A 56,874-nucleotide genomic window follows, 5' to 3' on the forward strand; every position below is an offset into this window, starting at 1 on the left:
GCGGCCAAAGCAGGCGTTACCGGCAAACGGGCCCGATTCGACTGGGTCATGCGTCAGGGCTGCAGCCCGCAACGGAGAGTGGCAAAGCATCCTGTTTTAGCGGATAATTTGCCCCATGCGACTCCAACCCGTTTCTCGACTTGGCGGATTTTCGTGCCCACTGCTTTTGCCCCCCTGACCAACGTCATCCGCGCCCTTGCCATGGACGCGGTTCAGCAAGCCAACTCCGGCCACCCCGGAATGCCCATGGGCATGGCCGATATTGCCGAAGTCCTCTGGCGGCGTCACCTGCGCCACAACCCGGCCAACCCGCACTGGCCCGATCGTGATCGTTTCGTGCTCTCGAATGGGCACGGGTCGATGCTGCTCTACACTTTGTTGCATCTCACCGGCTACGACGTGTCGATCGCCGATCTGAAGAACTTCCGTCAGTTTCGCTCGAAGACGCCGGGCCATCCCGAAGTCGGCCATACCCCCGGCGTCGAAACCACTACCGGCCCCCTTGGCCAGGGTCTCGCCAACGCCGTCGGGATGGCGATCGCCGAGCAGGTGCTGGCCGCCGAGTTCAACCGGCCCGATCACACGCTGGTCGACCATTCGACCTACGTTTTTCTCGGCGATGGTTGTCTGATGGAAGGCATTTCGCACGAAGCCTGCTCATTGGCGGGTACGCTTGGGCTCGGCAAACTGATCGCCTTCTATGACGACAATGGGATCTCGATCGACGGCCATGTCGAGGGCTGGTTTACCGACGATACACCGAAGCGCTTCGAGGCCTATGGCTGGCAAGTCATCGCTACGGTAGACGGGCACGACCGCGACGCTATCGATAACGCGCTACTCGTCGCGCGCACCGAAAAGGGCCGGCCGACGCTGATCTGCTGCCAGACCCGAATTGGGTTCGGCTCGCCGAACAAGGTCGGTAGCCACGACGTCCACGGTGCTCCCCTCGGTGCTGCCGAGGTCGCCGCTGCGCGCGCTCATATCGGCTGGCCGCACGCCCCTTTCGAGATTCCGGACACGGTCTACGCGGAGTGGGACGGCCGGATGCGTGGCCACCACTTCGAGAGCAACTGGAAGCGACGTCTTGCGGCCTATGAGCTTGCTTTCCCCGATCTGGCTGCTGAATTTTCGCGCCGGATGAACGGCGAGCTGCCCGCCGACTGGACCGCGTACGTTGCAAAAACACTGGCCGAGATCGCCGCCACGGGCGAGAACATCGCGACGCGCAAGGCCTCGCAGAACGCCATTGCGGCGTTTGCCCCGCGCCTGCCGGAACTCATCGGCGGCTCGGCCGATCTCGCCGGCTCGAACCTCACGCTGTGGGCAGGCTCGAAGGCTGTCAGCAGGGGCGAGGGTGGCAACTATCTCTACTACGGGGTACGCGAATTCGCCATGACGGCGGTGGCCAATGGCCTTGCCCTGCACGGCGGGCTAATCCCCTACACGGCCACCTTCCTGGTCTTTTCAGACTACGCGCGCAATGCGATCCGCATGGCGGCACTGATGAAGCTGCGCCAGATCATGGTCTATACCCACGATTCGATCGGCCTTGGCGAAGATGGCCCGACGCACCAGCCGATCGAACACGTGGCCAGCCTGCGCCTGATCCCCAATGTCGACGTCTGGCGCCCGGCTGACGCCAGCGAGACGACGGTCGCCTGGGTGGCCGCCATCGAACGCCGCGACGGCCCGACGATTCTCGCACTGTCGCGGCAGAACCTGCCGACGGTCACCGCCAGTGTGGCGCCGGCAAGCATCCGCCGGGGCGGCTATGTGCTGGCCGACTGTGCGGCGCCGCAAGTGGTCCTCATCGCCACAGGTTCGGAGGTCAAGCTGGCGCTTGATGCCTGCCAGGTGCTTGCCGACGAGGGCATCGCGGTGCGCGTCGTTTCGCTGCCCTGTGCCGAAGTCTTCGATCGTCAGGACGCCGCCTGGCGCGCAGCGGTTCTGCCGCGCGCCGTTCCGCGCGTGGCCATCGAAGCCGGGGTGAGCAGTTTCTGGCGCCAGTACGTCGGCCTCGACGGCGCCGTCATGGGTATCGATCGTTTTGGCGAGTCGGCACCCGCCGGCCAGTTGTTTGATTTTTTCGGTTTCACGGTGGCCAATGTGGTCACGACGGTGAAAACATTGTTGTAATTTCTCAAGGAGACTGTTTCATGACAATCAAGGTAGGGATCAACGGCTTTGGCCGTATCGGACGGATGGTTTTTCGCGCTGCAGTAGAGAACTTCCCGGAAATCGAAATCGTCGGCATCAACGACTTGCTGGAACCCGACTACCTGGCGTACATGCTCAAGTATGACTCGGTGCATCGTCGTTTCCAGGGCAGCATCGCCGTCGAAGGCAACACGCTGGTCGTCAATGGCAAGAAGATTCGCCTGACGGCGGTCAAGGATCCAGCAGAACTGAAGTGGGATGAAGTCGGCGCCGACATCGTCGTCGACTCGACCGGCCTCTTCCTGACCACCGAATCGTGCCAGAAGCATATTGCCGCGGGCGCCAAGAAAGTCATCCAGAGCGCACCGAGCAAGGACGATACGCCGATGTTCGTATTCGGCGTCAACTCCGACACCTATGCCGGCCAGACGATCATTTCGAACGCTTCCTGCACCACCAACTGCCTCGCTCCGGTGGCCAAGGTGCTGAATGACAACTGGGGCATCAAGCGTGGCCTGATGACCACCGTGCACGCCGCCACGGCGACGCAGAAAACCGTCGACGGTCCCTCCAACAAGGACTGGCGTGGCGGTCGCGGCATCCTGGAGAACATCATTCCGTCCTCGACGGGTGCTGCCAAGGCGGTTGGCAAGGTCATTCCCGAGTTGAACAAGAAGCTCACCGGTATGGCCTTCCGCGTGCCGACCTCCGACGTATCGGTTGTCGACCTGACCGTCGAACTGAACAAGGACGCGACCTACGAAGAGATCTGCGCGGCGATGAAGGCCGCTTCAGAGGGTTCGATGAAGGGAGTGCTCGGCTACACGACCGACAAAGTGGTCGCCACCGATTTCCGTGGCGAGAGCAACACTTCGGTGTTTGACGCCGATGCCGGGATGGCTCTCGACGGGACGTTCGTCAAGGTTGTCGCGTGGTATGACAACGAGTGGGGCTACTCCTGCAAGGTGCTGGAGATGGTCCAGGTAATGGCCCGCTAGCGAGCCATCGAGGGGCGCCTGCGGGTGCCCCTCTAGCCTTACCCACTAGCCGGCGGCACTCTTGCTCCGGCCATACGGGCGCCTTCGGGCGCCCCTTGTGTTACTCCAGGAAGCCCATGTTTCGCGATACCAAGATCGTCGCTACCCTCGGTCCTGCGTCATCGGACGCCACGGTGCTGGAACGAATGATCCGCGCCGGCGTCGATGTCGTGCGTCTCAACTTCTCCCATGGCAAACCCGAAGACCACGTCGCGCGCGCGCAACTGGTGCGCGAAGTGGCGGCCCGCGTCGGTCGGCCGGTCGGCATTCTTGCTGATCTCCAGGGTCCCAAGATCCGGGTTGGAAAATTCGCCGACGGCAAAATCTGGCTGGAGAACGGTCAGCCCTTCATTCTCGATGCGAAGTGCGAAGTCGGTGATAGTGGGCGCGTTGGTCTCGACTACAAGGATCTGCCGCGTGATGTCTCGGCGCGCAGCGTCCTGCTGCTCGACGATGGTCGCGTTGTTCTCGATGTCGAGCGAGTCGTCGGCTCCGAAATCTTCACAGTCGTTCGCCACGGTGGCGAATTGTCCGACAACAAGGGCATCAATCGTCAGGGCGGCGGCCTCTCGGCACACGCGCTGACCGCCAAGGACATGGACGATATCCGTACGGCGGCGACCATCGGTGTCGACTTTGTCGCTGTCTCGTTCCCGAAGAGCGCTGCTGACATGTACATGGCCAAACAACTGATTCACGCTGCCGGCGGGCACGCGCACACGATCGCCAAGATCGAGCGCGTCGAAGCGGTGGCGGCGCTCGAAGAGATCATCGTCGCCTCGGACGGAATCATGGTGGCGCGCGGCGACCTGGCGGTCGAAGTCGGTGATGCTGCCGTACCTGCGCTGCAGAAGCGCATGATTCGCCTGGCGCGCGAGAAGAACAAACTGGCCATCACCGCCACGCAGATGATGGAGTCGATGATTCTGTCGCCGACGCCGACGAGGGCCGAAGTCTCCGACGTCGCCAATGCCGTGCTCGATGGAACCGATGCCGTCATGCTGTCCGCCGAAACCGCTGCCGGCCGGTATCCGGTCGAAACGGTCGAGGCGATGGCCCGCATCTGCCTGGAAGCGGAGAAGTCTGCCGAAGTGACCCTGGATAGCGAATTTCTCAATCAGGTGTTCACGCGCATTGATCAGACCATTTCGCTGGCTGCGATCTGGACCGCGCACCACCTCAAGGTCAAGGCCATCGCGGCGCTCACCGAGACCGGCGCGACCGCACTGTGGATGAGCCGTCTCAACTGTGGCGTCCCGGTCTACGCGCTGACCCCGCAACCCGAAGCGGTGACCAAGATGGCGCTTTATCGGGCGGTTTTCCCCTTGTTCATGACCCAGCGACCGGCCACTCGCGACGAACTGCTGCACGATGCCGAACAACTGTTGATGAACGAGGGAATCGTGGAAAAGGGAGACTTGATCGTCCTGAGCGCCGGCGATCCAATGGGCACCAGCGGCGGCACCAATACGCTGAAGATCGTCCGCGTGGGCGATCAGCAGCCATGGACGAACTGACCGGCTGACAGATTCAGCGGCAGGTTGGTGGGGCGCCGACCGCCGGTGAACGCTGAACCGCGAGCGATCTGCCCTATAATCCGGGGGCCGTACCGCCCACCCTACATTCGATCTGCCAGTTGACAACCGGATCAAGCACGTGACCGAAGCCCTCTTTGAATCGACGATCAAGAGCCTGCCGCTGCTCGGCCGCGGCAAGGTGCGGGACATCTACGCCATCGACGCCGAGAAACTGTTGATCGTGACCAGCGATCGTATCTCGGCTTTCGACGTCATCCTGCCCGACCCGATTCCCGGCAAAGGCAAGGTCCTCACGCGTCTGGCCAGCTTCTGGTTCGAGAAACTCGCCGGCATCGTCGCCAACCAGATGACCGGGATCACACCGGAATCTGTCGTAGCCGCGGACGAGCGCGAGCAGGTGCGTGGCCGGGCGCTGGTCGTCAAACGCCTGCGACCGCTGCCGATCGAGGCTGTGGTGCGTGGCTATCTGATCGGCTCTGGATGGAAGGACTACCAGACGTGCGGCAGTGTCTGTGGCATTGCACTGCCGGCAGGACTTGAGCTCGCCAGCCGGTTGCCGCAGGCGATCTTTACCCCGGCGACCAAAGCTGCGATCGGCGATCACGACGAGAACGTCTCATTTGAGCGAGCGCAGTTCGACTGTTCGGTGGCCCTCGCCGACATCCTTGCGGCGACCGGCCAGAGTGGCGAGGCGATCGCCACTCTGGCACGTGACGCGGCCATCGCGCTGTACACCACGGCTGCCGAGTATGCCGCAGCGCGTGGGATCATCATTGCCGATACCAAGTTCGAATTCGGACTCGATGCGGCCGGCACCCTGCATCTGATCGACGAAGCGCTGACCCCGGACTCGTCACGGTTCTGGCCAGCCAGCGCCTGGCGCGAAGGCAGCAATCCCCCTTCCTATGACAAGCAGTACCTGCGCGACTACCTTGAAACCCTGGTCTGGAACAAGCAGGCGCCAGGTCCGCGCCTGCCGCAGCTTGTACTCGCCGGTACTCGTGCCAAGTACGTCGAGGCCTGCGAACGCTTGACCGGCGAGGCGTTCGTCGAGTGACCGAGGCCGTCACAGACGCCAGCACACGCCAGCGGCGACCATCCTGCCAACGCTCCATAAGCAGGGAGAACGAATGCGCCTAGAGCCTTTTCCGGCTGATCATGCTGATCACGACAGCGCGCTGCGCAAGGTCCGCAGCGTCCGCGTCGGCCGGCCATTCGCCTGGCTGGCAGCGGCCTGGCGCGATCTCTGCGCCAATCCGATCGCCAGCCTCGCCTATGGCATGGTGTTCGCCATTGCTGGTGACGTGATCACGATTTTCGCCTGGCGCCAAGGACATCTGTTCATTGCCGCCACATCCGGTTTTTTCCTGATCGCACCGCTCCTCGCCGGCGGGCTGTACGAGATCAGCCGCCGACGTGCGGCAGGGCAGTCTTCGACTTTCCTGGTTTCGCTCGCCGGCGGTCGGCGCAACGCGCTGGAACTGGTCAAAGTGGGCCTGCTGTTGGGGACGATCGGCCTGCTCTGGGAGCAAATCTCGACCGTCCTCTTCGCGCTGCTCGCTCCCGATATCCCGCCCGACCTGCTCAGCCTGCTGGCCGAGATGCACCTGGCCCCTGAGCATCGCGACCTGCTGATCATCTGGATACTTACCGGCGGGACGCTGGCGCTGTTCGTTTTCGCGATCACGGTCGTCTCGGTACCTTTGCTGCTCGACTGCCGAACCGGTATGGTCACTGCCATGCGCACCAGTCTGCGCGCCGTCAATGCCAACCTGCGGCTGATGGTGTTGTGGGGGGCGATCGTCGTCGCGCTCACCATGGTCGGTTTCGCCACCCTGTTTTTCGGACTGATCGTTCTCATGCCCTTGATCGGCCACGCTTCGTGGCACGCCTATCGCGACCTTGTAGAATAGGAGCAAGCGCCGGCAAGCAGCCCCGTATGAGTAGCCGCCGCTTTTCTCGAACCACGGAACCCCTGATGACTGCCAATTCCCTGCACGACAACCCGCTGCTCGACTTCGCCGGCCTGCCTCGCTTCGACATACTGGTGCCGGGTGACGTGCAGCCGGCAATCAGCACACTGCTCGCTGACTGCCGCGCGCTCGTCTATCGCCTCACGGCCAAGGATGTGGCCGCCACTTGGGCTGACTTCGCCGCGCCGCTCGCCGACGGCTTCGAGAAGATTTCGCGCGCTTGGGGAATCGTCGTTCATGTCCACTCGGTCAACGACGTCCCCGCCTGGCGTGAGGCCTACAATCAGATGCTGCCCGAGGTTTCGCGCTTTTACGCCGAAATCGGTCAGAACCTCGCGCTTTTTGCCAAGTACAAGGCGATCGCCGAGAGCGCCGAATCGTGTGCAGCCAGCGAGCCCGGTGACGCCGCTGAATACGCGCGCCTGACCGCTGCCCAGCGCCGCATCGTCGACCACGAAGTGCGCGATTTCCGGCTCGCTGGAGCGGAGTTGGCTGAAGACCTGAAACCGCGTTTTCAGGAAATTGCCGAGCAACTGGCCCAGCTTTCGGCCAAGTTCTCGGAGAATCTGCTTGACGCCACCAACGCTTTTGCCGAGATGGTGACCGACGAGGCCGAACTGACCGGTCTGCCGGCGGACGCCCGTCAGGCTGCCCGAGAAGCGGCGGCAAGGGATGGCAAAGAGGGTTGGAAGTTCACCCTGCACATGCCGTCGTATCTGCCGGTGATGCAATACGCCGCCTCGCGTCGCCTGCGCGCCGCGATGTACCGGGCGTCCGCCACTCGGGCCGCCGAATTCGGTCCCGCCGAACTCGACAACACGCCGCTGATCCGCCGAATTCTCGAACTGCGCCGGGAGGAGGCGCAACTTCTCGGCTACGCCCACTTTGCTGATCTCTCGCTGGTGCCGAAAATGGCGCAGTCTGTGCCGCAGGTGCTCGACTTCCTGCGCGACCTGGCCATCAAAGCCAGGCCTTTCGCCGAGAAAGACATCGCCGATCTGCGTGCGTTTGGCCGTCGCGAGCTGGATCTTGAGACGATGGAGGCCTGGGATGCCGCCTATGTTTCCGAGAAGCTGTTGCAGGCGCGCTATGCGTTCTCCGAGCACGAAGTGAAGCAGTATTTCACCGAGGAGAGGGTCCTCGCCGGGCTGTTCAAGGTAATCGAGAAGCTGTTTGGCGTTTGCCTGAAGCCCGACAGCGCACCGCTGTGGCACGAGGACGTCCGCTTCTTCCGCATCGAGACGCCGAGCGGCCAACTTCTCGGCCAGTTCTACCTCGATCTCTATGCTCGCGAAACCAAGCGTGGCGGCGCCTGGATGGACGAGGCGAGGGGTCGCCGCAGGGTGACCGCCGGATCGCTTGCTGCCGAGGCTGACGGCATCCAGACACCGGTTGCCTACCTGAACTGTAATTTCTCCCGTCCGCTCGGCGAAAAGGAGGGCCAGGCACGGCCGGCCACCTTCACGCACGACGAGGTGATCACCCTCTTCCATGAGACCGGGCATGGCCTGCACCACCTGCTGACGCGTGTCGATGAGCTGGGCGTCGCGGGCATTCATGGTGTCGAATGGGATGCCGTCGAATTGCCCTCCCAGTTCATGGAGAACTACTGCTGGGAGTGGAGTGTTGTGCAGGGGATGAGCGCGCACATTGACACCGGCGCGCCGCTGCCGCAGGCGCTGTTCGCCAAGATGCTGGCCGCGAAGAACTTCCTGAGTGGCATGCAGACCTTGCGTCAGATCGAGTTCTCGCTCTTTGACCTGTTGCTGCACAGTGACTTCGACCCGGCCGGCGAACGCAGCGTGCTGGACCTGCTGGCCGATGTGCGGCGGGAAGTGGCGGTCATCGTTCCGCCCGCCTGGCAGCGATTCCCGAATAGTTTTGCGCACATCTTCGCCGGGGGGTACGGCGCTGGCTACTTTAGCTACAAGTGGGCCGAGGTCCTGTCGGCCGATTGCTATGGCGCTTTCGAAGAGGCTGGCGATCCCTTCGACCCCGGCACCGGTCAGCGCTTCCTGAGCGAAATCCTGGCGGTCGGCGGTAGCCGACCAGCGATAGACAACTTTCGGGCTTTCCGCGGTCGCGAACCCCAGGTCGACGCGCTGCTCCGTCACAGCGGAATGATCACCGCCTGAAGATCGAGGACCTCCAGCATGCTCAATACAGCCCCTTTGCGTTTCACTCGCGTTGCTGCTGTCCTGCTGCTGGCGACGACCGCGGTCAGCGCGCAAACCACCTTCCGCTGGATCGATCCGGCCACCGGCGGCACGGTGATCTCGGACATGCCGCCGCCGCCCGGCGCCAAACAGGTCATGAGGTATACGGCCAGCCCTGCTGCGACCGAGCCGCAGATTCCCTATGCTGTGCGCCAGGCCAGCGAAAAGTTCCCGGTTGTCCTGTACACCACCTTGGGCTGCCCTCTGTGCAAGCCGGCCAGAGATCTGCTCAACGGCCGTGGCGTCCCCTTCTCGGAAAAAGTGCTCAACAGCGAGGAGGACCGGGCCGAAGTCGGCCGGCAGATCGGCGGCGAGGTCCTGCTCCCCAGTGTCAGCGTCGGTCGGCAAAATGTCAGAGGTTTTTCGACCGCCGCCTGGAACGAACTGCTCGACGCGGCCGGCTACCCGGCCGCGTTACCTTCCCGCCGCAAGCCGTCGGCGGGCGTTGTCGAATGAAGCGCGCCCGTTCGCGCGGCAAGGGAACGCAGCCTCCCAGCGTACGCCGGGGCTAGCTGCTGATCCCTGTTTTCAGGCTGGCCCGCCGCCGCGCCTCGTAGAGGCAGACGCCGGTGGCTACCGAAACATTGAGGCTGGCGACCGAGCCGAGCATCGGGATGCTCACCAGTTGATCGCACGTTTCACGCGTCAGGCGGCGCAGGCCGTCGCCTTCGGCGCCGAGGACCCAGGCGCACGATCTTGGCCACTGGGCGGCGTACAGATCTTCTTTCGCTTCGGCATCGGTGCCGATGACCCAGATCTCGCGCTCCTTGATCTCGCGCAGCGTACGCGCGAGGTTGGTTACCGTGATGTAGGGGACCGTCTCGGCAGCGCCGCTGGCGACCTTCACCGCCGCCTGGGTCAGACCGACGGCGCGATCCTTGGGCGCGATGACCGCGTGCGCGCCGACCGCATCGGCGACGCGCAGGCAGGCGCCGAGATTGTGCGGATCCTGAATGCCGTCGAGGACCAGCAGCAAAGCCGGCTCATCGAGCGTGTCGAGCACGTCGTCGAGCGTCACGTGGCGCTGCGCGGCATCGACGGTGGCGATGACGCCCTGGTGCCGGGCTCCCGGAGCTATCGCTTCCAGGCGGGCCGAATCGACCGGCAGCACGCGTACCTTGGCGAACTCCGCGTGCCGGATCAGGTCGCGCAGGCGAGCATCATGGCGACCGGAATCAACGTAGATCTCGCGCACCGCTCCGGGGTCATGGCGCAATTTGGCGAGCGTCGAATGGAAGCCGAAGATCAGGCGTGAATGCAGAGACATGGACCGGGCCGATGGAGGAAGAGGGCGCGATTCTAACAGCTTGCCGCATGCAGTCCACGTTTGCCCCGGCCGCAGCCGCTCTGTTAGCCAGCGCACAGTCTGCAGTGCCAGCCCGGTGTACTCTGGGCACTGCGATCGCTCCGTCGATTGGCGCAGGATGCCCTGCCGCACTTTGGGCGCGCCGATGGCCGAAAGTCGTATCGTTCACGTTACTCTTGCAGTTCGCCTGAAGACCGGGAAGTGAAGATGCCCAAGGATAGCGGTCAGCCCAGCTCGGCAAACGTCGGCAGCGTGGTTGCGGTGCGCGGCAGCGTCGTCGATGTACGCTTCGATGAGCATTTGCCGCCGATCTATTCGCTGCTGCGCGCCGGAGACGAAGGTCGAATCGTCATCGAAGTGCTCGCCCAGCGCGATGCGCATCACGTGCGCGGGATCGCCTTGACGCCGACGCAAGGTCTTGCGCGCGGCACCGTGGTCGACGACACCGGCGGCCCGCTGCAGGCGCCGGTGGGCAAAGCCATACTCTCGCGCATGTTCGACGTTTTCGGTCGCACGATCGACCGTGAAGTGCCCCTGGCCGATGTCGAGTGGCGTTCCGTGCATCGAGCGCCACCGCCGCTGGCGCGGCGTTCGACGAGATCCGAGATCTTCGAGACCGGGATCAAGGTCATCGACGTGCTGGCGCCGCTGGAACGTGGCGGCAAGGCGGGACTTTTCGGCGGTGCGGGCGTTGGCAAGACGGTGCTGCTGACCGAAATGATCCACAACATGATTGGCCACCAGGAGGGCGTCAGCATCTTTTGCGGAATTGGCGAACGCTCCCGCGAAGGCGAGGAACTTTACCGCGAGATGAAGGAGGCCGGTGTTCTACCCGGCATGGTGATGGTCTTCGGCCAGATGAACGAGCCGCCCGGCGCCCGTTTCCGGGTCGGCCATGCGGCACTGACGATGGCCGAATACTTCCGCGATGACCAGCACCGGGATGTGCTCTTGCTGATCGACAACATCTTCCGCTTCATTCAGGCCGGCTCGGAAGTCTCCGGCCTGATGGGACAGATGCCCTCGCGGCTGGGCTATCAGCCGACGATGGGCACCGAGCTGGCGGCGCTCGAGGAGCGCATCGCCAATACCGACAGCGGCGCCATCACCTCGATCCAGGCGGTCTATGTGCCGGCCGACGACTTCACCGATCCGGCTGCGGTGCATACCTTCTCGCATCTGTCGGCGTCGATCGTGCTATCGCGCAAGCGGGCAAGCGAAGGTCTCTTTCCGGCCATTGATCCGCTTGAATCGAGTTCGAAGATGGCCACGCCGGGGATTGTCGGCGAAAGGCACTACGGCCTGGCGCAGGAGATCCGGCGGACGCTCGCGCAGTACGCAGAACTCAAGGACATCATCGCCATGCTCGGCCTTGAGCAACTGTCGCCGGAGGATCGCAAGGTCGTCGGCCGCGCTCGCCGCCTGGAGCGCTTCCTCACTCAGCCCTTCTTCACTACCCAGCAGTTTACGGGCCACCAGGGAAAGCTGGTCAGCCTCAAGGACTCGCTGGACGGCTGTGAGCGAATCCTGCGCGACGAGTTCAAGGACTATCCCGAGAGCGCGCTGTACATGATCGCGACGATCGACGAGGCGGTCGCAAGAACGAAGCCCGGCCGGGCTGGCGGCGCACATGAACCTTAAGATTCTCCTGCCGTTCCAGATCTTCGCCGAGAAAACCGGCGTGTCGCGCATCGTGGCGGAGACCAGCGAGGGCTCGTTCGGCATCTTGCCACGCCGACGCGATTGCGTCGCCGCACTCGCACCCGGGATTCTGGTCTACGAAACCGATGCCCAGGGCGAGAGCTACGTGGCTGTGGATCAGGGGGTTCTGGTCAAGAGCGGCCTGGACGTGCTCGTTTCCGTGCGCCGCGCGCTGGCTGGTGCTGACCTCGGTCGCTTACACGAAACCGTACAACACGAGTTTCTGACCGTCGACCAGGAGGAGCAAAACGTACGCGCGGTGATGACGAAACTGGAAAGCGGATTGCTGCATCGCCTGGCGAGGTTTCAACATGAATGACCAACCGGCAGACAAGGCCGCGAAGGGCGAATCGACCTTTGCCGCGCAAATCGGCGCGAAAGCGGCGCGCAAGCTCAGGGCGCAGCGCAACGACTCAGCGGGCCTCTGGGCAGGTCTCGGGATGATGGGCTTGATCGGCTGGTCGGTGGTGGTGCCGACGCTGCTTGGCGCGGCACTGGGCCTGTGGTTGGACAAACAGCATCCGGGGCCGCATTCGTGGACGCTGGCACTACTGCTTGGCGGACTCGCCATCGGCTGCCTGAACGCCTGGCATTGGGTCGCCGAAGCCGACAAGGCGATGCACGCAGAGCAGGAGGAGAACGATGAATGAATGAAACACTGGCGCTGCTCCTCGCCGGCACACTCGGCGGCGCACTCGGGGCGATCTTCTTCGGCGGTCTGTGGTGGACGGTCAACAAGGGAACTTCGTCGCGGCATCCAGCGATGTTCTTCCTGGCCAGCCTGCTGCTGCGCACCAGCACAACCCTGGCGGGCTTCTATCTGGTCGCCGGCGGCGATTGGCAGCGACTGCTCTGGTGCTGCCTGGGCTTTGTCATGGCGCGCCCAGCCGTGACCTGGCTGACGCGGCTGCCGCCAAGAGATCCGCTCCGCTCACCACCGGAGGTCAGCGATGCACCTTAGTCCCGATCAAATCGTTTTCTGGCAATACGGGTTTTTCAGAATCAACGCCACCATCGTGTTCACCTGGGCAGTGATGGCGGTACTGACCGTCGGATCAAGCCTGGTCACCCGCCGGCTTGCCAGAGGGCTGCAACGTTCCCATTGGCAGAACCTGATCGAGATCGTCGTCACGGGAATCGAGAAACAAATCGCAGAAGTGGGCCTCCGGCAGCCGGGCAGGTATCTTGGCTTTCTCGGCACGCTCTTCCTGTTCGTCGCCACGGCCAGCCTGGGGACTATCATTCCCGGCTACGAGCCGCCCACCGGCTCGCTGTCGACCACCGTCGCTCTGGCGCTTTGTGTGCTGGTCGCAGTGCCCTTCTTCGGCATCAAGGAGCAGGGCATTGGTGGCTACCTCAAGTCCTGGCTCGAGCCGACGTTCATCATGCTGCCGTTCAACGTCATCAGCGAAGTCTCGCGGACGCTGGCGCTGGCCGTTCGCCTGTTCGGCAACATGATGAGCGGGACGATGATCATCGGCATTCTGCTGACCATCACGCCGTTCATCTTTCCGCTGGTGATGACGGTACTCGGTCTGCTCACCGGCATGGTGCAAGCCTACATCTTTACCGTCCTGGCCGCGGTCTACATCGCGGCCGCCACGGGCACCGGCGCCCGCCACCTGACACCACAAGACACAAGGGACACACCATGGACAGCATGACCATCATCGCAGTGGCATCAATCGTGATCGCCGGCATCACTACGGGTTTCGGCACCATGGGGCCTGCGCTGGCCGAAGGGAGGGCGGTCGCCACGGCGCTGACTTCGCTGGCTCAGCAGCCCGATGCCTCGGCCACCATCACCCGGACGCTGTTTGTCGGCCTGGCGATGATCGAATCGACGGCCATCTACTGCTTCGTCGTGTCAATGATTCTCATCTTTGCCAACCCGTTCTGGAACTACAGCATCGCACTGACGGCAGGGAAGTAAGCCATGCTCATCGACTGGTTCACCGTCGGTGCGCAGGCGCTCAACTTCATCATTCTGGTGGGCTTGCTGAAACACTTTCTCTACCAGCCCATCCTCGACGCAATCGCCGCACGCGAAAAGCTGATCGCTGGCCAACTCGCCGACGCCGACGCAAGAAGGGCTGAGGCGGGAAAAGAACGCGACGAGTTCGCGCGCAAGAACGAGGAGTTCAATCAGCAGCGCGCCACGCTCCTCAGCCAGGCGACCGACGAGGTGAAGGTCGAACGTCAGCGGCTCCTCGACGCAGCCCGGCAGGCGGCCGACGCCTTGAGCGTCAGGCGGCAGACCACACTGAGTAACGACGCCCGGAACCTGAATCAAGCGATCCGTCAACGCGCTCAGCAGGAAGTGTTCGCCATCGCCCGCCAGGCACTGAGCGACCTCGCCGCGACGAGTCTGGAAGAACGCCTGACCGAAGTGTTCCTTGCTCGCTTGCGAGCCATCGACGGCACGACCAAAGATGGTCTTGCCAATGCGCTGACCACAGCGTCAGAACCGGCGCTCGTGCGCAGCGCAGTTGACCTGCCTGCAGAGCAACGCGCAAAGATACAAGCGGCGCTCAACGAAACCTTTTCGGTAGAGATCCGTCTCCGCTTCGAGACCATGCCGGCGCTGGTCAGTGGCATTGAGCTCAGCACCAGCGGGTTGAAGCTGGCCTGGAGTATCGCCGACTATCTTGCGGCGCTTGAAAAAGGCGTCGCTGAAGTCCTCACGGCGAACTCCGCTTCGGCCATAGACGCCACGCCGCAAAGCGGAAAATGATGAGCGCCGAGCACGAAACGCTACAGGGCGCCATCGACCAGCTCTTCAGTGGCCTCCGGCAAGCCCGGGAGAGCTTTTCACCGCAACTCGTGCCGCGTGAGGTGGGCACGATCACCATGCTCGCAACCGGTATCGCCACGGTCTCGGGCCTGCCCGGCGTCGGCTTCGAGGAGTTGCTCAGCTTTCCCGGTGATGTCTCGGGCATCGCCTTCAACGTGGACGAGGACGAAATCGGCGTCGTGTTGCTCGGCGAATACTCGCACTTGCACGCCGGTGATGAAGTCGAGCGTGCCGGACGGGTCATGGACGTGGCGGTAGGCGACGGTTTGCTCGGCCGGGTCATCGACCCGCTGGGTCAGCCACTCGATGGTCGCGGGGTGGTGGCTACGGGCGACCGGCTGCCGATTGAACGTCCTGCCGTGCCGATCATGGACCGTGCGCCGGTCACCGTGCCGTTGCAGACCGGACTAAAGGTCATCGATGCGCTGATTCCCATCGGCCGTGGTCAGCGCGAGTTGATCCTGGGCGACCGTCAGACCGGCAAGACCGCCATCGCCATCGACGCCATCCTCAACCAGCGCGGCCAGGAGGTCATATGCGTCTATTGCGCCATCGGCCAGCGCGCGTCGGCCGTCGCCAAGGCCGTGGCCATCCTGCGCGAGAAGGGCGCCATGGAGTACACCATCGTCGTGGTCACCGAGGGCAATGCTCCGCCTGGCCTGGCCTACATCGCTCCCTACGCGGCGACGAGTATTGCCGAGTACTTCATGGCCGCCGGTCGCGACGTGCTGATCGTGTACGACGACCTTACCCAGCACGCCCGCGCCTATCGCGAGCTGTCGCTACTGCTGCGCCGCCCGCCGGGCCGTGAAGCCTTCCCTGGCGACATCTTCTACATTCATTCGCGGCTGCTGGAACGGGCAACGCGGCTGCGTGAGGAGCACGGCGGTGGTTCGCTCACCGCGCTGCCGATCATCGAGACCCAAGCGCAGAACATCGCCGCCTACATTCCGACCAACCTGATTTCGATCACCGATGGCCAGATCTATCTCTCGCCGTCGCTGTTCGAGCTGGGCGTGCTGCCGGCCGTCGATGTCGGTAAATCGGTTTCGCGTGTCGGCGGCAAGGCGCAACGGGCCGCCTATCGGGCGGTGGCCGGTGACCTGAAGCTCGCCTACGCGCAGTTCGAGGAACTCGAGACCTTTGCCCGCTTCGGTGCCCGACTTGATGAGGACAGCCGCCAGTCGATCGAGCGTGGCCGGCGGATTCGCGCCTGTCTGAAACAGGCGGAACTGGCGCCGGTGTCCGTCCCGGCCCAGCTCGCCATCCTGCTCGCCCTGACCGCCGGACTCTTCGACCCGGTACCCCTCGACCAGATGACCCCTGCCCAGGAAGCGGTCAACGAGGCGGCAGCGGAGATCCCGCTTGAGGTCTGCGCACGCCTTGCTGGCGCGGATGAATTGAGCGATGACGACCGTCAAGCGATCGTCGACATCGCCCGCCAGGCGCTTCTTCACTTCCAGGGTCAAGCCGCCCCCAGGGCTGAGGCTGCGTCCGGGAAAGCAGCGCAAACGCAAGTCAAGTCGCAGCCGGAGCGAGCCGACGAGGAGAAGTCTTGAGCGAAACCAGCGCCAGCCTGCGCCGCAAGCTCAACAGCGCGGGCGACCTGCAATCCGTCGTTCGGACGATGAAAGCGCTGGCCGCGTCGAGCATTGGCCAGTATGAAAAATCGGTGCGTGCCCTGGCCGACTACTACGGGAGCGTCGAGCTGGGGCTCAGCGTGTGTTTCCGCGAAAGCCAGCCGGCACGCTTGCGGGCTGGCCGGAAAGGTCAGTGCGGGTCGGTCAGCGCCGTCATTTTCGGCTCCGATCAGGGACTGGTCGGCCGCTTCAACGAGGTGGTTGTCGACTTCGCTCTGCAGAGACTCACCTCGTTGCCAGGTCAACACGAGGTGTGGGCCGTCGGCGAGCGTGCCCATGCGCGCCTGGCGGATAGCGGACTGGCGGTGCGGGGAGTTTTCGTCGTGCCCAGCTCGGTCAAGGCGATCGCCCCGCTGGTCGGGCAGATTCTCGTCGACAGCGAGTCGGGTGATAGCCAAGGTGAAGCCGGCGAACTCCACCTGTTCTACAACCGCCCGACCTCCGGCGCGGCTTATGAGCCCGTCGCTCAGCGCCTGCTGCCACTGGATGAAAAGTGGCGCGGCCAGCTCGCCGAACTCCCCTGGCCTGCGGGCAACTTGCCCGAAATCATCGGCGACGGTGCCGCGACCTTGCGGGCGCTGATCCGCGAATATCTATTCGTCTCGCTGTTCCGGGCGTGTGCCGAGTCCCTGGCCAGCGAGAACGCGAGCCGCCTGGCTGCGATGGAGCGTGCCGACACGAACATCGGCGATCTGCTGGAAAGCCTGCGCGGAGATTTCCACCGCCTGCGTCAGAGTGGCATTGACGAGGAACTGTTCGACGTCGTCTCCGGCTTTGACGCGCTGGCGGAAGATGCGGGCATCAAGAAGCTTTCCAAGCGAGCCAAAGTGAAATAATATCGCTACGTTTCAAACCCCTCATTTGAATGGAGTAAGAGCATGAAAGCCATCTACGTGTGCCTGCTGGCGGTTGCCGGTGCGATTTCGACTGGTGCTGCCCAGGCTGCCGATGAATTAGCCCTGGCCAAGTCCAAAGGCTGCCTGAATTGCCACGCCGTGGACAAGAAGGTCGTCGGCCCTTCGTACCAGGATATTGCCAAGAAGTACACGGCCAAGGATGAAGCCATGCTGGCCGAGAAAGTCATCAAGGGCGGCAAAGGCACTTGGGGCCCCATTCCGATGCCACCGAACAAGGTCACGCCCGAAGAGGCCAACAAGCTGGTCAAGTGGATCCTCAGCCTGAAGTGAGCACGGCGTGAACAAAACAACCGGCGCAACGCCGGTTTTTCGTTTTGGTCACGGCTCACAAAAATCGCATCGGCATGGCGCACGACGACATGCAGGTTGACAAGCTCCTGATGGGCTTGGACAATCGCCCGTTCGTTGCCCATCAAAAAACACAATATTGGAGATCAAACCTATGAACCATTTACGTATACCGGGTGTGCTGGTCGTTTTGGCCGCGTCTGTCGCCGTCATCGGCTGCGGCAAGAAAGAGGAGCCCAAGACCGCTGCGCCTGCTGCGGCGCCGGCCGCCGCAGCGCCGGCAGCGAAGCCCGAGATGGTGGTCAAGATTGGCCACGTCGCTCCGCTGACCGGCCCGATCGCTCACCTCGGCAAGGACAACGAAAACGGCGCTCGCCTGGCGGTCGACGATGCCAACGCGAAAAAGATCGAGATTGATGGCAAGGTCATCAAGTTCGAACTGCTCGGCGAGGACGACCAGGCCGATCCGAAAACCGGTACCGTGGTCGCTCAGAAGCTGGTCGATGCCAAGGTGGCCGGTGTCGTCGGTCACCTGAACTCGGGGACCACCATTCCCGCGTCGGCGATTTACAACCAGGCGGGCTTTCCGCAGATTTCCCCGTCGGCAACCAACCCGAAGTACACCGAGCAGGGCTTCAAGACCGCTTTTCGGGTGATGGCCAACGACATTCAGCAGGGATCGGTGATCGGTGTCTACGCCGTCAAGGATATGGGCGCCAAGAAGATCGCCATCATCGACGACCGCACGGCTTATGGACAGGGGCTGGCGGACGAGGTCGAGAAAGCGGCCAAGGCCAACGGCGCGACCATTGTCGCCCGCGAGTTTACCAATGACAAGGCCACCGACTTCAAGGCCATCCTGACCAAGATCAAGGCCAAGAACCCGGACGTGATCTTCCTCGGCGGCATGGATGCGGTCGGCGGACCGATGCTCAAGCAGATGAAGGAATTGGGCATCAAGGCCAAGTTCACCACCGGCGACGGTGGCTGCTCACCCGAGTTGATCAAGCTCGCTGGCCCAGCGTCCGAAGGCGTCATCTGCTCGCAAGCCGGCCTGCCGGTGGACAAACTCCCCAATGGCCAGAAGTTTGTCGCCGACTTCACCAAGAAGTACGGTCAGATCCAGATCTACTCGCCCTATAGCTACGACGCCGTAATGGTTCTGATCGACGCCATGAAGCGCGCCAACTCGGTCGACCCGGCCAAGTATCTCCCCGAGGTGGGCAAGACCGCCTATGATGGGGTCACCGGCAAGATCGAGTTCGACGAAAAGGGTGACATCAAGAACGGTGCGATCACCGTTTTCGAAATCAAGGATGGCAAGTTAGTCACCCTGAAGTCCGAAGGTGGGGCGATGGCAGCGGCGGCGGCACCCGCTCCGGCTGCAGCAGCACCTGCGGCGGCACCCGCACCCGCACCGACTCCGGAAGCCAAGAAGTAAGGGCATCCGCTAGCGAGGGAATGGCGCGTCTGAGGCCATTCCCTCATCTGATCCTGCATCCGCTCAACATGAACCAGGCCTCGCATCCGCACGGCCATCTTTCTGGTGCCATGAGCCGGAACCTTTGGTTCGCCAAAAGCACCCTGTTGCGGAAAGCCTGACCATGGACACTCTTCTTCAGCAACTGATCAACGGCCTCACCCTGGGCGCCGTATACGCGCTCGTCGCCCTTGGTTATACGATGGTGTACGGAATCATCGGCCTGATCAACTTCGCCCATGGCGAGGTGGTGATGATCGGCACGATGGTCGCTTTCACGGTCATTGTCGCCCTCGCCGGATCCGGTATGCCACCGCTGGTGGTTCTTGCCATCGGTTTGCTGGTTTCGGTGCTGGTCTGCATGGTGCTTGGCTGGGCGCTGGAGCGAGTGGCCTATCGCCCATTGCGGCATGCCCCGAGGCTGACGCCACTGATCACCGCGATCGGTATGTCCATCGTTCTGCAGAATGTGGCGATGATCATCTGGGGCCGGAACTACATCACTTTTCCGCCGATGATCGACAAGAAGATTTACGAGGTCGGCGGGGCAAGCTTCACCAACGTGCAGGTGGCGATCGTTACTCTCGCCGCTCTGGTCATGCTGGGGCTGATTTATCTGGTACACCGAACGCGCATCGGGATGGCCATGCGGGCGACCGCGCAGAACCCGCACGTGGCGTCGCTGATGGGCGTGGACATCAATCGCGTTATCGCCATGGCCTTCATCATCGGCTCCGCGCTGGGAGCAGTTGCCGGCTGCATGGTCGGTTCGTACTACGAGATAGCGCATTACCAGATGGGTTTCATGCTCGGACTGAAAGCTTTCACGGCGGCCGTTCTCGGCGGCATCGGCAACCTCGCTGGGGCGATGGCCGGAGGGCTCCTGCTGGGCGTCATCGAGGCGCTCGGTGCGGGCTACATTGGTGATCTGACGGGTGATTTCCTGGGCAGTCACTATCAGGACATTTTTGCTTTCATTGTCCTGATCATTGTGCTGATGTTTCGTCCTTCGGGTCTTTTTGGTGAGCGTACGGGAGATCGCGCATGAACACCCGCATCAGGAAATCAGGGCCTGGGCGGCAACATTGGTGGGCTCTGCTGCTCATCGGTGCAGTCCTCCTGGCCGTGCCTTTTGTCGCCGCACTGGGTGGACAGGCCTGGGTGCGCATCGCCAACTTCGCGATACTGTACGTCTTCCTGGCGCTGGGTTTGAATATCGTCGTCGGTTATGCCGGATTGCTCGATCTCGGTTACGTCGCTTTCTACGCGGTCGGCGCCTACGTCTATGCCCTGCTGGCATCGCCCCATTTCGGAATTCACCTGCCCTTCTGGGTGATTCTGCCGTTGGGCGCAGCTCTGGCGTGTCTGTTCGGAGTCTTGTTGGGATCACCGACGCTGAAGTTGCGCGGCGACTATCTGGCGATCGTCACTCTTGGTTTTGGCGAGATCATCCGCATCTTCCTGAATAACCTGAACGCGCCGATCAACGTCACCAACGGGGCGCAGGGGATCACCCTGATCGACCCGATCCGGATCGGCGATTTTTCGTTTGCCCAGACCAGCATCATTCTCGGGGTGAGCGTCTCCGGGCCGCAGAAGTACTACTTTCTGCTCGTCGCGCTGGCGATCATGATCATCATCATCAACGTACGCCTGCAGGATTCACGCGTCGGCCGTGCCTGGCAGGCCATTCGCGAGGACGAGGTGGCGGCCAAGGCCTGCGGTATCAATACCCGCAACATCAAGTTGCTGGCCTTCGCCATGGGGGCTTCGTTCGGTGGTGTCGCGGGGGGGGTCTTTTCGGCGATGCAGGGCTTTGTCAGTCCCGAGAGTTTCTCGCTGATGGAATCGATCACCATCCTGGCGATGGTCGTTCTGGGTGGCATGGGGCATATTCCGGGAGTGATTCTCGGTGCCGTCTTGTTGACCGCGCTACCCGAGGCTTTGCGCTATGGCATCCAGCCTTTGCAGCAGGCGCTGTTCGGGCGCATGATCGTTGATCCAGAGAGCTTGCGGATGCTCGTTTTCGGGCTCGCGCTGGTGCTCGTCATGCGCTTTCGGCCGGCGGGTCTGTGGCCGTCGTCGCAACGTCGCCGTGAACTTGCCGAGAGTGCGGACTGACCATGAGCGAACACCAGGTTCTTCTCGAAGCGCACGATGTGGCCAAGCATTTCGGCGGTGTCAAGGCTTTGCATGATGTCTCACTGACCATTCGTCGCGGCGAGATCTACGGTCTCATCGGTCCGAACGGCGCCGGCAAGACGACCTTCTTCAACTGCCTTACCGGTCTGTACAAGAACGAGAGCGGTCATTTCATCTTTGATGGCCTCAGGCTCGCCGCCGATGCGCCGCACAAGGCGGCGGAAGTCGGGATTGCCCGCACCTTTCAGAACATTCGCCTGTTCGGCAACATGACGGCGATCGAGAACGTCATGGTTGGCCGACACTTGCGCACGCACGCGGGCGTTTTTGGTGCCATCAGCCGCAACTCGGCGACGCGCACCGAAGAGGCAGCGATTACTCGTCGCGCCGAGGAGCTGCTGCACTATGTCGGCATTCATGAGCGGGCACACGACTACGCCAAGCATCTTTCCTACGGCGATCAGCGCCGTCTCGAGATTGCCCGGGCACTGGCTACCGAGCCGAAGCTGCTGGCGCTCGACGAGCCGGCGGCCGGCATGAACGGCACCGAGACCGAGGCCCTGCGCCTGCTCGTCGAGGGCATCTGCCGAGATGGGGTAACGGTCTTGCTCATCGAGCATGACGTCAAACTGGTGATGGGCTTGTGCGGGCGCGTCGCCGTGCTTGACTACGGCGAGAAGATCTGTGAAGACGTGCCAGCGGTGGTGCAAAAGGATCCTCGTGTCGTCGAGGCCTACCTCGGTGGCTCGGTGGCCTGAAGGGAACGGACGAATCATGCTCGAAGTCAACGGATTGCGCGTTTCCTACGGTGGTATCCAGGCCGTTCGCGGTATTACGTTTCACGTCAATGAGGGCGAGATGGTCGCGTTGATCGGCGCCAATGGTGCCGGCAAGACCAGTACGCTACGCGCGCTGGCCAGACTGCTCGATCCGGCTGGCGGCAGCGTCCGCTATCGTGGCAAAGAGCTTCTCGCCTTGCCGCCGCACCGACTGGTTGGCGAAGGGATTGCCCTGGTTCCCGAGGGCCGGGGCGTTTTTCCTCGCATGACCGCGCTCGAGAACCTGCGCATGGGTGCCTACGCGCGCAATGACAAGGCCGCCATCGAAACCGATCTTGAACAGGTTCTGGCGCACTTCCCGCGTCTGAAGGAACGTGCCCAGCAAGTGGCGGGTACGCTCTCGGGGGGTGAGCAGCAGATGCTGGCGATCGGGCGGGCGCTGATGAGTCGCCCCAAGCTGATGCTGCTTGACGAACCATCGATGGGTCTCGCGCCAATCATGGTGCAGAAGATATTCGAGGTGATCCGTGCGGTAGCCAGCGAGGGAATGACGATTCTGCTCGTCGAGCAGAATGCCAAGCTGGCCTTGGAAGTCAGTCAGCGCGGCTACGTCATGGAGAGCGGCGAGATCACGGTCACCGACGAGTCGACGCGACTGCTGGCCGATCCCAAGGTGCGCGCGGCCTATCTCGGCGAATAGGCCTGGCGGATCGGCTGCGGCCTAGAGTTCCATCGTGTCGGCAAAAGACAGGGCCTGCAACTGGGCGCGGTTGAATTGATCCGCGGTCAGGCCAAGCATGCCCGCTTGCTCGGCGACGGCCTGGCCATCATCGGCCTCGCTGGCCAGGGCCAGATCGAGGAAAGCCTGGTAGCGACCGCCACGACCGAGCAGCGCATCGCCGATCGGTTCAGGCAGGCGCATCGCTTCTAGTGCCTGCTCCATGCCGATGCCGAGAAGTGCATCGAGCAGCGAGAAGGCGCCGGTAATGAACAGGTCGTCGTATTCCGACTTGTCGACCAGGCCATCGGCCAGCAACTCCATCAGTCTGGCTCGCAGCAGGGCCGTGTGCATCAAGGCCGGGGCCATCGGGTCCTTGCTGGCCGTTGCGAGCAGAAGGGACAACCAGCGGTTTAGTTTCTCGAAGCCGAGCATGCTCACGGCGTGCCGGAAGGACTGGATCTCGCAGGAAAGGCCAAAACCGGCCGAATTGATGTAACGCAACAGCTTGTAGGAAATCGCCACATCCAGCTTCAGGGCGGCTTCGATTTCCCGAATATCGGCGTTTTTGCGCACCAGGTTGAGCACCCGCATGATGTTCGCCTGCCCCGCATTGAGCGCCTTGGCCGGTGCGTTCGCCGGCGAAGTGAAAAACCAGCCGGCGGCGGCCGTCATGCCGGCATCGAGGCAGGCGCGGAAGGCTTCCGTTGTTCGGACGTTGAAAGCGATGCCGATGCCCAGAGCGCGCGTCCGGGCAGCGAGCAGTTTGAGTTGAGGCAGGCCAAACTGCTGCGCATCGAAGCCGATGAAGCGCAATGGCACGCCGGCTGACAGCGCCTGCGCAGCCTGCGGATCAAAGTGCACACAGACGGTCGGCTGCCAGGTTTGCAGGGCAGCGATCAGGTTTGGCCCATCCGGGCCGATCAGAGTGGCTGCCGGCAATTCGATCGTCGCGTTGTCGGGTGTCGCCCAGTCGAGCAGGCCGGTATCGCAGTGCTTGCCGCCACAACCGACGAAGATCGGCTTTTCACCCTGGGGCCAGACGCTGGCCAGCGAATTGAGGGCGTTGACGGCATCCGCCATGCTGCCGCCGTTTCCCAGGTGCAGCGTCAAGCGTGTGGCGATGATCTTGTTCTGGCGGTTGACCAGAGGCTGGCGGGACATGAAGACTTCAATCATGCGGGTCAGGCGTCCGTGTGAGTCAGATGGGCGGTCACTGCCAGCGTATCGGCAGCAAAGTCGAAGGAGTCGGCAAAGAACTCGTCTGCCGGCAAACGGCATCGCGCCAGGAAATCCCGTCTTGCGGCGGCGACCATCGCCGGTGACCCACAGACATAGGCCTGGTAGCCGGAAAGCTCTGGATGATCGGCCATCGCGGCTTCATGAACGAGGCCCGTTCGGCCAGACCACCGTTCGTCGGTCGGCGAATCGGAGAGCACCGCGACGAAACGAATGTTGGCCTGCGCCGCCGACCACTGCTCAGCCAGCTCCATGAGGTAGAGGTCAGCGCGGGCGCGTCCACCCCAATAGACGTGCATTGGTCGCTCGCATCCTTCAGCAATGGCGTGTTCGACGATCGCCTTGATCGGCGCAAAGCCTGTTCCTCCGGCCACCAGCAGCATCGGCTTCCTGGAATCCTCGCGCTGGAAGAAACTGCCCTGCGGACCACGCAGGCGAACGATGTCACGTTCCTTCATGCCACCGAAGACGTGCTCGGTGAACTGGCCGCCGGGAATGTGGCGGACATGCAATTGCAGAAAGGCGTCCTCGTGCGGTGCGTTCGCCAGCGAGAAAGCCCTTCGCCGGCCCCCCTTGAGCAGAATGTCGATGTATTGTCCGGCGAGAAACTGCAGGCGTTCGTTGGCGGGTAGTTTGAGTTCGACGAGCATCACGTCGGAAGCTGCGCGCGTCAGCTTGTGCACGCGGGCCGGCAGCGTCTTGACCGGTATGTCCTCGAGCGAGCGCGCCTCTCGGCTTTCAATGCACAGGTCGCTTCTGGCCATGGCGCAGCACAGGAGGGCGAAGCCGGCCTGTCGATCGGCGTCATCGAGGGCCTGGATCTGCGCCTTCCCGTGGGCAATTTCGCCGGTCAGCACCTTGCCCCGACAGGTGCCACAAGCGCCATCACGGCAACCGTAGGGAAGACTCAATCCCTGTCGAAGTGCGGCGTCGAGAACCGTCTCATCAGGCTCGGCCTGAAAAACGTTCCCGCTCGGCTGAATGCTGACCTGAAAACCCATACACTCTCCGCTGATGTCCGAATCCGGTAAAATTGCGCCGTGCAAAAACTATTGATCGTCGGTTGCGGTGACATCGCGCGCCGTATCCTGCCCCGTCTGCTCGGCCACTACCGCGTTTTTTCGCTAGTACGCGACCCCGAACAGCTCGCCTTCTGGCGTGACCAGGGCGCCCGACCCATATTGGCTGACCTGGATCAGCCGGACACCCTGCGACGCATTGGCGGTCTGGCTGACATCGTCGTCCATCTGGCCCCGCCACCGACCGCCGAAAGAGGGTGTGCGCCCGGCGCTCTGCGCGATACCCGGACACGCTGCCTGCTGGCCGCGCTGGCTCGCGGTGGAAGTCTACCACAGCGCATCGTGTACATAAGTACCAGTGGTGTCTATGGCGACTGTGATGGCGCACTCGTTGACGAGACGCGTGCCGTCCGCCCGGGCACTGCCAGGGCGCGACTCCGCCTTGACGCCGAGTGCCAACTGCGTGTTTTTGGCCGCCGAGGTGTCGTGGTCAGCATTCTCCGCGCGCCCGGCATCTATGCTGCCGATCGCCTGCCGATCGCGCGCCTGCAGAAGAAGGCGCCGGCGCTGCTGGCCGCGGAAGATGTCTATACCAATCACATTCATGCCGAGGACCTGGCGATGTTGACCTGCGCTGCGCTGCGCTACGGGCGCAGCAATCGTACGTACAACGCGACGGACGATTCGCAGATCAAGATGGCGGACTATTTCGATGTCGTTGCCGATCATTTTGGTCTGCCAAGGGTGCCTCGTCTGTCGCGTCGCGAGGCGCAAGAGCAACTGTCGCCGTTACAGTGGTCTTTCATGCACGAGTCACGGCGTCTGGTGAACGTGCGCGTCAAGAAGGAACTGCGAGCGAAGTTGCGCTATCCCCGCGTCGAGGATGGCGTCGCGGCGGCGTGGAGCGAAAGGAAGCAGCCGTGCTGATCGTCAAGGTTCTGCACCTGTGGCTGGTGGTCAGTTGGTTCGCCGGTCTGTTCTATCTACCGCGTATTTTCGTTAACCTGGCGATGGTCCAGGCCGCCAGCGTCGCCGAGCGCGACAGGTTGCTGCTGATGGCCGGCAAGCTCTATCGTTTCATGACCCCGATCGGTCTGCTGGCAGTGATTTTTGGCCTGTGGTTGTGGTTTGGCTTTGGCTTCTCGGGTGGCTGGCTGCACGTCAAGACGACTCTGGTGGTCGTCCTGCTGGCCTACCATGCCTATTGCGGCCGAATCCTGCGAACCTTTCAGGCTGGCCGCAACGTGCGCAGCCACATCTGGTTCCGTTGGTTCAACGAAATGCCGGTGCTGCTTCTGCTGGCGGTGACCTACCTCGCCGTCGTCAAACCGTTTTAGCCCACCGACCAGGAGACCCTCTCGTGGAAACATTCTTTGCCAGTTGCCCACGCGGCCTTGAACCACTGCTGGTCGAAGACCTGGTGGTGGCGGGTGCGCGCGATCTGAAGCAGATCTTCGGCGGCGTGCATTTTCTTGCCGACTGGCCGGTCTGCTATCGCGCCAATCTCCACTCGCGAATCGCGACGCGCATCCTGTGGCGCGTCGGGCACGCGCGCTATGGGCAGGAGGATGACATCTACGCGCTGGCGCTGGCCACGCCCTGGCCCAGGTGGTTCACTGCGCAGCAGACGATTCGGGTGGACGTCAATGCGGTCAAGAGTCCACTGAGGAGCATCGACTTCGTCACCCTGCGCATCAAGGATGCGATCTGTGACCGCTTCCGGCGCGATTCGGGTAGCCGCCCAAGTGTCGATACGCGCCAGCCTGAGGTGCGCATTCAAGGCTTCATCAGCAGTGATGAATGTACGCTCTATCTCGATACCTCGGGTGCGCCGCTCTACCAGCGCGGCTTTCGCCAGAAGAGCGTCGAAGCGCCGCTCAAGGAAAATCTTGCCGCCGGAATTTTGCGCCTCAGCGGCTGGCAGCCCGGCACCGCGTTGCTTGACCCGATGTGCGGCAGCGGTACTTTCCTGCTTGAAGCAGCGCAGATGGCGCTAGGCATTGCGCCGGGTGCCAGGCGTGATTTCGCTTTTCAGCGGCTGCGCCATTTTGAGGCTGCCGCCTGGAAGAGTCTGCTCGACGCCGCGCGTGCGGCGGAAAAACCCCCTCAACAGGCTCGCATCTTCGGTAGTGATGTGTCGCCGGTGGCTGTGCGTGCGGCGCTGGCCAACCTGGATCGCGCCGGATTACTGCCGGCGGTCACCCTTGCCGCGGCTGATTTGCTGGCCTTAGACGCCCCAGCTGCCAGTGGCATCATGGTGGCCAATCCGCCTTACGGCGAACGCGTGTCGGATGATGACGAGTTGGCGACGTTCTACCCCCTGCTGGGCAGTGCCTTGAAGCGCCGGTTTGCCGGCTGGACGTGCTACCTGCTGAGTGCCGATACGCGTTTGCCGAAGCTCATTCGCCTGACGCCGAGCAAGAAGACGCTACTCTTCAACGGGGCGCTCGAATGCCGCCTCTATGAGTTCAGAATGGTCGCCGGCAGCAACCGCGGGGCGAGCGGCGCGACCTCCGTCGAGCAGCAAGCAGAGCCGGGTCGACAAGCAAAAGGGACAGGCCAAGGGGGGCAAGAGTAGGCGGTCACTCAGGGCCTGGAATCATGCAAGCTACCCGACGATGTCCAGGTGACCGATTCCGGCAGTCAGATCCCTGTCTTTCGATTCCTTGCCATGGAGCTTGATCTGCAGGCGAAGGTCATTCAGCGAGTCGGCGTTGCGCAATGCGTCTTCGTAGGTGATCCGCCCGGCTTCGTGGAGATCGAACAGCGCCTGGTCGAAGGTCTGCATGCCGAGTTCGCGCGACCTCTTCATCACATCCTTGATTTCGTGTACCTGGCCCTTGAAGACAAGGTCGGAAATTAGCGGCGAATTGAGCAGCACTTCGATCGCTGGAACCCGTCCCTTGCCATCTTTCTTGGGCAGCAGGCGCTGCGAGATGAAGGCGCGCAGGTTCAACGACAGGTCCATCAACAACTGATGGCGACGTTCCTCGGGGAAGAAGTTGATGACCCGGTCGATCGCCTGGTTGGTGTTGTTCGCATGCAGCGTCGCGAGGCACAGATGCCCGGTCTCGGCGAAGGCGATTGCATAGTCCATCGTCGCGCGATCGCGAATTTCCCCCATCATGATCACGTTCGGCGCCTGCCGCAGGGTGTTCTTGAGTGCAGTTTCCCATGTGTCGGTGTCGACGCCGACCTCGCGCTGGGTGACGATGCATTTCTTGTGTTCGTGAACAAATTCGATCGGGTCTTCGATGGTGATGATGTGCCCATGACTATTGCGGTTGCGGTGATCGACCAGCGCCGCCAGCGACGTGGTTTTGCCGGTGCCGGTGCCGCCGACAAAAATGACCAGACCGCGCGTGGCGAGCGCGATATCTTTCAGCACCGGCGGCAATTCGAGTTCGTCGAGTGTCGGCACCACCAGGTTGATCGTGCGGCAGACAATCGCGACCCGGCCCTGCTGAACGAGTGCGTTGACGCGAAAGCGGCCGATCCCCGTCGGCGAGATGGCAAAGTTGCATTCCTTTCGGTCCTCGAACTCGGCCGCCTGCCTGTCGTTCATGATCGAGCGCGCCAGTTCGGCAGAGTGCTGGGGCAGCAGCGGCTGGTTGGACACCGGCATCACCTTGCCGTCGATCTTGATCGCCGGTGGAAAATGAGCGGTGATGAAGAGGTCGGAACCATTCTTCTGCGTCATCAGGCGCAATAGCTCGTGGATGAATCTAAGTGCTTGATCGTGCTCCATGCTTTTCCTTCTGCGCCCAAGGCGGATGTTAAGCGCCGGTGAAGGCGTCTTTGTTGGCAGCCTTGCTCCGCGCCTCGGCTACCGAAACCATATTTCGCTTGACGAGTTCGAGCAGGCTGTGGTCAAGTGTCTGCATGCCATACTGCTGCCCGGTCTGCAGGGTGGAATACATCTGGGCAATCTTGTTTTCGCGGATCAGGTTGCGGATCGCCGGCGTGCCGATCAGGATCTCGTGTGCGGCGATTCGTCCTTGGCCGTCCTTGGTCTTGAGCAGGGTTTGCGAGATGACCGCGCGCAGCGACTCGGAAAGCATCGAGCGAACCATTTCCTTCTCGGCTGCGGGGAAAACGTCGATAATCCGGTCTACCGTCTTGGCTGCGCTTGAGGTGTGCAGTGTGGCGAACACCAGGTGGCCGGTTTCTGCGCCAGTGAGGGCCAGACGGATGGTTTCGAGATCGCGCATCTCGCCGACCAGTATCACGTCCGGGTCTTCGCGCAGCGCCGAGCGTAGCGCATTCTGGAACGACAGGGTATGCGGACCGATTTCGCGCTGGTTGATCAGGCATTTTTTTGACTGGTGAACGAATTCGATTGGGTCCTCGACGGTGAGTATGTGGCCATACGTCGTCTCATTGACGTGGTTGATCATCGCCGCCAGCGTGGTCGACTTGCCCGACCCTGTCGGCCCGGTGACCAGGACGATGCCGCGCGGATATTCCGAGATGTCCTTGAAGATCCGTGGACAGTTGAGTTCTTCAAGCGTGATCACCTTCGACGGAATGGTCCGGAATACGGCAGCAGCGCCCCGATTCTGGACGAAAGCGTTGACCCGAAAACGCGCCAGATTGGGAATCTCGAAGGATAGATCGCATTCCAGCGTGTCTTCATAGTGCTTGCGCTGGCCATCGTTCATGATGTCGTACACCATCGCGTGTACGTCCTTGTGCTCCATGGCCGGCAGGTTGATACGACGCACATCGCCATTCACCCGGATCATCGGCGGCAGGCCCGCTGACAGATGGAGGTCGGAGGACTTGTTCTTGACACTGAAGGCCAGCAGTTCGGTGATATCCATCCAGTCCAGTCCTAGGGCGGTGAGCAGGGCGCAGTGCTATACTCTCGGTAATCTGCGCAACGCCTGATTATGACCACACTTCCCGCCAAGCTGCAAGCCGTTCTCGCGCGAATTGCCCGCGCCGCACGGCAGTGCGGACGTGATCCCGCCGATGTCCGCTTGCTGGCGGTCAGCAAGACCTGGCCGGTCGACGTGCTGCGTCAGGCGGCTGCCGCGGGGCAGAGGGCTTTTGGCGAGAGCTTTGTCCACGAGGGCGTAGGCAAGGTGGCCGAACTGCGTGCGCTGGGGCTTGAGTGGCATTTTATTGGTGCCCTGCAGAGCAACAAGACGCGCCTCATCGCCGAGTCCTTCGACTGGGTGCATTCGGTCGACCGACTGGGGGTCGCGCAACGTCTCGCCGCACAGCGCCCCGCGTCCCGGCCGCCCTTGTCGCTCTGCCTGCAGGTCAACGTCAGTGGCGAGGCGACGAAGAGAGGAGTGTCGCTGGCTGACGCGCCGGCGCTGGCGCACGCACTCGTTGGGCTGCCGGCATTGCGGCTGCGTGGCCTGATGACTCTCCCGGCAGCCAGCGACGACTGGCTCGAACAGCGTCGTGCCTTCCGCCGGCTGCGAGAACTTTCAGAACAACTGCAGGCCGATGGCCTGCCGCTTGACACCCTTTCGATGGGCATGTCGCATGACCTTGAAGCAGCGATTGCCGAAGGGGCAACGCTGGTGCGCGTCGGTACCGCAATTTTTGGCGAGAGACACAGAGTATGAAAATCACTTTCCTTGGCGGTGGCAACATGGCCAACGCACTGATCGGCGGCCTGGTAAAGACCGGTTTTGCGGCCGCCGACATTGCCGTCATCGAGTTGGGTGCACAGGGACGCGCCAAGCTCCGCCTGGTCTACGGCGTTCGTTGTTACGAGACGCCGACGGCGGCGTCCCTTGACTGCGATGCGGTGTTGCTGTCGGTCAAGCCACAGCAGATGCGGGAGGCCTGCGTGCCGCTCCTCGACCACCTCAAGCACCAACTGGTGATCAGCATTGCCGCCGGCTTGCGCCTGGCCGATGTTTCGCGCTGGCTGGGTGGTTACGGCAAGATCGTGCGCGCGATGCCCAACACGCCGGCACTGATCGGTGCCGGCATCACCGGCCTGTGTGCCATGCCGGCGGTATCGATGGCCGAGCGACTGGGCGCCGAGCGTATCCTGCAGGCGGTAGGCAGCACGCTGTGGATCGCAGACGAGGCTCAGATGGACGCTGTCACCGCCATTTCCGGGAGTGGTCCAGCGTATGTATTCCTCTTCATTGAAGCGCTGCAGCAGGCAGCAATGGAGCTTGGTCTGACGCCCGCACAGGGGCGCCAGCTATCGATTGAAATGCTCCTCGGTTCAGCCAGGCTTGCCGCCCAGTCCGACGACCCGGCGAGTGTGCTGCGCGAGCGCGTGACCTCGAAGGGAGGCACGACCGAGGCCGCCCTGCGGACGATGGCCGAACGTGGCGTCAAGGAGGGTTTCATCGCCGGGGTCCTCGCTGCCAACCTGCGCGGTCGTGAATTGGGCGAATTGCTTGGCCAGGATGGTGGATGATCACGCAGGCCGGATTATTTCTGCTCGACGCTCTGACCGGCTTTCTGAGCACCGCGCTGCTGCTGCGGTTTTACATGCAGACCTTCCGTGTTTCGTTCAACAATCAGGTCGGTTCCTTTGTTGTCGAGTTGACCAACTGGCTGGTCAGACCATTGCGCAAGGCTCTGCCGGGACTGTTTGGCCTCGATCTGGCGAGCCTTCTGCCGGCCTATGTGCTGCAGTTGATCTTCGTGTGCACGGTCTTCTTCCTGCGCGCCGGCAATGAGGCGTGGCCACCGGAGCTTCTGCTACCCTTGCTCCTCTGGCGAGGCGTGCTGGCCACCTTGCGCCTGAGCATCTATTTGCTGATTGCTGCGCTGGTGGTGCAGGCCATTCTGTCGTGGGTCAGTCCCTACTCGCCCTTGAGCCAGCCCGTGGCACAATTGACGAGGCCATTCCTGCGCCCGATCCAGCGTGTGGTACCGCCGATTGGTGCCGTCGACCTGTCGCCGCTGATCGCCATCGTCCTGGCGCAGCTGGCCCTGATGTTCCTGTAGGCCGTGGTCGACTGGCTGCGGGAAGCCGGCGCTGCGATCACGCTGACCCTCCATGTCCAGCCGGGAGCGAAGAGGAGCGAAGTCGCCGGCGTGCATGGCGATGCGCTGAAAATTCGTCTCGCCGCGCCCCCGATCAACGGTCGGGCCAACGCCGCCCTGCTCGAGTTTGTCGCGCAGCGGCTGGACCTGGCCAGGTCGGCAGTCGAACTGAAGAGCGGCCAGACTTCGCGGCGCAAGGTGCTGCTGGTCGCCGGTGCGCCAGCCGACACGGCGCGGCGCCTGCTCGGCCAGTGAATTACGGCGAGTGATCCACTACGGTGCGGGGCAGAGTGAGCGTGAAGGCGACGCCGTGGCCGGGTGGGCTATGGACCTGGATAGAGCCGCCCAGAACTCCAGTGACCAAATTATAGACAATATAGAGTCCCAGGCCGCTGCCTCCGCTGCCCATCCTGGTCGTGAAAAAGGGGTCGAAGATGCGTTTCTGTATCATTTCAGGGATACCTACCCCATTATCCGTGTAATCGATCTGGACGTGGGTCGTCCCGATTGGTGCTGCGGCGATACGGATCACCCCGGCGGCGATACTCTCGAAGCCGTGGGTAAGGGAATTGCTGATCAGGTTGGCGATAACCTGTTCCAGCGGGCCGGGGTAGCTGTCGAGTGCCAAATCGGGGGGAAGTGTCAGTTCGACTCGATGGGCGGCGCGCTTGAACTGGGGCCGCAGGGTGACCAGCACCTCCTCGACGGTCTGGCGCAGGTCGAACCGGCGGCGGCGCATGCTCGTCTGGTCCACCGCCACCTGCTTGAAGTGGTCGATCAAATCGGCAGCGCGGGCGGTGTTGCGCTCGAGCAGGTCGACCGCCTCGCGACCCCGCTTTAGAAAGGCGTCCACCTGGGAGCGGTGCAGGCGGCCCGATTCGACGGCGGCAGCAAATTCAAGCAGGTGCTCGCCCAGGCTGCTGGCTACCATGCGGGCATTGCCCAGCGGGGTATTGAGTTCATGGGCTACCCCGGCTACCAGACTGCCTAGCGCAGCCAGTTTTTCCGACTGTACCAGTTGATCCATCGCTTGGCGCAGTTCGGCCGTGCGCTCGGCGACCAGTTCCTCCAGGTGTTCCCGGTACCGCTGCAATTCGGCTTCGTTCCGCCTTTGCTCGGTGATGTCCGAGCCGATGCTGAATACTTCAATCACCTGGCCGCAATCATCCAATACTGCTTTGTTGGTCCAGGTGATCCACACTCGCTCTCCGTTGCGAAGTATGTTCTCGTTGATGTTGAGTTCGAACCGCTCGGGGTGATGACAGATTTCCTCCATTAGCGGGCGCAGATCCTTGCCGGTGGTTTCGCCCGGCGGCACGATGGTGTCCATCACATGCCTGCCAACCAATTCTTCCTCTGAGTAGCCAAAAAACTTCAGGCCAAATTCATTCATGAAGGTGATTTCACCGTGCGGAGACCAGCGCAGGATAATACTGTTCGCGCTCTCCACGAGTTCGCGGTATTTGTGCTCGCGCTCAAGCCGCTTTTTCTCGACCCACTTGATCTCGGTGATGTCTCTGGCTATGATAATGGTATACTGACGTCCGTCGATGACCACAGAGCGGGCCGTAATGGCGGCGAGAACTTCGCTCCCGTCGCGGCGTCGAAGCCATCCTTCGGCCTCGCCGAAACCATCTCGATGCAGGGCCTCGAAAAAGCGTTTTCGGATTTCTGGATTCCGCCAAAGGCCAATCTCGGCAGCCGTTTTTCCGAGCATTTCTTCTGTCGGGTAACCGAGCAGCGCGACGAGCGCCTGGTTGGCGCGCGCGAACGCATGGCCCGCCTCGGGGGCGAGCAAGCCGATAGCGACCGGCGATGCGTCGAAGATCGTTTCGAATTCCTGTTCTCGGGCGTTAACCGCGGCTGCCATGGCTTCGACGTTGGCTGAGAGTTCGTTGCGCACAATCATGAATAAGGGGGGGCTTCACGTCACCGTTGGTAGCAACGCTCAGTCGCCTGAGTCCAATGGCGTGGTAGTGCCGGGCATGGTTGATGGCCCTGTCGCGCGTCGTCCACTTCAGGCGGAAGAGCCGATCGCACTGGCCGTAGAGCTGCATGGATGAGAGAGTAGGCGATTACGGTTTATGCGAATTTTCCCTGGCGCTGCGTGAACCAGTCGATGAATTCGCGTTCGTTCATCGGACGACCGAAGAGGTAACCCTGGGCTTCGTGGCAGCCGATCTCAACGACCTTGTCTCTCAGGGCCAGGCTCTCGACCCCTTCGGCGATTAGCCTCAGGCCCATTTCCCGCCCCAGAACGACGATAGTTCGCGTAATCCGTTCACCCTGGTCACATTCAAGGGCGAGAACGAAGCTACGGTCGATCTTGAGGCTGTCGATCGGCAAGCGGTCAAGATAGGATAGCGACGAATAACCGGTGCCGAAATCGTCGAGAGCGACGGTGACACCATACCGGCGCAAGGCTTCGAACTGGCCGATGACGGCATCGAGGCCAGCGATCGCGACCGACTCGGTGATTTCTATTTCGAGGGCGCTGGCGGGGGTTGCTGTTTCGCGCAGCACTTCGATGACCATGTTGGCAAAGTCCGGGCGACGGACCTGGACCGGCGAGACGTTGACGGCCATGCGGAGTTCGAAAGTTGCCGCGGCACTCAGGCGCTGCCGCGCCAGCAGTGCTTCACGCAGCAGCCAGCGCCCCATATCGACGATCAGGCCGCTTTTTTCGGCAATCGGGATGAAGCGAGCCGGTGGAATCATCGTACCGTCGGCGGCTCGCCAGCGCAGCAGAGCTTCGGCGCCGACAAGGCGGTCGTCGATGAGATCGATCTGCGGTTGGTAGGCGAGGAAAAACTGCCCCGATTCGTATGCGCTGCGCAGGCTGTGAAGCAGTCTAGCCCTGGACCGCACGTCCGACGCAAGATCGTTCGAGAAGACCATTGTTTGCGCCAGGCCAGAGTCTTTCGCGCGCTTCATGGCCAGATATCCATCCTTCAGATATTCGGCTCCCGGTTCAGAACCGCGGTCAAGCGCGACCAAACCGGCGCAGGCTGAAATCGGTTGTCGGATTCCCATCACCTCGAAGGGGTCGCTGAAGCAGCGCTGGATCGATTCTGGATTGAGCGCGTCACGGTCTCCGACGACGGCAAAGGCGTCGCCGGCAAGGCGCGCGACGAACTTGCCGGCGCCGAAGAATTCGCCCAGGTGCACGGCGGTCGTTCGCAGCAGGAGGTCGCCGTAGTGATGCCCGAGAATATCGTTGATCGTGGCAAATTGATCGATGTCGATGATCGCCAGAACGTCCTTGCCATGCGGATCGATCTGAATGCGGCGGTTCAGTTCCACCAGTAGCGCGGTTCGATTGGGCATCCCGAGTTGCCGGTCGACGAAGGCGTCGCGGCGTAATTCGGCCACGAGGTCGACGTTCTTGGCGCACAGGGCGATGTTGCTGCAAAAGACATCAATCAGGTCTCGATCGACCTCGGGGATCGGCTGCGTGGTTTCGACGAAGGCAGCAAAGCCTTCCTCGTCGGATTTCGGGAAAAAGAACGTCGCGCTGAATCGTTCGATGGTGGTTCTTCTGTCGTGCAGTGCCGTGGCTAGTGCCGCCGCGATGCGCGCATCGTTTAATTCGGCAAGACGATGTTCAGTAAAGGGGGTGAAGCGGCCGGAGGCGGCGACGATTCGCGGTTCGCGTGGAGCCGAATCATTGTCCAGAGGAAGCGGCACGGCGCAAATGACACCCTCGGACTCGACGCCGATGAGCGCGGTAATCTGCGTCAGCAAGCCTTCCGCAAAGGCACGCAGACCGGGCTTGGCATTGAGCTGATTGCTGGCATTGACGATGATCTCGAGGCCCTGTCGACTACGTTCGAGGCGCCGCAGTTGATCATAGGAGCGGAGTGCTGTGGTCAGGCTTGTGAACAGGCGAGCCTGGGTGAGTTCGCTCTTGGTCTTGTAGTCGTTGATGTCGTAGCGAGCGATCGTTTCCGCTTCCGGTGCCTGGCCTGCTTGTCCCGTTCTGAGGATGATCCGTGTACTGTCAAGCCGTCTATCGTTGCGCACCAATTTGACGAGTTGCAGCCCGGCATCTTCGCTTTCCATCACCACGTCGAGCAGGACCACGGCAATTTCCGCTACGTTGTCGAGAATCTTGCCTGCCTGGCCGGCGGAGTGCGCGTGCAAGAGTTCAAGCGGGCGACCGAGAATGCTGATCGAGCCGAGGGCGAAGGCGGTCACCTCATGTACATCGGCATCGTCGTCAACGACGAGAATTCGCCAAGGCATCGGCATCAGGCCGGCGACATCACCAGGCTCGCCCTCCAGGACAAGCAGCTCATCCATTGCCAAGTCAGGCCTCGAAAACGATTCGCCCGCCGACCAGAGTCATGCGCACTCGGCCGCTGACTTCGTGATCCAGGAACGGGCTATTCTTGCCCTGGCTGCGCAGGGCTTCGGGCGTGATGCGCCAGCGTTCGCCGGGGTCGAAGACGCAGACGTCGGCCGGACTGCCGACGCTCAGCGAACCCGCTTCGATGCCGAGGATGGCTGCCGGATCAGAGGTGATGCGGGCGAGTGCCACGGCCAGCGGCAGCTCCTCCTCGGCCGCCCAGCGTAGCGTCAGTGGCAGGAGGAGTTCGAGCGCGCTGGCCCCCGGTAGCGCTTCGGCAAACGGCAACTGCTTGCCATCCGCGTCGACGGGAGTATGGTCCGAGCAGACCGCCGCCAGTCCTTCCCTGGCGGCGGCGCGCAAGGCGTCACGGTCGCTTGTCGAGCGCAGGGGAGGGTCGAAGCGCGCATAGCTGTCGAAGTAGCCGATGTCCATTTCCGAGAGGTGCAGGTGATGGATGGCAATGTCACAAGTGACCTGCATTCCGCCGCGTCTGGCTGCACGGATCAGGGCGACGCCGGCGCCCGACGACAGACGGGAAAGATGCAGGCGCACCCCGGCTTCGCAGGCCAGTTGCAGCGCCGTCGCAATGGCCACGGTTTCCGCCGACACAGGTATGCCGGTCAGCCCCAGCCGCGAAGCGACTTCGCCATCGTGGGCGACACCATCACCGGCCAGGAAGTCGTCCTGTGGTCGCAGGCGAACCGCGTAATCGAAAGTGGCGGCGTACTGCATGGCGCGCAGCAGCAACTGAGTGTTGACGATTGGATGCTTGGCCTGCGAAAAGGCGATACAGCCGGCACGCGACAGCGTGTTCATTTCGGCCAATTTCTGGCCGGCCAGCTCCTGGGTCAGCGCCCCGATGGGATAGACCCGAGCCAGGCCAAGCGTTTCGCTGCGCCGGACGAGACGCTCGACGAGACCCGGCTCGTCCAGGGGTGGCTTGGTATCCGGCGGACAGGCCAGCGACGTGACGCCACCGGCGACCGCTGCCCTGAGTTCGGGTTCGATGCCGCCCAGGCGGGCCGAGAGATCGACCAGTCCTGGGCAGACGATCAGCCCCGTCGCGTCGATGCGGCGTTCAGCGGAGAAGCCTGCGGGCGGCTGGCCGATGGCTGCCACCTGTCCGTCGGCAAGGAACAGATCAAGGCAGGCATCGAGGCCCTGGCCGGGGTCGATCAGGCGCGCGTTGTGGATGTGGAGGTGTTGCCTGGTCATCGATCAGTTTCCCGCCAGAATGCCCATGACCGCCATACGCACCGCGATCCCGAAGGTGACCTGTGGCAGGATCACGGCTTGCGGCCCGTCGGCGACGTCGGAGTCGATCTCAACGCCGCGATTCATCGGTCCGGGGTGCATCACGATGGCGTCCGGCTTGGCCAGCGCCAGAGCCATCGGCGTCAGCCCGTAACAGCGAAAGTACTCGCGGGCCGAAGGTAGCAGCGCACCGTTCATGCGCTCGTTCTGCAGACGGAGCATGATTACCACATCGCAATCGCGAATTCCTTCACCCAGATCATGGCACACGCGGACCCCCATTTTTTCGATGGCGGCTGGCAGCAGCGTCTGCGGGCCCACGGCGCGTACTTCGGCGGCGCCGAGCGCGATGAGCGCATGGATGTCCGAGCGGGCGACCCGCGAGTGCAGAATGTCGCCGACAATCGCCACCGCCAGATTGGCAAAATCCTTCTTGTAGTGACGGATTGTGTACATGTCGAGCAGGCCTTGCGTCGGATGGGCGTGGCGTCCGTCGCCGGCGTTGACCACATGCACGTCGTTGCGACCCAGACGGCGCAGGTGGTCGGCGATCAGGTGCGGGGCGCCGCTCGCCGCGTGCCTTACGACGAACATGTCGGCGTGCATGGCCACCAGGTTATCAACGGTATCGAGCAGGGTCTCGCCCTTGGCCGTCGAGGAACGGGTCACGTCGAGGTTGATCACGTCTGCCGACAGGCGCTTGGCGGCGATCTCGAAAGTCGTTCGCGTACGGGTGGAATTCTCGAAGAAGACGTTGAAGACGCTCTTGCCACGCAACAAGGGCACCTTTTTGACCTCGCGGTCCGAGACCTCGAGGAAGCTCGATGCGGTATCCAGGATGTGGTTGATCACCGCACGGGGCAAGCCGTCGGTCGACAACAGGTGGGTCAGTTCGCCATTGGCGTTGAGTTGCGGATTACGCATGCTCGGCAACGCTCCACTGCAGCCGACCGTCGTCGTCCGCCGAGAGGATCAGTTCATGCAATGGGTCGAGTTCGACGCGCCAGGGGCAGAAGTCGGCGCAAATGGGCAACTGGCGACGGCCGCGATCGGCCAGGACAGCGAGCTGGATGCTCGCCGGGCGACCATAGTCGAACAGCTCGTTGATCGCCGCCCGTGTCGTGCGTCCGGTGTACAGGACATCATCGACGAGGATCAGTGGGCGGCCTTCGACGTCAAAAGGGATTGAGCTTGGCTTGACGCGTGCATGCAGGCCTCTTTCGCCGTAGTCGTCACGGTAGAAAGAAACGTCGATGAGGCCGATTTCGTTGGCTAGATCGAGCAGGTCACGCAGCCGCCGGGCAACCCAGACACCGCCACTGTGAATGCCGACCAGGACCGTGTCCGGTCGGAGGCAGGGTCGAATAAGCGCGGCCAGTGCAGCACACTGTTCTTCGGCGTCGGGAAGGTCGATTGGTGGCATCAGTTACCTTAAAAGTCGCGTCTGTGACTCACTAATCTCCCCTCTCCTGCCCGAGGGAGAGGCGGGGGGCGAGATGGGGAATTCACGGAGCATGCTCCGTGCACATCGAGCGATTCCGGCGTGCAAGCCGGAATGCGCCCTGCAAGGGAGGGCAACGATCATCAGGGGTGGTAAGGCCGCGAGTCCTGACTGCCGGCGCGGTCAAAATGGCTCTGCAGGATCAGTTGGGCAGCCACGGCATCGAGATACCCTCTCGCGCTGCGGGTATTGTGGCCGGCGGCCAGAAGTCGGTCCTGCGCTTCGTATGAGGACAGTCGCTCCTCGGCATACTCGACGAGGAGACCGAAGCGACCGCGCAACTGGTTCGCGAAGCGCTGGCAGCGCGCGGTCATGGCATGTGCCGTGCCGTCAAGTGAGGTCGGCTGCCCGACGACCAGGCTGGCTGGCCGCCACTCGTCGATCAGTGCGGCGATGGCCGAGAAACGCTGGTTATTGCCATCGCCGTGAATCGTGGTCAAGGCATGGGCCTGCAGGAGTTGCCATTCGCCGACGGCGACACCGATGCGTCTTTCGCCGAAGTCGAACGCGAGTACCGTGCCCCTGGGTAGGCCGGCTGCGTCAGGCATGCCCGGCCTGATCGGCAAGATGGGTCAGATTGACACCGAGCAGTTCGAGTGCCGATGCCAGTCTCTCCTCGTAGGGCAGTTCGAAAAGGATGCGCAGTTCTGCCGGCACGGTCAACCAGGCGTTCTGCGCCAACTCGTGCTCGAGCTGGCCGGCAGACCAGCCCGCGTAGCCGAGCGCGACCATCAGGTCGCGTGGCTGTCCACTGCTGGCGACCGACTGCAGGATATCACGCGAGCTGGTCAGCCCGACGTGCTTATTCACCACCAGCGTAGACTGCCACTGGCCGATCGGTCGGTGGAGGACGAAGCCGCGGTCGGTCTGTACCGGCCCACCGAAGAGCACTGGCAGATCGGTAAGGTCCTGGGCCTCGAGGGAAAGGTCTATCTTCTCGAGGAGGGTCCCCAGGCGCATGTCGATCGGCCGATTGACGATCACCCCCAGCGCTCCTCGATCATTGTGTTCGGCGACGTAGACCAGGGCCCTTGAGAAATAAGAATCTACCATGGCCGGCATGGCAATGAGAAAATGGTCAGTCAGATTAATGCTGTGCATGTGCCTATTTTAATCGGCGCTGGCGGCTGACACAAAGGTTATCAAGCCATTGGATTCGATTCTCGTCTGGTTTCGGCGCGACCTGCGTGATACCGATCACTCCGCGTTGTGCGAAGCGCTGCGGCGCGGACGGCGCGTCTACTGCGCCTTCGTTTTCGATCGGGAGATCCTCGACGCGCTGGACCAGCGCGCCGATCGACGGGTCGAGTTCATTCGCGAATCGCTGGTCGAGCTGGATATCGCGCTGCGCGAGCGCGGCGGCGCCTTGCTGGTGCGTCATGGCTGGGCGGTCAGCGAGATCCCGGCACTGGCCAGCGAGCTGGGCGTCGCGGCGGTATTCGCCAATCGCGATTACGAACCACAGGCCAAGAAACGTGATGCCGCCGTGATGGTAGCATTGAACGAAAACGGAATCGCCTTCGAGTCCTTCAAGGATCAGGCTGTCCTTGACGGCGATGAGGTGCTGACGCAGGCCGGACGTCCGTACACGGTGTTCACACCCTACAGGAACGCCTGGCTCAAGCGCCTGACCGAGGATGATTGGCAGCCGCATGCCGCTGGCGCAGGGATTCTGGCCGCCGCTTCTGGCGCCGATCCGGGCGCCAATGGCGTGCCCTCGCTGGTGGAGATCGGTTTTGCGGTTACCGATCTGCGGTCCCTAGGCATCGTGCCGGGAATGTCTGGCGGACGACAACTCCTGGGCGACTTTCTCGGGCGAATGACGCGCTACCGGCAGCAGCGGGATTTTCCTGCCGTGAAGGGGGGGTCCTGCCTCTCGGTGCATCTGCGTTTCGGCACGGTCTCGGTTCGTGAACTGATTTCCAGCGCGCTGGCCGCAGGTGCCTTGCGCGAGGGTGGCGAAGGCGCTGCAACCTGGCTTTCCGAGCTTGTCTGGCGCGACTTCTACTTCATGATTCTGGACCGCTTTCCGCACGTCGCCAAGCGCGCCTTCAAGCCGCCGTATGACGCCATCGCCTGGGAACAGGGGCCGCAGGCGGCCGCGGCGCTGGCCGCCTGGTCTGCCGGGCGCACCGGCTATCCGCTGGTCGATGCCGCCATGCGGCAACTGAACCGCACCGGTTACATGCACAATCGCCTGCGCATGCTGGTTGCCTCGTTCCTGACCAAGGACCTGGGGATCGACTGGCGGCTGGGCGAGGCCTATTTCGCCCGCCAGCTCAATGACTTCGATCTGGCGGCCAATAACGGCGGTTGGCAATGGGCAGCGTCAAGCGGCTGCGACGCGCAACCGTATTTCCGTATCTTCAACCCGGTCACGCAGTCCGAGCGTTTTGACGCCGCTGGCAGCTTCATTCGCCGCTACCTGCCGGAACTTGCCGCTGTGCCGGACAAGTTCATTCACGCGCCATGGCGCATGAGCCTGGCCGAGCAGGCCGCCTGCGGCGTATTCATCGGACGTCAGACGCCAGCGCCGGTGGTCGACCATGAAGAGGCGAGGCGCCGGACGCTGCAACGCTACGCGGTCGTCAAGCGCCTCGCTGCTCCTTGACGTGTTCGGCTACCAGGCGCAGCAGTTCGTCTTCCTGATAGGGCTTGCCAAGGTACTGGTTAACTCCCAGTTCGAAGGCGTACTGCCGGTGCTTGTCAGCCATTCGCGAGGTAATCATGATGATCGGCACGCTCCGCAGGCGCTGGTCGGCGCGTATGTTCCTGGTGAGTTCGAAGCCGTCCATGCGCGGCATCTCGATGTCGACCAGCATCACATCGGGGACCATGGCGACCAGTTGTTCGAGGGCATCCGTCCCATCCTTGGCGGTCATGATCTGGTAGCCTTCGCGGGCCAGCAATCGACTGGTGATCTTGCGCACGGTCAGCGAGTCATCGACGATCATCACCGTTGGCAGGGTGGCGGTGACACTGTCAGTCGCCGTCGCCTCACGTACGGTGGGCACTGGTGCCACCGGCGGCGTGCTGCGCGTCCGACTGGCCAGGGCAACCGGGTTGAGGATCAGCAGCACCTGGCCGTTGCCGAGTACCGTCGCGCCATCGACGCCGATGACCCTGGCGAGTTGAGGTCCGACGTTCTTGACGACGATTTCCTGATTGCCGATCAAGCCATCGACCTGCAGGGCGATTCTACCGGTTCCGCTACGCAACAGCAGTACCCAGTACTGGTGATGCTTCTCCGGCAGGGCCCGGGAGTCACCGAGGAGGTGAGGCAGGTAATGGAAGGGATATCGCCTTCCAGACCACTCGGCGACGCTGGCCTCGCGCATACGGGCCAGTCCCTTTTCCCGGGTATCGAGTACCTGCTCGATCAAGGCTGATGGAATCGCGTACTCGCGGTTGCCGGAGCGCACCAGCAGGGCCTTGGTCACTGCCAGCGTGAGCGGCAGATAGAGCCGGAAAGTGGTGCCCAGGCCGGCGCTGGAGTTGACGTCGATGCGGCCGCCAAGGCTGGCCACCTCGCTCTTGACGACATCCATCCCGATGCCGCGACCAGACAGGCGCGACACTTCGCTGGCGGTCGAAATTCCCGGCGCAAAAATAAGTTCCACCACCTGAGCAGGGTCAGCCGCTTCATCCGCAGTCAACAGATCAGCAGCCAGACCGCGTTCCCGCAGTCGGTCCAGGTCGAGGCCGGCGCCGTCATCGGCGAAGGAGAGGATCACCTCATTACCTTCCTGCGCCAGGGTCACCGATATTTCACCAATCTCCGGCTTGCCCTGAGCCAGGCGAACGTCGGCCGCTTCAAGTCCGTGTGCGACGGCGTTGCGCAGCATATGTTCCAGTGGTGCCAACATCTTGTCGAGAACCGTTCGGTCGAGTTCCAGTTGAGCACCGCTGATTTCAAGGTTTGCCCGCTTGCCGATTTCCTTCCCCGCCTGCCGAACGATACGGTAGAGGCGATCGACAATGCTGCCGAATGGCACCATGCGGATAGACATCAACTCCTGTTGCAGATCACGGTTCAGACGTGACTGAGCGAGAATGGCGGCGTTGGCGTCATCCAGGTTCTTGAGCAGGCTCTGCTGGGCCGTGGCGACATCGTTGACCGATTCGGCCATCATTCGCGTCAGTTCCTGGAAGCGTGTGAAGCGGTCGAACTCAAGTGGATCGAAATCGGTATGGCGCTCGTCGGTTTGCGCGGTACTTGACTGCATCTGCAACTCGGCGTGGAGCTCGATATCGCGCAGTTGCCGACGCAGACGGATGACGTTCTCGGTGAGGTCGAGCAAGGAGGCCTTCATGGCTCGCGTCTCGCCTTCGATCCGCGAGCGGGCAATCGACAATTCGCCGGCTTCGTTGACCAGTCGGTCAATCAGGTCGGCGCGGACGCGCAGCATGGCGCGCTGCTCGGGTGCGTCGGTATCGCTTTCCGGGGTCGCCGCCGCACCCCGATCGACGGCCATAGCGCCATCGTCGACGCTCACTCTCGCTTCCATCGCAGGTGCTGACGTGGCGTCATCCGGGACCTCGACCAGTGGGTCAAGCGATTCGCCGCGCTGCAGTTTGTCGACAATCTGCACGATGACGTCAAAGGTATTGTCGATGTCGTCGATCGTCTCGGGCGGCACAGCACCAGTACGCTGCGCTTCCTCAATGCGCGTTTCGATGGCGTGCGTCAGTTCGCCAAGATTCATGGCACCGGCCATCCGCGCGCTACCTTTGAGCGTATGGAACAAACGGGCCAGTCGACGCGCGATTTCAGCATCCGACGGATTGCTGCGCCAAGCACGCAAACACGTGGCGATGCCCTGATTGAGCTCGAGTGCTTCCTCCACAAACAACGGCAGCAGTTGCTCGTCAAGTTCGTCCTGCAGTTGCGGCACCTCGACGGCCATGCCGCTGGCACTCGCTGTCGGTACCGGTTCGGGGACTGCCGGGGCTGGTTTTGCCGGTTGCGCTGGCGCTGGCGCGCTGTCCGCCGCAGCCGGCGTTGCCTGTTGCTCGGTAGACGGCTCGAGATAAAGTGCGTCGAGAACCTCGACGAGGGCGGGAGTGGCTTCGGGCTGCTGCTCACCGGCGACGTCGGCGAGCATCGAGGCCAGTTCGGCGATCGCCTCCCGGATGGTGGCGAGCGCATCCTGACTGTCGGCATGCACGGCGTGGTTGTGGCGCAAGAGCGCCGCTTCGAGCGCGTGGCTCAGTTGGTTGACCGCCACGATGCCCACCGTTGCCCCGATGCCGGCCAGCGTATGGGCGGCACGATACAGTTCGCGGCTTGCCGGGGCGACGGCGTTGGCTTCGAGCAGTGAGAACTCGCGTTGCAGGGTGGCCAGGTGAGCACCGGCCTCGGCGTTGAAGATCTCGGCCAGATCGGCAGCAAGGGAAAGCCGAGAGCGCGTCTTGCGATCATCTTCGGTCGCCTGTAGTTCGCCATCGGCCAGCATGCTGGCCGCCGCCGGTAGCGGCGCACCGGTCGCCTCTGCGGCACTGCCGACCGGTTGCACCAACACGTCGCTGATCTGCTGAGGCTCGGCGGCTTCGCTGCCCAGGCGCAGCAACTCGGCGGCAGCGAGCATGCCGGTGGCGTCAGGGGGATTGCCGTGGCCGGTTTTCAGATACTCGACCCAGGCGACAAAAACGGTCCGCGTCTGCCCGATCAGGTCGAGGAGGGCAGGAGTCACTTCCTGTTCCTGCCGTAGACAGAGGTTCAGGACCTGCTCTATCGCCCATGCTGCCTCGCCGAGATCCTTCAGCCCAACCATGCGGCCGCTGCCCTTGAGCGTGTGCACCGAACGACGGATCGCGGTCAGCAGTTCCGTATCGTGCAGCCGCTCTTTCAGGAGCTGGAAGTTCTGCCCAATGCTGGCCAGGACCTCGTCCGCTTCCTCAAGGAAGATTTCGAGCAATTCGGCATCGACTTCCTCATTGGTCGCTTGCGAGAGCTGGATCGTCTCTGCCGACGGTGGCGGTGCTTCTGCCGTCTGTGGCTTGAGCGTGGCCATCGCTTCGTCGATCTGCCGCGCGGCATCGCCACCAGCAGCCAGCGCCGAGAGAACCTCCTTGGTCTGCTGCCCGAGTTTCTTGTCGGCAACCAGATCGGCATCTTTTTGCAGGGCCGCGAGGTTTTGTTGAACTTCTTGGCGCAGACCGGCGTCGGTGGGCTGTTCCTTGAGTGCTACCAACAGCGCGTGCGCGTCGCGTTTCTGCTGCTCCACCTGTTGCTCGACCGTGGCCGTTGCTTGCTCATCGACCGATCTTGGCGCTGTGCCAGACTGCATATTGCTGACGAAGCTCTCGAAGTCGGCAGCTCCGTGTTGCAGCGCGTCAACGAAGAAGCCGACCAGCGACAGCCGCTCGGCGACACGCTCGAAGTCGCCCTCGTGGGGGGCATACCCCGGCTTTGAGAAGCCTCGGATGTCTGTCGTGCACTGGCGCAGAACAGCCACCGCGCCGTCATGACGCATCATGGTCAGTGCACCGATGACCTGTCGCAGGGGGGTCTCGAGAGCGTCGAGATCGGCAGACTTCTCGGCATCACGGAAGAAGCCATCAAGCACCTGCTCGATTTGGGCAAGGTTGTTTTGAATTTCTCTGGCGACCTGAGCAACCAGCAGCTTTTCCTGTGCCTGGCGCGACATGGCGTCGAGCGCTGGTAACTCCGATCCGGATTGCGGCAGGGATCCGGAAACACAAAGACGAAGCCGGTCAACCATGACGTCAACCTGGTGCGCGAAACTGCGGTCCAGGTACTGAATGTTCTCCTGCGCGCTTTGGGTGAGCAGGATCGCTGTCGCGGTTTCCATGGCCAGAGCTTCGCTGTGGCGAGAGGGTGTCTGCGTCAGCAGGCTGGCGACATCGGTAATCGCGTGCACCAACCGTCGATAGTCCGCATGACCCAGTTCGTCGACCAGCGTCGACAGGGTCGTGGCGTTTGCCCGGAAGGTCTGGAGAGCCTGGGTCGTTCCGGCGCAGAACTTGCTCCAGCTCTCTTCGGTGGCCACAATCACGTCACGCAAGCGGCGCTGCAAGGCAGCCACGGCGACCGGCATCGCCGCCGACGCGCTGGGCATCAAAGCCGCCAACTGGTAGGCGTCCTTGACCTCGAGTACCGCGCGATCATCGCTGTCGGCGCTGCCGACCAGATAGAGCGCATCGCGCATCAGGCGCTCGGCGACGTTGCTCGAGCCTTCGAGAAGTCGGCGAATTTGCAGGTCGATGCGCGTGCACAGTTGCCTGGCATCGGCGTCAGCCGGTAGCGCGCCTTCGGCCAGGGCGGTCAGGAAAGCCGTCGCGACCCACCAGAACGATCGCGCCGAGGGCATTTCCTGGATCGCCTCGATGCGCTTCACGGCCTCGCGCATTTCCGGTAGCCCGGCTCGTTCCTTTGGCGCCCGCAACCACGACAGGAGGCCACGCTGAAAGTGTGCCCTCTGCTGATGCAGTGCGCGCTGACTCGCATTGCGACCGAGCAACGCCAGCGGACCCGCACGGTGCGGCGGCCGCACGAGGAGGTCAGGAAAGAAAAGATCCGTCGGAAAGACTCGCCCTTGCCCGCGTGCCTGCTGGACCTCTCGATAGAGCGGCATGAGCCGCAGTGGCTGGTTTGGCTGGCCGGCGAGCAGATCGTCGAGGTAATGGCGCAGCGCCGCCATCGAGCGTTGCGCAAGGTCCACGGAAGCCTCGGAGGCGGGCCGCTCGTGTTTTTCGATGGCCTCCAACAGGGACTCCAGCGCTTCACTGAACTGCGTGACACCGTCCAGTCCGACGATCGTCAGAGCACCTTGTACCTGGTGCAGATGGGTCCGACAGAAGCGGACTTGCGTCAGATCGCCGGAGGCCTCGGCAGCACTCGCCGTGAACTTTTGCAGTGCCTTGTCGCCACGCTCCAGCGCAAGGTCGATCTCGCTCTTGACCCAGGTCAGCGGGCCGATATCGAAGCCCGTCGGGGTATTCATGGGGGACAGGTTCTCCACTTCAGTCTTCTGGCGTCGAAGCTCAGGACACCTTGAAGCCGGCGACGGACCCCTTCAGTTCCGTCGCCAGACCCGCCAGTTCGCCAATCGCCGTCGCCGTCTGTTGCGTGCCGGCCGTCGTCTGCCCAGTGACGAGTAGTATTTCCTGCATGTTGCGGGCCACTTTGGTTGCCGAGTCGGCCTGCTGGCGCGTGGCGCTGGCGATGTTTTCAATCAGCACGGTGAGCGAGTTCGACACCGCACCGATCTCTGCCAGCGCCTGACCGGCGGCGTCGGACAACCTCGCTCCTTCGACCACGCCGCGGGTCGACTCTTCCATCGCCGAAACGGTGTCCTGGGTATCGGTCTGGATGGTCCTGACGATCGCCCCAATCTGCTTGGTCGCTTCGCCAGAACGTTCAGCGAGTCGCTGCACCTCCTCGGCAACAACGGTGAAGCCGCGTCCCGCTTCGCCGGCCGAAGCAGCCTGAATGGCGGCGTTGAGTGCCAGCACGTTGGTCTGCTCGGTGATGTCCGAAATCAGCTCGACGATTTCACCGATTTCCTGTGAGGATTCGCCAAGGCGCTTGATCCGCTTCGAGGTCTCCTGAATCTGCTCGCGGATCTTGTTCATTCCCTTGATCGAGTCCTCTACCGCCTGCGTGCCCTTGTCGGCAGACGCCAGCGCCTGTCGCGCCACGGTTGAGGACTGCTTCGCGTCAGTCGATACATTGGTCATCGACGTCGCCATGGCCAGCACGGACTGACCTGTCGCCTTGATCTCGACCGCCTGACGTTCGGCGGCGGCAAGCAACTCGGTGGAAGTCTGCTGGGCCATGCCGGTCGCGACCGTCACCCGGCCGGCAGCGTCGTTGATTCGGCCCACGAGCACGCGGAGTTCTTCGATCGTGTAGTTGATCGAGTCGGCAATCGCGCCGGTGATATCCTCGGAAACCGTGGCGGTGACCGTCAGGTCGCCGTCGGCAAGGTCGCCAAGTTCGTTCATCAAGCGCAGGATGGCGCCCTGGTTCTGGCGGTTCAGCGCCTCGGTCGCCTGTCGGCTTTGCTCGGCCGCCTGGGCCTGACGCTGGGATTCGGCAAGGTAGGTCCGGGCAAGCAGAAACAGCAGCGCGATGGCGAGCGCAATCAGGACGAACAAGGCAATGCCATAGGCGGTGCGTTTCAGGGTGCTGCTGTGATAAGCCTGCGCCAATTGGTCGGTGACTTCAAGCAACTCTTCGCTGTCACGGAAGATCTGCGAACCTGCCTGTTTGGCAATGACCAGCCGCTGCATGTTGCCAAGGATGCCGCCGACGGCTGTTCGATACTCGCCGAACCTGGCCTCCAGCTCGTTGAGCTTCTGCTTTGTATCGCCGTCCGTCGCCGCGGCAATGCGCAGCACTTCGCTCCCCTTGGCCAGCGCCTTCAGCGTGTCACGAAAGGTGTTGGTGTCCTTGCCCAGGAGAAAGGCGATCTCAGGGTCGATGGCATTACCGACAAGGAGCGCGCTGGCGTTCTTTGCGATCCTCTGGGTGAGCATCACCAACTGGTTGGCGGCAGCAATCTCGCGCACTCCAGCACTGCTCTGCAGCTTGAGTGCAGCGACTTGCTCCGACAGTTCCAGCAACTGCGGATTCTTGTCGTTGATGGACGCCACGTCCTTGCCCAGCGAGACCAGGTTCTTTTCCATCTCCAGCAGGCGCGAGGAGCTTTTCTCGGTCTTGTCCCAGATTTGTGTCAGCACCTGCAACTGTGGCTGAACGCTGGCTGGCGAAGGAGGAAGCTGTATGCCCGCCAGTTCGCCACCATTGGTCAGTCCCTCAAGGTTGGCGGCGAAGCTGTCACGGGAGTCCCTGAGCTGCTTGAAAGCGGCCGGGTCACCGAGCAGGGCCAGGCTGGAGGCTTTTGCCAATCGTTGCGACAGCATCCGCATTTCACCTGCGGCGGCAATGTAGGCGGTGCCGTAGGTCGACTGACGGCTGTCACGATAGACGACGGTGGCGATCAGCAGCATCACCAGGACCAGCGCGCCGCCAAGCATCTGCAACTGTTTGCCTACCGGGTAGCGATCAAGCAGAGCGGCTGCAAACGGAATCCTCCCTCGTCTCGCGGGCGCATCTGAATCGACGACCGGCCGGGCCAGCAGCGTTTCGCCAGCCGTGTCAGTGGTCCGGGACAAGAAAGCAGGCAGCTTGGGCTTGAAACTCATTTCACCTCTCCAATTACATTGTCTCGATGGCGCGACTTAGCTGTCGTCGAGCATGTCCCGATGCAAAAACGGCTCAAACGCCAATGTCCATGAATCCCTGGTCAGCCAGTAATCCTCGCACCTGGAGTTTCCTCCAGCGCCGTCCCTCGTTGTCGCCATAGACTTGCTGCGCCCAGTCCGGCGCTTGCGGATCAGGCGCTTCGGGAGTCAAGGCTTCGACATTGCGCAGACCGATCATGCGCGTGACCAGCAGCGCTGCGTTGGTGCCATGACGGGTGCCGATCAGCAGAAGTCGCGAGCTGCCATTCTGGGGTGTTGCTTCCTTGCCCAGAAAGGCGGACAAGTCGACCACCGAGTACAGGTTGCCGCGAATGTTGGCGATACCCGCGAACCAGGGTTTGGTCAAAGGGACGTTGGTCAGCGGTGTGAGCGGAACGATTTCGCCCGAATCGGCCAGGTCGAGAAGCCAGTAGTCTGAACCGGCCTGAATGCCGAGTAATCCTGCAGCACTCTGAGCGCTGGTGCCGGCCAGCCTTGCCGCGAGGTAGGACTGGAATTCGTGCAGGCGGACTTTCTTGGACATTCCCGTCCCGTTCAGAGCACAGCGATCTTGGCCAGCAACTCCTGACCATTGACGGGCTTTACCAGGTAGTCCTGTGCGCCCTGTCGCAAACCCCAGATCTTGTCGGTTTCCTGATCCTTGGTGGTAAACACGATGATCGGAATATTCCTGGTTGCTTCATTACGGGTCAGGGTTCGAGTGGCCTGGTAGCCGTTGAGACCTGGCATGACAATGTCCATCAAGATCAAGTCGGGCAATTCGCTTTTTGCCTTGGCGATGCCCTCTTCACCGCTTTCGGCGGTAATGACCTCGTAGCCATTGCCGGTCAGCAATGTTTTCATCACGTGACGTTCGGTCGGCGAATCGTCAACAACGAGGATCTTCTTGATGGCCATGATCTCTAGCTCCCTCGGCTGTCGGTCAATGAATCCGGGTTTCTTCAGGCGGACGGGAGCGAAAAAGCCGCCACCGTCTGCAACAGACTATCCTTCGTGAAGGGCTTTGTCAGGTATCGGTCGGAGCCCACCATGCGCCCACGTGCGCGGTCAAACAAGCCATCCTTCGACGATAGCATGATCACCGGCGTGGCGCGGAAACGGTGGTTCTTCTTGATCAAGGCACAAGTCTGGTAGCCGTCAAGTCGCGGCATCAAGATGTCGCAGAAAATCACGGCGGGCTGGTGATCGGCAATTTTCGCCAAGGCATCGAAACCATCTTCGGCAAGGACCACCTGGCAACCGGCTTGCACCAGGAAAATCTCGGCGCTACGCCGTATGGTGTTGCTGTCATCAATGACCATGACCTTGACGCCGCGCAGGTCTGCAGCTTCAGCCACTTCTCTCCTCCAAGGTGGTTCTACGTTCTATAAGCCCCGTGAATGCAACCCGATCTCCTTTTCACACTACTATACCGCATTGTTTTCATATTTCGACACTTTCAAAGTCTTCCTTGCGCGCGCCGCATTCCGGGCAAGTCCAGTTGATGGGCACATCCGACCAGCGCGTCCCGGGGGCGATGCCTTCGTCAGGCAGACCTGCGGCCTCATCGTAAATGAAGCCGCAGGTCAGGCACATCCATGTGCGATAGGGTTGATTGCTAGCTGTATTCATGGCTTCAGTCGGTTTTCGGTTAGAATCGGGAAGAAAAAGGCAGGATTCTAGCCAAAGCTTTCTCTCGCTACCAAGACTTTCTTTCGCCGGCACAACCCTTCTCCGACTCAAGACCTGCCCTGATGAACCCCCACGTCGTGCCACTGCCGCCTATCGTTCTCACCTTCGCCGCCAGCGACCCCTCTGGTGGCGCTGGGCTGCAGGCGGATTTGATGACCCTCTCGTCGATGGGTTGCCATCCGCTGTCGGTGACCACGGCACTGACCGTGCAGGATACCGTCGGTGTGGCGGGCATCATGGCAGTTGATGCGGATTGGGTCGAAGATCAGGCGCGGACCTTGCTTGAAGACATGCCGGTCGCAGCTTTCAAGATTGGCCTCTTGGGCAGTGTCGACAATATCGGGATAATCGCCGAGATCCTCGCCGATTATCCCGGCGTTCCGGTGGTCCTCGACCCTGTGCTCGCGTCCGGGCGCGGCGATGAACTGGCCGACGAAGAGATGATTGCCGCCCTGCGCGAGTTGCTGTTGCCGCGGACCACGATTCTGACGCCGAATACGCTCGAAGCTCAGCGACTGTCTGCGGCTGACGACGACGATGACGCCGACGATGAGGCAGGAGATCCGACCCTCGACGACTGTGCGCAGCGTTTGCTCGTCCTGGGCTGTGAGTATGTGTTGTTGACCGGTACGCATGCCAATACCGCGCGGGTGGTCAACAGCCTCTATCGGCAAAAGAGTGGACTGGTACGCAGGGATGCGTGGGATCGCCTGCCCGGTACCTACCACGGTTCGGGTTGTACGCTGGCCTCGGCCATCGCTGCTGGTCTGGCGAGAGGATTGTCGGTGGACGAGGCAGCATGGGAAGCTCAGGACTATACATGGAGGTCGCTGGTCGCCGGCTTCCGACCGGGAATGGGTCAGTGCATTCCCGATCGTTTCCATCAGTTCCGGCCTCGCAGCGGTGCGCTCAATGATTGAACCCGCGCGCAGCAAACTGCGCGGCCTTTATGCGATCACCCCGCAGGGCCTGGCGCCGGCCAATCTGCTGGCCCGGGTCGAGGCTGTCCTGGGTGGCGGGGTGGCATTCGTCCAGTATCGGGACAAGGGTACCGGCGGGGCGCGACGAGCCGAATTGGCCGGCGCCCTGCGCCGCCTCTGCCGGCAGTATGGTGCCCGCCTGCTGATCAATGACGATCTGGCGCTGGCGCTCGCCGTCGACGCCGACGGTGTGCATCTGGGGGGCACGGACGGTGATCTCGTGGCCGCGCGACAGGCGCTTGGTAGCGGCCGTTTGCTCGGCGCTTCGTGCTATGCGGATTTCGATCGCGCACGCACGGCGGTGTCAGCGGGGGCAGATTATGTTGCCTTCGGGGCGGTACATCCATCGCCGACCAAGCCGCTGGCGGTGTCTGCGCCGCTGTCGCTGTTCACGCGCTGCCGCGCCGAACTGGCCGTGCCGGCGTGTGCCATCGGCGGCATCACCGCAGAGAATGCTTCGCCCCTGCTGGCCGCCGGTGCGGACCTGCTGGCCGTGATCAGCGACCTGTTCGGGGCAGCGGATAGCGCCGCGCGCGCCTCGGCCTATCAACCACTGTTCAAGGAACATCCTCGTGATCTCCCGCAATCAGCAACTTTTTGAGCGCGCTCAGCGCCGCACCCCGGGTGGCGTCAACTCGCCGGTACGGGCCTTTCGTTCGGTCGGCGGTACGCCGCGGTTTTTCGTCGAAGGCTTGGGCCCGCGCGTGACCGATGTCGACGGCATGATCTACCTCGATTACGTCGGCTCCTGGGGACCGCTGATTCTTGGCCACGCGCATCCCGAGGTGGTCGCTGCGGTACGGGAAACGGCCGCCAGGGGGCTATCCTTTGGCGCACCGACCGAAAACGAGGTCGACATGGCCGACCTGCTCTGTGAGCTGCTGCCGACGCTCGAAATGGTTCGCCTGGTGAGTTCGGGGACCGAAGCGACGATGAGTGCCATCCGCCTGGCGCGCGGCCATACCGGGCGCGACCTGTTGATCAAGTTCGAGGGCTGCTACCACGGCCACTCGGACAGTCTGCTGGTCAAGGCGGGCTCCGGGATGCTGACTTTCGGTCACCCGAGCTCCGGCGGCGTTCCCGCCGATTTAGCCAGGCACACGCTGGTTCTCGGCTACAACGACAGCGCCGGACTTGAGTCGGCCTTTGCCGAGCATGGCGCGAAAATTGCGGCGGTGATCGTCGAAGCGGTGGCCGGCAACATGAATCTGGTCGCGCCGCGGCCCGAGTTCCTGCGGACCATGCGCGAGCTGTGCAGCCGGTACGGGTCGGTGCTGATCTTCGACGAAGTGATGACCGGCTTCCGCGTCGGCGCCCAGGGTGCGCAGGGTCTCTATGGCATCCATCCGGATCTGACCACGCTCGGCAAGGTGATTGGCGGCGGCATGCCGGTCGGTGCTTTTGGCGGCCGACGCGAGATCATGACCAAGGTCGCGCCGCTCGGTCCGGTGTACCAGGCAGGCACACTGTCGGGCAATCCGGTAGCCGTCGCTGCCGGTCTGGCGACGCTGAAACTGGTGCACGTGGCCGGTTTCCATGAACGGCTGGCGCAGCGCACCAGGCAGCTCACCGACGGGCTGGTTTCGGCAGCCACTCAACATGGGGTACCGTTCTCGGCGCAAGCGATCGGCGGCATGTTCGGACTGTACTTCCGCTCAGAGTGCCCGCAGACCTACGCTGAAGTGATGCAGTGCGACAAGGAGGCTTTCAATCGCTTCTTCCACGCCATGCTCGATGCCGGCCACTACTTTGCGCCTTCGGCTTTCGAAGCCGGCTTCGTTTCGGCCGCCCATACCGAGGCCGATATCGCCGCCACCATTGCCGCCGCGGAAGGGGTGTTCAGGGGCTGGTGATTGGGAGGGTAGGGGCGCAGCACGCTGCGCCCCTACCTCTGCGGAAGGCTTGGCGACAAAGTAACAGTCCTCCAGCTTGGCCTTGTGATACAGATCCTACCCAAGCAGCGTACACATTGTGCACTGTCGAGGCAACGATCCCCGCACGGAAATCAGCGCGGTCTTCGCCCCACAGGTTATCATCTGGCTTCGGTAGGTTTCATAGGCGGGTTGTGAAAGCTCCAGCGTGCGGCGGTTGATGCGGGATCGCTTCTCGCGGTTGATGCCCGGTAGGGGCGCAGCATGCTGCGCCCCTACCGGGCATCTTGCGCACGGGACCGTCAGATCAAAACACCCTGCCGCTTGCCTGGCGCGTGATTCGTTGCTTGCGGTTCTCGAAAAACCGCAGACCGGCGTAGGTGCCACCGGCGAGAGCGAGCATTCCGACCATGAACCCTGCATAGGCCGTTGTCATTGGAATCTCCAGGGCTTTGGCCATATCCGAAAACTCGGACATGCCGCCTATGCCGGCCGCCATATTGATCGGCATGAAGACCACGCTGAGCACCGTCAATCGCTTGAGGTTCTTGTTCTGGTTGATGTTGATCGCGCTATCGGTGGCGTCCATCAGGAAGTTGATCTTGTTGAACAGGAATGCGGTGTGGCCGTCGAGCGATTCGATGTCGCGCAGGATCTCGCGGACGTCGGCATGCTGGGCATCGGAAAGCAATTTCCCGCGCAGCAGGAAGGAGAGCGCCCGCCGGGTATCGAGGACGCTGCGCCGCGTACGACCATTGATGTCCTCCGCCTCGGCAATGGCAGCGAGGATTTCTGTCGCCTCCTTGTCGGTGATGTTTGAGCGCAAGACCTTCGTGCCGACCTTGTCGAGTTCGGCGTAGACATCCTCGAGCGAGTTGGCCGAGTACTCGACGTCGGCGGCATAGAGATCGAGCAGGACGTCCTTGCCATCGGTCACATAGCCCGGCCGGGTGCGCGCGCGCGCCCTCTGCAGGCGAAATACCGGCAGCTCCTCGCTGCGCACCGTGAACAGGATCTCGTTGTGCAGGATCAGGGCTACCGGAACGTTGCGCGACTCGTCCCTGGTATCGAGCAGGAAGTCGGAGTGCAGATGGACCTCGCCGTCGTCCTCGACATAGAAGCGTGCGCTGGCTTCCAGGTCGGTCAGGCTCGCCGGGTCAGGTATTTCGACGTCATACATGCTGCCGATCCAGCCGCGGATTTTCTTGGTCGGTGCAATCAGGTCCACCCAGATCGGGCTGACGCCTTTCAGGTCGTCCGGGCTGCTGACGGTAAACTGGCGCAGGCGACCGTCACGCAGTTCGAACGCATTGACGACTGTTTTTTCGTTGCGGTAGTGGCTGTCATCGATCAGCTCCTCGAGCACCTCGTCCGGGAGGAGTGCCAGGATCGGATCGGCGCCTTCCTTGACTTCATCCCAAACGACCAGGCGCTCATTGACATCCAGCGCTTCAAGGATGTACGCGATTTCCTTCGGCGGCATCAGCTTGAGCTTCTGGCGAAGTTCCCGGCGATACTGCTCGTGAATCTCCAGGCTGGCTTCATCAAGGCTGGGCGTCCCCTGTTCACGCACCAGTGGCGCGACGAGCTCTTCGACCCGTTTCTGCAGCGAGAGCAGCGAACGCACTTCGCTCAGATGCACGTCGGCGATGCCCTGTTGCAGCGTTTCCGGGGTAGTCAATTTGTTCTTTTCTTCGCTCACGGTGTCGACTCCCTGATGATGAGGTGACTAATCGAAGGGCGGGATTCTAGCACTGCCAGACGGATCAAAGATCATGTTTCGAGAGCCTTTTGGCCATTTGAAACGAAATGAAATCGTTTCCGGAACAAATCGCTGAGCGCGACTCGCTCCTGCGCCGGCAAGGCAGCGCCAGCTCCTAGTCGAGCATCCACGACACTGACAGAGGTCGACTGTGGATGCCCGCCGGCAGCCGCCGAAGACTTCGTTGACCGGCATGCGCCATCTTCGTCGATCTGTGAGAAGATGCCCGCAAGCGCGTTGCCGACGGCAAGAGCACGGGTAGGCACGGCAACGCGCGACATCGGGCGACGCCAATTCCGGCGGGGGAGCAGTGACAGCAGAAAACGCGCCGCACGGCGAAAAGTCGGGTCTGGCGGCCACCTCGCTGGCAGCGATGGGTGTCGTCTTTGGCGACATCGGTACCAGTCCGCTCTATACGGTCAAGGAAGTGTTTCGTGGCCACCACCCGCTGGCAGTCAACGCGGAAAACGTCCTGGGCATCCTGTCGCTGGTCTTTTGGGCGCTGACGATCACCGTCTCACTGAAATACGTCGTCTTCATCATGCGTGCCGACAACCGCGGCGAGGGCGGTATCATGGCCCTGACGGCACTGGCGCTGCGCACGGCCAATGCCTCGCCACGCACCCTCTGGCTGATATCGGTGCTGGGCATTTTCGGGGCGGCACTCTTCTACGGTGACGCCGTGATCACACCGGCGATGTCGGTTCTCTCGGCAGTCGAAGGACTCGAAGTCGCGACGCCGCTGCTCAAGCCCTACGTCCTGCCGATCACCGTCGCCATCCTGATCGTGCTGTTCGTTCTTCAGCGGCACGGGACGGCGACCGTGGGCGCCCTATTCGGCCCGGTGATGATGTTCTGGTTTGCCACCCTTGGCGTTCTCGGCCTGTACAACGTCATCCGCTATCCGTCCGTGCTCGCCGCGATCAATCCCTGGTATGCCTTCGCGTTTGTCGCCCGCCATCAGGGCCTGGCTTTCCTGGCGCTGGGTTCAGTGGTGCTGGCGATTACCGGCGGCGAAGCGCTCTACGCCGACATGGGGCATTTCGGTCGCCGCGCGATCAAGTGGGCGTGGTTTGCCTTCGTCTTTCCGCTGCTCTACCTCAACTACCTTGGCCAGGGGGCGCTGATCCTCAACGACCCGCAGGCGATCGAAAGCCCCTTCTTCCGGATGGTACCGAGTGAGATTCTGCTCATTCCGCTGGTCGTCCTGGCCACCTTTGCGACCGTGATCGCTTCGCAGGCAGTGATTTCAGGGGCCTTTTCGCTGACCAGCCAGGCCATGCAGCTCGGTTACTGCCCGCGTATCCAGGTCAGGTTTACCTCGGAACGCGA

Annotated in this window: 53 protein-coding genes (1 of these 53 only partly in view); 34 read left to right on the forward strand and 19 right to left on the reverse strand. The window is 62.5% G+C overall.

Features of this window, described 5'->3' with window-relative positions; all coding sequences use genetic code 11:
* Window positions 1-153: 153 nt before the first annotated feature.
* The 7 genes from tkt (at window position 154) to ACCAA_RS08115 (ending at window position 9,380) form a co-directional block, all read left to right on the forward strand.
* The gene (gene tkt, locus ACCAA_RS08085; RefSeq protein ID WP_281193176.1) at window positions 154-2,139 is read left to right on the forward strand and encodes a transketolase; all 1,986 of its coding nucleotides are present in this window, start codon (window positions 154-156) and stop codon (window positions 2,137-2,139) included.
* Between the two features lie 20 nt (window positions 2,140-2,159).
* A complete protein-coding gene (gene gap / locus ACCAA_RS08090; RefSeq protein WP_186406734.1) occupies window positions 2,160-3,158 on the forward strand; it encodes a type I glyceraldehyde-3-phosphate dehydrogenase in 999 nt (332 codons plus the stop codon).
* A gap of 116 nt (window positions 3,159-3,274) precedes the next feature.
* Window positions 3,275-4,714, forward strand: coding sequence for a pyruvate kinase (gene pyk, locus ACCAA_RS08095; protein WP_186406735.1), 1,440 nt, complete (start codon window positions 3,275-3,277; stop codon window positions 4,712-4,714).
* Between the two features lie 139 nt (window positions 4,715-4,853).
* Window positions 4,854-5,792, forward strand: a complete 939-nt coding sequence (locus tag ACCAA_RS08100; RefSeq protein WP_186406736.1) for a phosphoribosylaminoimidazolesuccinocarboxamide synthase — start codon at window positions 4,854-4,856, stop codon at window positions 5,790-5,792.
* 73 nt (window positions 5,793-5,865) lie between these two features.
* The gene (locus ACCAA_RS08105) at window positions 5,866-6,648 is read left to right on the forward strand and encodes a DUF2189 domain-containing protein (protein ID WP_186406737.1); all 783 of its coding nucleotides are present in this window, start codon (window positions 5,866-5,868) and stop codon (window positions 6,646-6,648) included.
* A gap of 65 nt (window positions 6,649-6,713) precedes the next feature.
* Complete coding sequence (locus ACCAA_RS08110) at window positions 6,714-8,843, forward strand: M3 family metallopeptidase (RefSeq protein WP_186406738.1); 2,130 nt, start codon at window positions 6,714-6,716, stop codon at window positions 8,841-8,843.
* A gap of 18 nt (window positions 8,844-8,861) precedes the next feature.
* Window positions 8,862-9,380, forward strand: a complete 519-nt coding sequence (locus ACCAA_RS08115; protein ID WP_186406739.1) for a glutaredoxin family protein — start codon at window positions 8,862-8,864, stop codon at window positions 9,378-9,380.
* Window positions 9,381-9,432: 52 nt separating this feature from the next.
* On the opposite strand, the gene rlmB is transcribed toward ACCAA_RS08115, so the two are convergent.
* A complete protein-coding gene (rlmB, locus tag ACCAA_RS08120; protein ID WP_186406740.1) occupies window positions 9,433-10,191 on the reverse strand; it encodes a 23S rRNA (guanosine(2251)-2'-O)-methyltransferase RlmB in 759 nt (252 codons plus the stop codon).
* A gap of 246 nt (window positions 10,192-10,437) precedes the next feature.
* Between rlmB and atpD the strand changes: the two genes are divergently transcribed.
* From atpD to ACCAA_RS08195, 15 genes are all read left to right on the forward strand, one after another.
* A complete protein-coding gene (atpD, locus tag ACCAA_RS08125; RefSeq protein ID WP_186406741.1) occupies window positions 10,438-11,871 on the forward strand; it encodes a F0F1 ATP synthase subunit beta in 1,434 nt (477 codons plus the stop codon).
* Window positions 11,861-12,250 carry a F0F1 ATP synthase subunit epsilon gene (locus ACCAA_RS08130; protein WP_186406742.1) on the forward strand — a complete coding sequence of 130 codons (390 nt, stop codon included), beginning with the start codon at window positions 11,861-11,863 and terminating at the stop codon, window positions 12,248-12,250. Before atpD ends, ACCAA_RS08130 begins: the two co-directional genes overlap by 11 nt.
* The gene (locus tag ACCAA_RS08135; protein ID WP_186406743.1) at window positions 12,243-12,581 is read left to right on the forward strand and encodes an AtpZ/AtpI family protein; all 339 of its coding nucleotides are present in this window, start codon (window positions 12,243-12,245) and stop codon (window positions 12,579-12,581) included. Before ACCAA_RS08130 ends, ACCAA_RS08135 begins: the two co-directional genes overlap by 8 nt.
* Window positions 12,578-12,892 carry an ATP synthase subunit I gene (locus ACCAA_RS08140; protein WP_186406744.1) on the forward strand — a complete coding sequence of 105 codons (315 nt, stop codon included), beginning with the start codon at window positions 12,578-12,580 and terminating at the stop codon, window positions 12,890-12,892. The genes ACCAA_RS08135 and ACCAA_RS08140 overlap by 4 nt, the downstream gene beginning before the upstream one ends.
* Entirely contained in the window at window positions 12,882-13,595 is a 714-nt protein-coding gene (locus ACCAA_RS08145) for a F0F1 ATP synthase subunit A (protein WP_186406745.1), read from the forward strand. Before ACCAA_RS08140 ends, ACCAA_RS08145 begins: the two co-directional genes overlap by 11 nt.
* Complete coding sequence (locus tag ACCAA_RS08150; protein ID WP_186406746.1) at window positions 13,583-13,864, forward strand: F0F1 ATP synthase subunit C; 282 nt, start codon at window positions 13,583-13,585, stop codon at window positions 13,862-13,864. The genes ACCAA_RS08145 and ACCAA_RS08150 overlap by 13 nt, the downstream gene beginning before the upstream one ends.
* A gap of 3 nt (window positions 13,865-13,867) precedes the next feature.
* Window positions 13,868-14,665, forward strand: a complete 798-nt coding sequence (locus ACCAA_RS08155; protein ID WP_186406747.1) for a F0F1 ATP synthase subunit B family protein — start codon at window positions 13,868-13,870, stop codon at window positions 14,663-14,665.
* Entirely contained in the window at window positions 14,665-16,284 is a 1,620-nt protein-coding gene (locus tag ACCAA_RS08160; protein WP_186406836.1) for an alternate F1F0 ATPase, F1 subunit alpha, read from the forward strand. The genes ACCAA_RS08155 and ACCAA_RS08160 overlap by 1 nt, the downstream gene beginning before the upstream one ends.
* Window positions 16,281-17,201: a F0F1 ATP synthase subunit gamma gene (locus ACCAA_RS08165; protein ID WP_186406748.1), complete on the forward strand. Its 921-nt coding sequence runs from the start codon at window positions 16,281-16,283 to the stop codon at window positions 17,199-17,201. Before ACCAA_RS08160 ends, ACCAA_RS08165 begins: the two co-directional genes overlap by 4 nt.
* Window positions 17,202-17,243: 42 nt before the next feature.
* On the forward strand, window positions 17,244-17,552 hold the full coding sequence (locus tag ACCAA_RS08170) for a c-type cytochrome (RefSeq protein WP_186406749.1): 309 nt from the start codon (window positions 17,244-17,246) through the stop codon (window positions 17,550-17,552).
* A gap of 172 nt (window positions 17,553-17,724) precedes the next feature.
* Window positions 17,725-19,011, forward strand: coding sequence for a branched-chain amino acid ABC transporter substrate-binding protein (locus ACCAA_RS08175; protein WP_186406750.1), 1,287 nt, complete (start codon window positions 17,725-17,727; stop codon window positions 19,009-19,011).
* 163 nt (window positions 19,012-19,174) lie between these two features.
* Window positions 19,175-20,098 carry a branched-chain amino acid ABC transporter permease gene (locus ACCAA_RS08180; protein ID WP_186406751.1) on the forward strand — a complete coding sequence of 308 codons (924 nt, stop codon included), beginning with the start codon at window positions 19,175-19,177 and terminating at the stop codon, window positions 20,096-20,098.
* Window positions 20,095-21,171, forward strand: coding sequence for an ABC transporter permease subunit (locus ACCAA_RS08185; RefSeq protein ID WP_186406752.1), 1,077 nt, complete (start codon window positions 20,095-20,097; stop codon window positions 21,169-21,171). Before ACCAA_RS08180 ends, ACCAA_RS08185 begins: the two co-directional genes overlap by 4 nt.
* A 2-nt stretch (window positions 21,172-21,173) precedes the next feature.
* On the forward strand, window positions 21,174-21,950 hold the full coding sequence (locus tag ACCAA_RS08190) for an ABC transporter ATP-binding protein (protein WP_186406753.1): 777 nt from the start codon (window positions 21,174-21,176) through the stop codon (window positions 21,948-21,950).
* A gap of 16 nt (window positions 21,951-21,966) precedes the next feature.
* Complete coding sequence (locus ACCAA_RS08195) at window positions 21,967-22,671, forward strand: ABC transporter ATP-binding protein (RefSeq protein WP_186406754.1); 705 nt, start codon at window positions 21,967-21,969, stop codon at window positions 22,669-22,671.
* Between the two features lie 21 nt (window positions 22,672-22,692).
* Here the strand turns inward: ACCAA_RS08195 and ACCAA_RS08200 are convergent, their stop codons facing one another.
* Together ACCAA_RS08200 and ACCAA_RS08205 are read right to left on the reverse strand one after the other, a co-directional pair.
* Entirely contained in the window at window positions 22,693-23,853 is a 1,161-nt protein-coding gene (locus tag ACCAA_RS08200; protein ID WP_245754495.1) for an EAL and HDOD domain-containing protein, read from the reverse strand.
* Between the two features lie 20 nt (window positions 23,854-23,873).
* A complete protein-coding gene (locus ACCAA_RS08205; protein ID WP_186406756.1) occupies window positions 23,874-24,929 on the reverse strand; it encodes a CDP-6-deoxy-delta-3,4-glucoseen reductase in 1,056 nt (351 codons plus the stop codon).
* A 39-nt stretch (window positions 24,930-24,968) separates the two neighbouring features.
* Here ACCAA_RS08205 and ACCAA_RS08210 point away from each other — a divergent pair, with 39 nt between their 5' ends.
* The 3 genes from ACCAA_RS08210 to ACCAA_RS08220 are packed head-to-tail and all read left to right on the forward strand — an operon-like array spanning window position 24,969 to window position 27,525.
* Window positions 24,969-25,874 (forward strand): SDR family oxidoreductase, encoded by a 906-nt coding sequence (locus tag ACCAA_RS08210; RefSeq protein ID WP_186406757.1) that lies wholly within the window; start codon window positions 24,969-24,971, stop codon window positions 25,872-25,874.
* Entirely contained in the window at window positions 25,868-26,284 is a 417-nt protein-coding gene (locus ACCAA_RS08215) for a CopD family protein (RefSeq protein WP_186406758.1), read from the forward strand. Before ACCAA_RS08210 ends, ACCAA_RS08215 begins: the two co-directional genes overlap by 7 nt.
* 23 nt (window positions 26,285-26,307) lie before the next feature.
* Complete coding sequence (locus ACCAA_RS08220) at window positions 26,308-27,525, forward strand: THUMP domain-containing class I SAM-dependent RNA methyltransferase (protein WP_186406759.1); 1,218 nt, start codon at window positions 26,308-26,310, stop codon at window positions 27,523-27,525.
* A gap of 30 nt (window positions 27,526-27,555) precedes the next feature.
* Here the strand turns inward: ACCAA_RS08220 and ACCAA_RS08225 are convergent, their stop codons facing one another.
* Complete coding sequence (locus tag ACCAA_RS08225; RefSeq protein WP_186406760.1) at window positions 27,556-28,695, reverse strand: PilT/PilU family type 4a pilus ATPase; 1,140 nt, start codon at window positions 28,693-28,695, stop codon at window positions 27,556-27,558.
* Window positions 28,696-28,723: 28 nt separating this feature from the next.
* A complete protein-coding gene (locus tag ACCAA_RS08230) occupies window positions 28,724-29,770 on the reverse strand; it encodes a type IV pilus twitching motility protein PilT (RefSeq protein WP_186406761.1) in 1,047 nt (348 codons plus the stop codon).
* A 69-nt stretch (window positions 29,771-29,839) separates the two neighbouring features.
* On the opposite strand from ACCAA_RS08230, the gene ACCAA_RS08235 reads away from it, so the two are divergent.
* From ACCAA_RS08235 to ACCAA_RS08250, 4 genes are read left to right on the forward strand one after another with little or no spacing between them, the layout of a single operon-like run.
* Window positions 29,840-30,529, forward strand: coding sequence for a YggS family pyridoxal phosphate-dependent enzyme (locus ACCAA_RS08235; RefSeq protein ID WP_186406762.1), 690 nt, complete (start codon window positions 29,840-29,842; stop codon window positions 30,527-30,529).
* The gene (proC, locus tag ACCAA_RS08240; RefSeq protein WP_186406763.1) at window positions 30,526-31,344 is read left to right on the forward strand and encodes a pyrroline-5-carboxylate reductase; all 819 of its coding nucleotides are present in this window, start codon (window positions 30,526-30,528) and stop codon (window positions 31,342-31,344) included. Before ACCAA_RS08235 ends, proC begins: the two co-directional genes overlap by 4 nt.
* Window positions 31,341-31,880: a YggT family protein gene (locus ACCAA_RS08245; RefSeq protein WP_186406764.1), complete on the forward strand. Its 540-nt coding sequence runs from the start codon at window positions 31,341-31,343 to the stop codon at window positions 31,878-31,880. The genes proC and ACCAA_RS08245 overlap by 4 nt, the downstream gene beginning before the upstream one ends.
* A 3-nt stretch (window positions 31,881-31,883) precedes the next feature.
* Window positions 31,884-32,174 carry a DUF167 domain-containing protein gene (locus tag ACCAA_RS08250; RefSeq protein ID WP_186406765.1) on the forward strand — a complete coding sequence of 97 codons (291 nt, stop codon included), beginning with the start codon at window positions 31,884-31,886 and terminating at the stop codon, window positions 32,172-32,174.
* A gap of 1 nt (window position 32,175) precedes the next feature.
* Here the strand turns inward: ACCAA_RS08250 and ACCAA_RS08255 are convergent, their stop codons facing one another.
* The 7 genes from ACCAA_RS08255 to ACCAA_RS08285 form a co-directional block, all read right to left on the reverse strand.
* Complete coding sequence (locus ACCAA_RS08255) at window positions 32,176-33,828, reverse strand: PAS domain-containing sensor histidine kinase (RefSeq protein WP_186406766.1); 1,653 nt, start codon at window positions 33,826-33,828, stop codon at window positions 32,176-32,178.
* Window positions 33,829-34,001: 173 nt separating this feature from the next.
* Window positions 34,002-36,221 carry a GGDEF/EAL domain-containing response regulator gene (locus tag ACCAA_RS08260; protein WP_186406767.1) on the reverse strand — a complete coding sequence of 740 codons (2,220 nt, stop codon included), beginning with the start codon at window positions 36,219-36,221 and terminating at the stop codon, window positions 34,002-34,004.
* A gap of 7 nt (window positions 36,222-36,228) precedes the next feature.
* Window positions 36,229-37,485 carry a dihydroorotase gene (locus ACCAA_RS08265; protein WP_186406768.1) on the reverse strand — a complete coding sequence of 419 codons (1,257 nt, stop codon included), beginning with the start codon at window positions 37,483-37,485 and terminating at the stop codon, window positions 36,229-36,231.
* Between the two features lie 3 nt (window positions 37,486-37,488).
* The gene (locus ACCAA_RS08270; RefSeq protein WP_186406769.1) at window positions 37,489-38,448 is read right to left on the reverse strand and encodes an aspartate carbamoyltransferase catalytic subunit; all 960 of its coding nucleotides are present in this window, start codon (window positions 38,446-38,448) and stop codon (window positions 37,489-37,491) included.
* Window positions 38,441-38,947 (reverse strand): bifunctional pyr operon transcriptional regulator/uracil phosphoribosyltransferase PyrR, encoded by a 507-nt coding sequence (gene pyrR / locus ACCAA_RS08275; protein ID WP_186406770.1) that lies wholly within the window; start codon window positions 38,945-38,947, stop codon window positions 38,441-38,443. Before pyrR ends, ACCAA_RS08270 begins: the two co-directional genes overlap by 8 nt.
* A gap of 161 nt (window positions 38,948-39,108) precedes the next feature.
* Window positions 39,109-39,573, reverse strand: a complete 465-nt coding sequence (gene ruvX, locus ACCAA_RS08280; protein ID WP_186406771.1) for a Holliday junction resolvase RuvX — start codon at window positions 39,571-39,573, stop codon at window positions 39,109-39,111.
* Window positions 39,566-40,126 carry a YqgE/AlgH family protein gene (locus tag ACCAA_RS08285; RefSeq protein WP_186406772.1) on the reverse strand — a complete coding sequence of 187 codons (561 nt, stop codon included), beginning with the start codon at window positions 40,124-40,126 and terminating at the stop codon, window positions 39,566-39,568. Before ACCAA_RS08285 ends, ruvX begins: the two co-directional genes overlap by 8 nt.
* 49 nt (window positions 40,127-40,175) lie before the next feature.
* Here ACCAA_RS08285 and ACCAA_RS08290 point away from each other — a divergent pair, with 49 nt between their 5' ends.
* Entirely contained in the window at window positions 40,176-41,636 is a 1,461-nt protein-coding gene (locus tag ACCAA_RS08290) for a cryptochrome/photolyase family protein (protein WP_186406773.1), read from the forward strand.
* On the opposite strand, the gene ACCAA_RS08295 is transcribed toward ACCAA_RS08290, so the two are convergent.
* The 6 genes from ACCAA_RS08295 to ACCAA_RS08320 form a co-directional block, all read right to left on the reverse strand.
* Window positions 41,614-46,992, reverse strand: a complete 5,379-nt coding sequence (locus ACCAA_RS08295) for a hybrid sensor histidine kinase/response regulator (protein WP_186406774.1) — start codon at window positions 46,990-46,992, stop codon at window positions 41,614-41,616. The two genes, ACCAA_RS08290 and ACCAA_RS08295, sit on opposite strands and share 23 nt — an antisense overlap.
* Window positions 46,993-47,032: 40 nt before the next feature.
* Window positions 47,033-49,198: a methyl-accepting chemotaxis protein gene (locus ACCAA_RS08300; protein ID WP_186406775.1), complete on the reverse strand. Its 2,166-nt coding sequence runs from the start codon at window positions 49,196-49,198 to the stop codon at window positions 47,033-47,035.
* Between the two features lie 73 nt (window positions 49,199-49,271).
* Entirely contained in the window at window positions 49,272-49,781 is a 510-nt protein-coding gene (locus tag ACCAA_RS08305) for a chemotaxis protein CheW (RefSeq protein ID WP_186406776.1), read from the reverse strand.
* Window positions 49,782-49,792: 11 nt separating this feature from the next.
* The gene (locus ACCAA_RS08310; RefSeq protein WP_186406777.1) at window positions 49,793-50,155 is read right to left on the reverse strand and encodes a response regulator; all 363 of its coding nucleotides are present in this window, start codon (window positions 50,153-50,155) and stop codon (window positions 49,793-49,795) included.
* A gap of 44 nt (window positions 50,156-50,199) precedes the next feature.
* Entirely contained in the window at window positions 50,200-50,559 is a 360-nt protein-coding gene (locus ACCAA_RS08315) for a response regulator (protein WP_186406837.1), read from the reverse strand.
* Window positions 50,560-50,680: 121 nt separating this feature from the next.
* Entirely contained in the window at window positions 50,681-50,869 is a 189-nt protein-coding gene (locus tag ACCAA_RS08320) for a rubredoxin (protein WP_186406838.1), read from the reverse strand.
* Between the two features lie 122 nt (window positions 50,870-50,991).
* On the opposite strand from ACCAA_RS08320, the gene thiD reads away from it, so the two are divergent.
* From thiD to hemL, 3 genes are read left to right on the forward strand one after another with little or no spacing between them, the layout of a single operon-like run.
* Complete coding sequence (gene thiD / locus ACCAA_RS08325) at window positions 50,992-51,849, forward strand: bifunctional hydroxymethylpyrimidine kinase/phosphomethylpyrimidine kinase (protein ID WP_186406778.1); 858 nt, start codon at window positions 50,992-50,994, stop codon at window positions 51,847-51,849.
* Window positions 51,842-52,510 (forward strand): thiamine phosphate synthase, encoded by a 669-nt coding sequence (gene thiE / locus ACCAA_RS08330; RefSeq protein WP_186406779.1) that lies wholly within the window; start codon window positions 51,842-51,844, stop codon window positions 52,508-52,510. Before thiD ends, thiE begins: the two co-directional genes overlap by 8 nt.
* Window positions 52,482-53,762 (forward strand): glutamate-1-semialdehyde 2,1-aminomutase, encoded by a 1,281-nt coding sequence (gene hemL, locus ACCAA_RS08335; RefSeq protein WP_186406780.1) that lies wholly within the window; start codon window positions 52,482-52,484, stop codon window positions 53,760-53,762. Before thiE ends, hemL begins: the two co-directional genes overlap by 29 nt.
* A gap of 325 nt (window positions 53,763-54,087) precedes the next feature.
* Here hemL and ACCAA_RS08340 read toward each other — a convergent pair whose 3' ends face one another.
* Window positions 54,088-55,482, reverse strand: coding sequence for a CorA family divalent cation transporter (locus ACCAA_RS08340; RefSeq protein WP_186406781.1), 1,395 nt, complete (start codon window positions 55,480-55,482; stop codon window positions 54,088-54,090).
* 433 nt (window positions 55,483-55,915) lie between these two features.
* On the opposite strand from ACCAA_RS08340, the gene ACCAA_RS08345 reads away from it, so the two are divergent.
* Window positions 55,916-56,874, forward strand: the 5' portion of a protein-coding gene (locus ACCAA_RS08345; RefSeq protein WP_186406839.1) for a potassium transporter Kup. 880 nt of this gene lie beyond the right edge of the window; the window shows 959 of its 1,839 coding nt (coding positions 1-959); it begins with the start codon at window positions 55,916-55,918; its stop codon lies beyond the right edge, outside the window.

The organism is Candidatus Accumulibacter aalborgensis (assembly GCF_900089955.1).
Lineage (GTDB): Bacteria > Pseudomonadota > Gammaproteobacteria > Burkholderiales > Rhodocyclaceae > Accumulibacter > Accumulibacter aalborgensis.

Bases quoted from the DNA above. Each gene is read 5' to 3' on its own strand.
- ACCAA_RS08270 (WP_186406769.1), bottom strand. From the start codon at position 38,448: ATGCGTAATCCGCAACTCAACGCCAATGGCGAACTGACCCACCTGTTG.
- ACCAA_RS08185 (WP_186406752.1), top strand. From the start codon at position 20,095: ATGAACACCCGCATCAGGAAATCAGGGCCTGGGCGGCAACATTGGTGG.
- gap (WP_186406734.1), top strand. From the start codon at position 2,160: ATGACAATCAAGGTAGGGATCAACGGCTTTGGCCGTATCGGACGGATG.
- ACCAA_RS08300 (WP_186406775.1), bottom strand. From the start codon at position 49,198: ATGAGTTTCAAGCCCAAGCTGCCTGCTTTCTTGTCCCGGACCACTGAC.
- ACCAA_RS08265 (WP_186406768.1), bottom strand. From the start codon at position 37,485: ATGACCAGGCAACACCTCCACATCCACAACGCGCGCCTGATCGACCCC.
- ACCAA_RS08190 (WP_186406753.1), top strand. From the start codon at position 21,174: ATGAGCGAACACCAGGTTCTTCTCGAAGCGCACGATGTGGCCAAGCAT.
- ACCAA_RS08175 (WP_186406750.1), top strand. From the start codon at position 17,725: ATGAACCATTTACGTATACCGGGTGTGCTGGTCGTTTTGGCCGCGTCT.
- atpD (WP_186406741.1), top strand. From the start codon at position 10,438: ATGCCCAAGGATAGCGGTCAGCCCAGCTCGGCAAACGTCGGCAGCGTG.
- ACCAA_RS08160 (WP_186406836.1), top strand. From the start codon at position 14,665: ATGAGCGCCGAGCACGAAACGCTACAGGGCGCCATCGACCAGCTCTTC.
- ACCAA_RS08230 (WP_186406761.1), bottom strand. From the start codon at position 29,770: ATGGATATCACCGAACTGCTGGCCTTCAGTGTCAAGAACAAGTCCTCC.
- ACCAA_RS08135 (WP_186406743.1), top strand. From the start codon at position 12,243: ATGAATGACCAACCGGCAGACAAGGCCGCGAAGGGCGAATCGACCTTT.
- ACCAA_RS08200 (WP_245754495.1), bottom strand. From the start codon at position 23,853: ATGTCCCGCCAGCCTCTGGTCAACCGCCAGAACAAGATCATCGCCACA.
- ACCAA_RS08255 (WP_186406766.1), bottom strand. From the start codon at position 33,828: ATGATTGTGCGCAACGAACTCTCAGCCAACGTCGAAGCCATGGCAGCC.
- ACCAA_RS08110 (WP_186406738.1), top strand. From the start codon at position 6,714: ATGACTGCCAATTCCCTGCACGACAACCCGCTGCTCGACTTCGCCGGC.
- ACCAA_RS08195 (WP_186406754.1), top strand. From the start codon at position 21,967: ATGCTCGAAGTCAACGGATTGCGCGTTTCCTACGGTGGTATCCAGGCC.
- thiE (WP_186406779.1), top strand. From the start codon at position 51,842: ATGATTGAACCCGCGCGCAGCAAACTGCGCGGCCTTTATGCGATCACC.
- ACCAA_RS08295 (WP_186406774.1), bottom strand. From the start codon at position 46,992: ATGAATACCCCGACGGGCTTCGATATCGGCCCGCTGACCTGGGTCAAG.
- ACCAA_RS08260 (WP_186406767.1), bottom strand. From the start codon at position 36,221: ATGGATGAGCTGCTTGTCCTGGAGGGCGAGCCTGGTGATGTCGCCGGC.
- ACCAA_RS08105 (WP_186406737.1), top strand. From the start codon at position 5,866: ATGCGCCTAGAGCCTTTTCCGGCTGATCATGCTGATCACGACAGCGCG.
- ACCAA_RS08235 (WP_186406762.1), top strand. From the start codon at position 29,840: ATGACCACACTTCCCGCCAAGCTGCAAGCCGTTCTCGCGCGAATTGCC.
- ACCAA_RS08150 (WP_186406746.1), top strand. From the start codon at position 13,583: ATGGACAGCATGACCATCATCGCAGTGGCATCAATCGTGATCGCCGGC.
- ACCAA_RS08285 (WP_186406772.1), bottom strand. From the start codon at position 40,126: ATGCACAGCATTAATCTGACTGACCATTTTCTCATTGCCATGCCGGCC.
- ACCAA_RS08315 (WP_186406837.1), bottom strand. From the start codon at position 50,559: ATGGTCATTGATGACAGCAACACCATACGGCGTAGCGCCGAGATTTTC.
- ACCAA_RS08180 (WP_186406751.1), top strand. From the start codon at position 19,175: ATGGACACTCTTCTTCAGCAACTGATCAACGGCCTCACCCTGGGCGCC.
- proC (WP_186406763.1), top strand. From the start codon at position 30,526: ATGAAAATCACTTTCCTTGGCGGTGGCAACATGGCCAACGCACTGATC.
- ACCAA_RS08115 (WP_186406739.1), top strand. From the start codon at position 8,862: ATGCTCAATACAGCCCCTTTGCGTTTCACTCGCGTTGCTGCTGTCCTG.
- ACCAA_RS08320 (WP_186406838.1), bottom strand. From the start codon at position 50,869: ATGAATACAGCTAGCAATCAACCCTATCGCACATGGATGTGCCTGACC.
- thiD (WP_186406778.1), top strand. From the start codon at position 50,992: ATGAACCCCCACGTCGTGCCACTGCCGCCTATCGTTCTCACCTTCGCC.
- ACCAA_RS08170 (WP_186406749.1), top strand. From the start codon at position 17,244: ATGAAAGCCATCTACGTGTGCCTGCTGGCGGTTGCCGGTGCGATTTCG.
- ACCAA_RS08140 (WP_186406744.1), top strand. From the start codon at position 12,578: ATGAATGAAACACTGGCGCTGCTCCTCGCCGGCACACTCGGCGGCGCA.
- ACCAA_RS08310 (WP_186406777.1), bottom strand. From the start codon at position 50,155: ATGGCCATCAAGAAGATCCTCGTTGTTGACGATTCGCCGACCGAACGT.
- pyk (WP_186406735.1), top strand. From the start codon at position 3,275: ATGTTTCGCGATACCAAGATCGTCGCTACCCTCGGTCCTGCGTCATCG.
- ACCAA_RS08245 (WP_186406764.1), top strand. From the start codon at position 31,341: ATGATCACGCAGGCCGGATTATTTCTGCTCGACGCTCTGACCGGCTTT.
- ACCAA_RS08205 (WP_186406756.1), bottom strand. From the start codon at position 24,929: ATGGGTTTTCAGGTCAGCATTCAGCCGAGCGGGAACGTTTTTCAGGCC.
- pyrR (WP_186406770.1), bottom strand. From the start codon at position 38,947: ATGCCACCAATCGACCTTCCCGACGCCGAAGAACAGTGTGCTGCACTG.
- ACCAA_RS08305 (WP_186406776.1), bottom strand. From the start codon at position 49,781: ATGTCCAAGAAAGTCCGCCTGCACGAATTCCAGTCCTACCTCGCGGCA.
- ACCAA_RS08130 (WP_186406742.1), top strand. From the start codon at position 11,861: ATGAACCTTAAGATTCTCCTGCCGTTCCAGATCTTCGCCGAGAAAACC.
- rlmB (WP_186406740.1), bottom strand. From the start codon at position 10,191: ATGTCTCTGCATTCACGCCTGATCTTCGGCTTCCATTCGACGCTCGCC.
- ACCAA_RS08155 (WP_186406747.1), top strand. From the start codon at position 13,868: ATGCTCATCGACTGGTTCACCGTCGGTGCGCAGGCGCTCAACTTCATC.
- ruvX (WP_186406771.1), bottom strand. From the start codon at position 39,573: ATGCCTGACGCAGCCGGCCTACCCAGGGGCACGGTACTCGCGTTCGAC.
- ACCAA_RS08225 (WP_186406760.1), bottom strand. From the start codon at position 28,695: ATGGAGCACGATCAAGCACTTAGATTCATCCACGAGCTATTGCGCCTG.
- ACCAA_RS08145 (WP_186406745.1), top strand. From the start codon at position 12,882: ATGCACCTTAGTCCCGATCAAATCGTTTTCTGGCAATACGGGTTTTTC.